The organism is Curtobacterium sp. MCLR17_034 (genome assembly GCF_003234485.1).
In the GTDB taxonomy this organism is placed as follows: Bacteria; Actinomycetota; Actinomycetes; order Actinomycetales; family Microbacteriaceae; genus Curtobacterium; species Curtobacterium flaccumfaciens.
This window is the reverse complement of sequence record NZ_QKTH01000005.1, coordinates 1-57,671: the sequence shown is the minus strand read 5'-3', so window position 1 is coordinate 57,671 and position 57,671 is coordinate 1. Positions and strand designations below refer to the sequence as shown.

Annotated in this window: 47 protein-coding genes (1 of these 47 running past the window's edge); 16 read left to right on the top strand and 31 right to left on the bottom strand. The window is 72.3% G+C overall.

From position 1 onward, the window contains the following. The 3 genes in view from DEI98_RS07390 to DEI98_RS07380 are tightly spaced (at most 8 nt apart) and all read left to right on the top strand, a layout consistent with a single transcriptional unit that may run on beyond the window. On the top strand, positions 1 to 689 hold the 3' portion of the coding sequence (locus DEI98_RS07390; protein WP_111100369.1) for a hypothetical protein. 217 nt of this gene lie to the left of the window's left edge; only the last 689 of its 906 coding nucleotides appear in the window; its start codon lies off the left edge, out of view; its stop codon occupies positions 687 to 689. 4 nt (positions 690 to 693) lie between these two features. Further along, complete coding sequence (locus tag DEI98_RS07385) at positions 694 to 1,869, top strand: S9 family peptidase (protein WP_111100368.1); 1,176 nt, start codon at positions 694 to 696, stop codon at positions 1,867 to 1,869. Between the two features lie 8 nt (positions 1,870 to 1,877). After that, positions 1,878 to 2,273 carry an ATP-dependent DNA ligase gene (locus DEI98_RS07380; RefSeq protein WP_071247046.1) on the top strand — a complete coding sequence of 132 codons (396 nt, stop codon included), beginning with the start codon at positions 1,878 to 1,880 and terminating at the stop codon, positions 2,271 to 2,273. A 400-nt stretch (positions 2,274 to 2,673) separates the two neighbouring features. Here DEI98_RS07380 and DEI98_RS07375 read toward each other — a convergent pair whose 3' ends face one another. From DEI98_RS07375 to DEI98_RS07365, 3 genes are all read right to left on the bottom strand, one after another. Beyond that, entirely contained in the window at positions 2,674 to 4,464 is a 1,791-nt protein-coding gene (locus tag DEI98_RS07375; RefSeq protein ID WP_111100367.1) for a sulfite reductase subunit alpha, read from the bottom strand. After that, positions 4,461 to 10,046: a glutamate synthase-related protein gene (locus tag DEI98_RS07370; RefSeq protein WP_111100366.1), complete on the bottom strand. Its 5,586-nt coding sequence runs from the start codon at positions 10,044 to 10,046 to the stop codon at positions 4,461 to 4,463. The genes DEI98_RS07375 and DEI98_RS07370 overlap by 4 nt, the downstream gene beginning before the upstream one ends. 338 nt (positions 10,047 to 10,384) lie before the next feature. After that, positions 10,385 to 11,677: a bifunctional glycosyltransferase family 2/GtrA family protein gene (locus DEI98_RS07365; protein WP_111100365.1), complete on the bottom strand. Its 1,293-nt coding sequence runs from the start codon at positions 11,675 to 11,677 to the stop codon at positions 10,385 to 10,387. 113 nt (positions 11,678 to 11,790) lie between these two features. Between DEI98_RS07365 and DEI98_RS07360 the strand changes: the two genes are divergently transcribed. Next, positions 11,791 to 12,609 (top strand): helix-turn-helix transcriptional regulator, encoded by an 819-nt coding sequence (locus tag DEI98_RS07360; protein WP_111100364.1) that lies wholly within the window; start codon positions 11,791 to 11,793, stop codon positions 12,607 to 12,609. A gap of 39 nt (positions 12,610 to 12,648) precedes the next feature. Here DEI98_RS07360 and DEI98_RS07355 read toward each other — a convergent pair whose 3' ends face one another. From DEI98_RS07355 to DEI98_RS07310, 10 genes are all read right to left on the bottom strand, one after another. Beyond that, positions 12,649 to 13,155 carry a hypothetical protein gene (locus tag DEI98_RS07355; RefSeq protein WP_245165815.1) on the bottom strand — a complete coding sequence of 169 codons (507 nt, stop codon included), beginning with the start codon at positions 13,153 to 13,155 and terminating at the stop codon, positions 12,649 to 12,651. Between the two features lie 265 nt (positions 13,156 to 13,420). Beyond that, positions 13,421 to 13,753, bottom strand: coding sequence for a hypothetical protein (locus DEI98_RS07350; RefSeq protein WP_146243461.1), 333 nt, complete (start codon positions 13,751 to 13,753; stop codon positions 13,421 to 13,423). Positions 13,754 to 14,010: 257 nt separating this feature from the next. After that, on the bottom strand, positions 14,011 to 14,280 hold the full coding sequence (locus DEI98_RS07345) for a hypothetical protein (protein WP_111100362.1): 270 nt from the start codon (positions 14,278 to 14,280) through the stop codon (positions 14,011 to 14,013). Positions 14,281 to 14,380: 100 nt separating this feature from the next. Continuing rightward, the gene (locus DEI98_RS07340; RefSeq protein ID WP_146243460.1) at positions 14,381 to 15,934 is read right to left on the bottom strand and encodes a cell wall metabolism sensor histidine kinase WalK; all 1,554 of its coding nucleotides are present in this window, start codon (positions 15,932 to 15,934) and stop codon (positions 14,381 to 14,383) included. Positions 15,935 to 15,990: 56 nt separating this feature from the next. Beyond that, positions 15,991 to 16,713, bottom strand: coding sequence for a response regulator transcription factor (locus DEI98_RS07335; RefSeq protein WP_111100360.1), 723 nt, complete (start codon positions 16,711 to 16,713; stop codon positions 15,991 to 15,993). Between the two features lie 35 nt (positions 16,714 to 16,748). Next, positions 16,749 to 18,920, bottom strand: a complete 2,172-nt coding sequence (locus DEI98_RS07330) for a glycosyltransferase family 39 protein (RefSeq protein WP_258370765.1) — start codon at positions 18,918 to 18,920, stop codon at positions 16,749 to 16,751. Positions 18,921 to 19,245: 325 nt separating this feature from the next. Continuing rightward, positions 19,246 to 20,058 (bottom strand): fructosamine kinase family protein, encoded by an 813-nt coding sequence (locus tag DEI98_RS07325; protein ID WP_111100359.1) that lies wholly within the window; start codon positions 20,056 to 20,058, stop codon positions 19,246 to 19,248. Positions 20,059 to 20,175: 117 nt separating this feature from the next. Beyond that, entirely contained in the window at positions 20,176 to 20,910 is a 735-nt protein-coding gene (locus DEI98_RS07320) for a response regulator transcription factor (protein ID WP_111100358.1), read from the bottom strand. Further along, a complete protein-coding gene (locus tag DEI98_RS07315; protein ID WP_111100357.1) occupies positions 20,898 to 22,109 on the bottom strand; it encodes a sensor histidine kinase in 1,212 nt (403 codons plus the stop codon). Before DEI98_RS07315 ends, DEI98_RS07320 begins: the two co-directional genes overlap by 13 nt. Before the next feature lie 84 nt (positions 22,110 to 22,193). Next, positions 22,194 to 23,042 carry a LysR family transcriptional regulator gene (locus tag DEI98_RS07310; protein WP_111100356.1) on the bottom strand — a complete coding sequence of 283 codons (849 nt, stop codon included), beginning with the start codon at positions 23,040 to 23,042 and terminating at the stop codon, positions 22,194 to 22,196. Between the two features lie 71 nt (positions 23,043 to 23,113). On the opposite strand from DEI98_RS07310, the gene DEI98_RS07305 reads away from it, so the two are divergent. The 3 genes from DEI98_RS07305 to DEI98_RS07295 all read left to right on the top strand — a co-directional run bounded on the left by DEI98_RS07305 (position 23,114) and on the right by DEI98_RS07295 (position 26,616). Then, positions 23,114 to 24,019 (top strand): DMT family transporter, encoded by a 906-nt coding sequence (locus DEI98_RS07305; protein WP_111100355.1) that lies wholly within the window; start codon positions 23,114 to 23,116, stop codon positions 24,017 to 24,019. A 98-nt stretch (positions 24,020 to 24,117) separates the two neighbouring features. Further along, on the top strand, positions 24,118 to 25,704 hold the full coding sequence (locus DEI98_RS07300; protein WP_111100459.1) for a long-chain fatty acid--CoA ligase: 1,587 nt from the start codon (positions 24,118 to 24,120) through the stop codon (positions 25,702 to 25,704). A gap of 42 nt (positions 25,705 to 25,746) precedes the next feature. Next, positions 25,747 to 26,616: a UbiA family prenyltransferase gene (locus tag DEI98_RS07295; protein WP_111100354.1), complete on the top strand. Its 870-nt coding sequence runs from the start codon at positions 25,747 to 25,749 to the stop codon at positions 26,614 to 26,616. A gap of 105 nt (positions 26,617 to 26,721) precedes the next feature. Here DEI98_RS07295 and DEI98_RS07290 read toward each other — a convergent pair whose 3' ends face one another. From DEI98_RS07290 to DEI98_RS07270, 5 genes are all read right to left on the bottom strand, one after another. Next, a complete protein-coding gene (locus tag DEI98_RS07290) occupies positions 26,722 to 27,915 on the bottom strand; it encodes an NAD(P)/FAD-dependent oxidoreductase (protein ID WP_258370764.1) in 1,194 nt (397 codons plus the stop codon). A gap of 85 nt (positions 27,916 to 28,000) precedes the next feature. Further along, complete coding sequence (locus DEI98_RS07285; protein WP_111100353.1) at positions 28,001 to 29,248, bottom strand: acyltransferase; 1,248 nt, start codon at positions 29,246 to 29,248, stop codon at positions 28,001 to 28,003. A 284-nt stretch (positions 29,249 to 29,532) separates the two neighbouring features. Continuing rightward, positions 29,533 to 30,831 carry an NAD(P)/FAD-dependent oxidoreductase gene (locus DEI98_RS07280; protein ID WP_071406544.1) on the bottom strand — a complete coding sequence of 433 codons (1,299 nt, stop codon included), beginning with the start codon at positions 30,829 to 30,831 and terminating at the stop codon, positions 29,533 to 29,535. 103 nt (positions 30,832 to 30,934) lie between these two features. Continuing rightward, a complete protein-coding gene (locus DEI98_RS07275; RefSeq protein ID WP_111100352.1) occupies positions 30,935 to 31,483 on the bottom strand; it encodes a dihydrofolate reductase family protein in 549 nt (182 codons plus the stop codon). Between the two features lie 21 nt (positions 31,484 to 31,504). Continuing rightward, positions 31,505 to 31,984 (bottom strand): hypothetical protein, encoded by a 480-nt coding sequence (locus DEI98_RS07270; protein ID WP_111100351.1) that lies wholly within the window; start codon positions 31,982 to 31,984, stop codon positions 31,505 to 31,507. An 82-nt stretch (positions 31,985 to 32,066) separates the two neighbouring features. On the opposite strand from DEI98_RS07270, the gene DEI98_RS07265 reads away from it, so the two are divergent. After that, positions 32,067 to 32,840, top strand: coding sequence for an alpha/beta fold hydrolase (locus tag DEI98_RS07265; protein WP_146243459.1), 774 nt, complete (start codon positions 32,067 to 32,069; stop codon positions 32,838 to 32,840). Beyond that, on the top strand, positions 32,837 to 33,634 hold the full coding sequence (locus DEI98_RS07260; RefSeq protein WP_309147102.1) for an alpha/beta hydrolase: 798 nt from the start codon (positions 32,837 to 32,839) through the stop codon (positions 33,632 to 33,634). The genes DEI98_RS07265 and DEI98_RS07260 overlap by 4 nt, the downstream gene beginning before the upstream one ends. Before the next feature lie 88 nt (positions 33,635 to 33,722). On the opposite strand, the gene DEI98_RS07255 is transcribed toward DEI98_RS07260, so the two are convergent. Genes DEI98_RS07255 through DEI98_RS07240 form a run of 4 tightly spaced genes read right to left on the bottom strand, consistent with a single transcriptional unit; the run spans position 33,723 to position 37,528 of the window. Beyond that, positions 33,723 to 34,736, bottom strand: coding sequence for a LacI family DNA-binding transcriptional regulator (locus tag DEI98_RS07255; RefSeq protein ID WP_110864091.1), 1,014 nt, complete (start codon positions 34,734 to 34,736; stop codon positions 33,723 to 33,725). A 51-nt stretch (positions 34,737 to 34,787) separates the two neighbouring features. After that, the gene (locus DEI98_RS07250; protein WP_110864090.1) at positions 34,788 to 35,816 is read right to left on the bottom strand and encodes a Gfo/Idh/MocA family protein; all 1,029 of its coding nucleotides are present in this window, start codon (positions 35,814 to 35,816) and stop codon (positions 34,788 to 34,790) included. Further along, positions 35,813 to 36,835 (bottom strand): Gfo/Idh/MocA family protein, encoded by a 1,023-nt coding sequence (locus DEI98_RS07245; protein WP_111100348.1) that lies wholly within the window; start codon positions 36,833 to 36,835, stop codon positions 35,813 to 35,815. The genes DEI98_RS07250 and DEI98_RS07245 overlap by 4 nt, the downstream gene beginning before the upstream one ends. Positions 36,836 to 36,874: 39 nt before the next feature. Next, positions 36,875 to 37,528 carry a CatA-like O-acetyltransferase gene (locus DEI98_RS07240; protein ID WP_111100347.1) on the bottom strand — a complete coding sequence of 218 codons (654 nt, stop codon included), beginning with the start codon at positions 37,526 to 37,528 and terminating at the stop codon, positions 36,875 to 36,877. A 41-nt stretch (positions 37,529 to 37,569) separates the two neighbouring features. Here DEI98_RS07240 and DEI98_RS07235 point away from each other — a divergent pair, with 41 nt between their 5' ends. Continuing rightward, positions 37,570 to 38,127: a YbaK/EbsC family protein gene (locus tag DEI98_RS07235; protein WP_071246993.1), complete on the top strand. Its 558-nt coding sequence runs from the start codon at positions 37,570 to 37,572 to the stop codon at positions 38,125 to 38,127. On the opposite strand, the gene DEI98_RS07230 is transcribed toward DEI98_RS07235, so the two are convergent. From DEI98_RS07230 to DEI98_RS07200, 7 genes are all read right to left on the bottom strand, one after another. Next, positions 38,108 to 38,476: a VOC family protein gene (locus tag DEI98_RS07230; protein ID WP_111100346.1), complete on the bottom strand. Its 369-nt coding sequence runs from the start codon at positions 38,474 to 38,476 to the stop codon at positions 38,108 to 38,110. The genes DEI98_RS07235 and DEI98_RS07230 overlap by 20 nt on opposite strands. 19 nt (positions 38,477 to 38,495) lie before the next feature. Further along, the gene (gene hrpA / locus DEI98_RS07225) at positions 38,496 to 42,347 is read right to left on the bottom strand and encodes an ATP-dependent RNA helicase HrpA (protein ID WP_111100345.1); all 3,852 of its coding nucleotides are present in this window, start codon (positions 42,345 to 42,347) and stop codon (positions 38,496 to 38,498) included. A gap of 39 nt (positions 42,348 to 42,386) precedes the next feature. Then, entirely contained in the window at positions 42,387 to 44,219 is a 1,833-nt protein-coding gene (locus tag DEI98_RS07220) for a thioredoxin domain-containing protein (protein ID WP_111100344.1), read from the bottom strand. 91 nt (positions 44,220 to 44,310) lie between these two features. Continuing rightward, a complete protein-coding gene (locus DEI98_RS07215) occupies positions 44,311 to 44,841 on the bottom strand; it encodes an AAA family ATPase (protein ID WP_111100343.1) in 531 nt (176 codons plus the stop codon). Positions 44,842 to 44,845: 4 nt separating this feature from the next. Continuing rightward, on the bottom strand, positions 44,846 to 45,913 hold the full coding sequence (locus DEI98_RS07210) for an NAD(P)-dependent oxidoreductase (protein WP_111100342.1): 1,068 nt from the start codon (positions 45,911 to 45,913) through the stop codon (positions 44,846 to 44,848). Between the two features lie 91 nt (positions 45,914 to 46,004). Then, positions 46,005 to 46,865: a sulfurtransferase gene (locus DEI98_RS07205; protein ID WP_181436726.1), complete on the bottom strand. Its 861-nt coding sequence runs from the start codon at positions 46,863 to 46,865 to the stop codon at positions 46,005 to 46,007. Positions 46,866 to 47,076: 211 nt separating this feature from the next. Beyond that, entirely contained in the window at positions 47,077 to 48,618 is a 1,542-nt protein-coding gene (locus tag DEI98_RS07200; RefSeq protein WP_027466052.1) for an MFS transporter, read from the bottom strand. A gap of 171 nt (positions 48,619 to 48,789) precedes the next feature. On the opposite strand from DEI98_RS07200, the gene DEI98_RS07195 reads away from it, so the two are divergent. Beyond that, positions 48,790 to 49,452 carry a TetR/AcrR family transcriptional regulator gene (locus DEI98_RS07195; RefSeq protein ID WP_111024668.1) on the top strand — a complete coding sequence of 221 codons (663 nt, stop codon included), beginning with the start codon at positions 48,790 to 48,792 and terminating at the stop codon, positions 49,450 to 49,452. 136 nt (positions 49,453 to 49,588) lie between these two features. Here DEI98_RS07195 and DEI98_RS07190 read toward each other — a convergent pair whose 3' ends face one another. Beyond that, positions 49,589 to 51,220 (bottom strand): dolichyl-phosphate-mannose--protein mannosyltransferase, encoded by a 1,632-nt coding sequence (locus DEI98_RS07190; protein WP_111100341.1) that lies wholly within the window; start codon positions 51,218 to 51,220, stop codon positions 49,589 to 49,591. Between the two features lie 142 nt (positions 51,221 to 51,362). Here DEI98_RS07190 and rsmI point away from each other — a divergent pair, with 142 nt between their 5' ends. The 4 genes from rsmI to rsmA all read left to right on the top strand — a co-directional run bounded on the left by rsmI (position 51,363) and on the right by rsmA (position 55,670). Further along, positions 51,363 to 52,184, top strand: a complete 822-nt coding sequence (gene rsmI / locus DEI98_RS07185) for a 16S rRNA (cytidine(1402)-2'-O)-methyltransferase (protein WP_111038303.1) — start codon at positions 51,363 to 51,365, stop codon at positions 52,182 to 52,184. Between the two features lie 134 nt (positions 52,185 to 52,318). Beyond that, entirely contained in the window at positions 52,319 to 53,887 is a 1,569-nt protein-coding gene (gene metG / locus DEI98_RS07180; RefSeq protein ID WP_111100457.1) for a methionine--tRNA ligase, read from the top strand. Beyond that, a complete protein-coding gene (locus DEI98_RS07175; protein ID WP_111100340.1) occupies positions 53,884 to 54,816 on the top strand; it encodes a TatD family hydrolase in 933 nt (310 codons plus the stop codon). The genes metG and DEI98_RS07175 overlap by 4 nt, the downstream gene beginning before the upstream one ends. 2 nt (positions 54,817 to 54,818) lie before the next feature. Beyond that, a complete protein-coding gene (rsmA, locus tag DEI98_RS07170) occupies positions 54,819 to 55,670 on the top strand; it encodes a 16S rRNA (adenine(1518)-N(6)/adenine(1519)-N(6))-dimethyltransferase RsmA (protein WP_111030773.1) in 852 nt (283 codons plus the stop codon). Between the two features lie 153 nt (positions 55,671 to 55,823). On the opposite strand, the gene DEI98_RS07165 is transcribed toward rsmA, so the two are convergent. After that, on the bottom strand, positions 55,824 to 56,564 hold the full coding sequence (locus DEI98_RS07165) for an SDR family oxidoreductase (RefSeq protein ID WP_111047265.1): 741 nt from the start codon (positions 56,562 to 56,564) through the stop codon (positions 55,824 to 55,826). Positions 56,565 to 56,665: 101 nt separating this feature from the next. Here DEI98_RS07165 and DEI98_RS07160 point away from each other — a divergent pair, with 101 nt between their 5' ends. Continuing rightward, positions 56,666 to 57,508, top strand: coding sequence for a helix-turn-helix transcriptional regulator (locus tag DEI98_RS07160; RefSeq protein WP_111100339.1), 843 nt, complete (start codon positions 56,666 to 56,668; stop codon positions 57,506 to 57,508). Positions 57,509 to 57,671 lie beyond the last annotated feature (163 nt).

Below are 57,671 nucleotides of genomic sequence, written 5' to 3'. Positions count from 1 at the left end.
CGACCGTTGCGTTCTGGCTGATGCTGCGCGCGAGCACCGACGACCTGCCGGAGCGCCCGGTGCTCGCCAGGCCGGCGGCGCTGCTCGTCGTGGTCGTGGCGTTCACGGTGCCGTTCCTGCTGGTCGAGGAGCGCGGCGGGACCGACTTCCACTTCATCGTGCGCGAGATCGAGCAGACCCCGATGTGGCTCTACGGGACGGTGTACATGGTGGGCGTGGGACTGATCGCCGCGACGACCCTGCGCCGTGGCGTGCTGCAGAACCCGGTGGCGCTCGTGGTGTTCCGCGTCGGGCTCGCCCTGGTCGTCGTGGCGAGCGTCGACGAGGTCGCCTCGCTCACCGCCGACCACTTCGGGCTCTTCCCGGCCGGGGTGCGGGACGGCCTGCGCCTGGCCTTCGACCCGCCGTTCTACCTCGGCATCGTGCTCATCGTCGTGGCGATGGCCTCGCTGACGTTCCGGCGGTGGGGCCGTGACCTGCGACACCGCGGGCACCACCGGCGCCTGCGGCGCATCGCCCGTCGGCACGCGGTGCGGGCGGTCGAGCGGCCGGGGGACCCGCAGGCCCGGACCTACGACCTGGTCATCGCGATCCGCGACGCCGAGGTGCAGGGCCGGACCCTCGACGACGCCGAACTCGCGCAGGTGCGGTCGGCGGAACGGACCCTGACCCGGAGCCTCGGAGGATGACGGCGTGACGATCGTGTGGTGGGTGCTCGGAGCGCTCGTGGTGCTGGTGGCGGTGTGCCTGGTCGGCCTGGTGGTCCTGGTCGTCCTGCGGAAGGTCGTCGGCAGGATCGTGCTGCCCGGTGGCGACCGGTGGACGCCCGTGCTCGAGTCCGACGCGGACTCCGTCCGCCTGCCGATCACCGACGACACCGTGCGGCCGGGGGAGTACGGGCTGTGGCACGACGGCCCGGGGCACACCACCGTCGGGCCGGTGCTCGAGGTCGACGAAGCCGCCGGGTTCGTGCGCCGGGCCGTGGTGCGGACGACCGGCGCGGTGTCGTCGCGGGTGCGGTGGAGCGGGCACGTGCACCCGGACCCGGCGGCGATGGAGGTCGACTGGTCCGAGGTGTCGCTGCCGACGCCGGTGGGGCCGGCGCCCGCGTGGGTGGTGCGGCCGGGGCCCGGCGGCGCTGGGCGCCCCGACCCCGTGGCCGCCCGCACCTGGGCCGTCCACGTCCACGGGATCCGGACGACCCGGGTCACCGCGCTCCGGACCGTCCCCGCGGCGCTCGAACTCGGCTGGACCTCGATCGTCCCGTCGTTCCGCGGCGACGGCGAGGCGCCGTGGGAGGGCCGGGCCTCACACCTCGGAGCCCGCGAGTGGGCGGACGTCGAAGTGGCGCTCGACCACGCCGTCGCGAACGGCGCCGAACGGCTCGTCATCGTGGGGTGGTCGATGGGCGCGACGATCACGCACGAGCTCCTCGCCCGCTCGGCGCACCGCGACCGCCTGGCTGGGATCGTGCTCGTCGCCCCGGCACTGGACTGGGCCGTCACCGTCAGGTCCCAGGCCCGCCGCGCGGGACTGCCGGGTTTCGTGGTGCGTGCTGCCCTCGGGGCGATGGCGACGCCGGTCCTCTGCCGGACGGTGGGGCTGCGGTCGCCGGTCGACGTGCGCGCGCTGTCCTGGTTGCGCGCACCCCGGCCGCTGCCACCGACCCTGCTCATCCACTCCACCGGCGACACCACGGTGCCGTTCTCGGCCAGTCAGGAGTTCGCTGATGCCCACCCCGGCACCGTGACACTGGCGGTCAGCGAGCCGGCCGAGCACGCCTGGGAGCGCAACGTCGACGCGGTCTGGTTCGACCGCACCATCACGAACTGGGCGTCCGGCCTCGCGCACACCGGAGCGCAGGAGTAGAAGGAGCCATGGGGCAGCTCATCTACGACGGCCGACCGCTCGACCTGCGGATCGACGACCGCGCGCTCACGCACCTGCAGATCGTCATCGTCAACATGCTCCGGCGTGACCACCGCTTCGCGTTCTCGTGGAAGGACGACGTCGTCCACGGCAACGGTCGCAGCACGATCTGGCTGCACCCCAACGTGAGCCTGCACTTCAAGTTCACCGGCAGCCGGGTGCCGTCGATCAACCGCAGCTGGCTCGAGGACCTCTACGCCTCGGCTACCTCGGGATCGGGGCTCGTGCTGACGCCGGAGCCGGCGGACACCAGCACGGCGGCCGACTCGGCGTGGTCGCGGGCGGTGGCACCAGGCGACGCGGACGACGCCTCGGGGACACCGAGCGGGAGCACCGCGCGCTGATCCCGGCGCGGTAGCACAGCGGGCTGATCCGGGTCAACGGGTTCCGCTCGAACTCCGCACCTCGTACGGTTTCCGTACCGCGGTTCGCTGTCGTCCCCCTGCACCAGCCTGCTCGGGCGCCGGTGCTGGCAGTGTCCGCGGCAGGAGGGGAACCCGAACAGCCCGTGACGCACAGCGAGTCCGGTGCCGACCAACCACCGGTGACCGAGACGAGCGAGGGACGTGAGTCCCGGATCAGGGGACTCCCTGCTCGGGTCACCGACGCCACGCGTCGGTGATGCGTGCGTCACGCTGCAGGGCCCGCCGGTCCGCCCCCATCGACCGGCGCTCCTCCGGGACCGCCCCGGCCATCGGATTCGGGTTCCGTGGCCGGGGCGGACTCATCAGATCTGCACGCGGCTCAGTAGACGTCGCGCACGTACCGCTTCGCGCGGCGCATGTCGGCCAGGTACGCCTGCGCGTCGTCCTCGCCGCGCCCGCGTCCGGTCCGGATGACCTGGAGCAGCGCGGCCTCGACGTCCTTCGCCATGCGTGAGGCGTCGCCGCAGACGTACACGTGGCCGCCGTCCTCGAGCCAGGCGAACAGCTCCGCCGACCGCTCGAGCATCCGCGTCTGCACGTAGACCTTCTCGGCCTGGTCGCGCGAGAACGCCAGGTCGAGGCGGTCGAGCACGCCCTGTTGCTGCAGCTCGGTGAGCTCGTCCTGGTACACGAAGTCGGTGTCCCGGTGCTGGTCACCGAAGAACAGCCAGTTGCGCCCCGTCGCCCCGGACACCGCGCGCTCGTGCAGGAACCCGCGGAACGGCGCGACTCCGGTGCCCGGTCCGATCATGATCATCGGGGCCGACTCGTCCGCCGGTACCCCGAACGACGCGTTCGGCTGCAGGTAGACGTCGACGGTGCCGTCCGGGTCGACCCGGTCGGCCAGGAACGTCGACGCGACTCCCGCGTACATCCGGTGCGGGTTGCCGTAGCGCACCGACGCGATGGTCAGGTGGATGCGGTCCGGGTGCGCCAGCGGGCTCGACGAGATCGAGTACTGCCGCGCCTGCAGCGGCCGCAGGTTCGGCAGCAGCTCGTCGAGTCCCGGGGCGGCCGGTCCGGCGTCGCGGAGCAGGTCGAGGACGTCGCGTCCCCAGAGCCAGCGGTCCAGCTCGTGCTTGTCGCCGTGCGCCACGACGGCCGCGAGCTCGCTCGACGGCGCGCGCTGCACCAGGTCGGCGATGAGGTCCTTCGAGGGCGTCCGGATCTCACGGTCGGTCCGCAGGACCTCGGTGATCGGCCGGCCGTCGAACGCCTCGCCGCCGTTCGCGCCGACCTGCTCGAGCATGTCCGCCACGAAGACCTCGTCGTTCACGGGCACGACCGCCAGGGCGTCGCCGGCCGCGTACTCGATGCCCGAGTCACCGAGGTCGAACTCGTAGTGCCGGATCTCCTTCGCGCTGCGCGGCGAGGAGAGCAGCCGGTTCTCGACCAGGCGTGACGGGTACGGGTTGCGCTTGTTCCACTGCGACCCCGGCCGGGAGGCACGGCTCGCGCCCGCCCCGCCGGTCGCGGCGGCACCGTCGCCGGCACCACCGCCCGTGGTCGCGCCGGGTGCAGCCGTCGCGCCGGCCTCGGCGGCGAGGCGGTCGAGGACCGCCGCGGTCCACAGCGCGGCCGGGTCCTCGAAGTCGACGTCGCAGTCGACGCGGTCGTGGATCCGGGTCGCGCCGAGCTGCTCGAACCGGGTGTCGAGGAGCTTTCCGGCCTGGCAGAACTCGTCGTAGCTCGTGTCGCCGAGGCCCAGGACGGCGTACTGCAGCCCCTCGAGCCGCGGCACGGTGCTCGCCTGGATCGCGTCCCAGAACAGCCCGGCGTTGTCGGGCATCTCGCCCTCGCCGTAGGTCGAGGTGACGACGAGCACGTGCGACATCTCGGCGAGCTGCTCTGGGGTGACGGCGTCGAGCGCACTGGCACGACCGCCGAGTCCGCGGGCCTTCGCGCCGGCGACGAGCTCGTCGGCCAGGAACTCGGCGTTGCCGGTCTGGGTGCCGAAGAGCACGTCGATCGTCGTCGTGGGCGCGCTGGCCGCGACCTTCTTGCCGGCGGCGGCGATGCCCGCGATGAACCCGGCGAGCCAGGACTCCTGGGCGGCCGAGAACGGTGCGTCGACGGGGATCAGCGACCCGGTCGGGGGGAGCAGGCTCACGCGGTCACCGCCTCGGTCGGCGCCTGCGGTGCACGGCGGGCGATGTCCTCGAGCGCCGCGGTAGCGAGCAGCTCGTCGAAGCGGGCTTCGCGGACGCGGCCGTCGTTCTTGGCGTTCTGGTGCATGATCCACCCCGTGGTGCCCGGCGCGTCCATGCTGCGGTTGTTCCGCTGCGTGAGCGCGCGCTTGTAGTCGTCGAGCCGCTTGATCGCGATGAGCGTCGCGAGCTGGTCGTCGGCGAACCGGTCGAGCGTGCCGCGCAGGTACTTCACGACGCGCTGCTTGACGGAGAAGTCCTCGGTGAGCACGAGGTTCTTGACGGCCTCGGCCACTCGCGGGTCGGCGCTGCCGAGCGCACCCGGGACGCGCTCGAGGGCGACGTCCTGGGCGACCCCGAGCACCGTGTACGACGACAGCAGCGAGAACATGTCCTCGCCCTGGTCGCCGAGCGCCGGGGCACGGCCGTCGAGCACCGTGCGCTGGTCGCGGTAGTCGAGCTTGAACGCGCGGAGCTTGTCGGTGGCGATGGAGGTCGCGAGCTCGTCGAGGAGCTCGGGCCGGGTCGCCGCCGCGAGGATCTCGCCGGCGTCCTGCGTGAGCAGCAGGGCACGCGGCATGCCGACGTACACGTGCGCGCGGGCGGTGTCCCACTCGGCGAGCAGCCGCTCGGCCAGGGCCGAACCCGTCGCCTCGAGGTGCCACTCGAGCAACAGGCGGGCGGCAGCCTCGTGGAACGCACCGCGCTCGGTGTCGGTGACCGGGAACACCAGGAGCGAGTCCGTGCTGGCACGCTCGGCGACCTGGCCGGAGGGGTCGTACTGGTACAGGAACCCGCCGGACATGCCGTTGCCGAGGCCCTTGCCGAACGCACCGAGGTTGAACACGGCGCCGCCGGTCATGTACTCGCAGCCGAAGTCGCCGAGGCCCTCGACCACGGCGGTCGCGCCGGAGTTGCGGACGGCGAACCGGTCGCCGGCCTCCCCTTCGACGAAGGTGCGGCCGCCGGTGGCCCCGAACAGTGCGAAGTTGCCGACCAGCACGTTGCCGCCCTGTTCGGCGCTGCCGCCACCGGGCGCGCGGACGATGATCCGTCCGCCGCTCTGGCTCTTGCCGACGCCGTCGTTCGCGGTGCCGGTGTGCTCGAGCACGACGCCGTCGTTGTTGAAGACCCCGTAGGACTGCCCGGCCGAGCCCTGCGTGCGGATCGTGACCGCGCCGTCCACCAGTCGGCGGCGTCCGCGGTCGTCCGTCGTCACGGCGGGCAGCCCCTGCACGTCCTCGGCGCGGAGCTCGTGGTTGAGCAGACGCTCGAGGTCGATGCCGAGCTGGCCGCCGACCGACTTGTCGGCGTTGCCGAGCAGCACGCCGTGCACGAGCACGTGCTCCTGCGCGTGGTCGACGAGGGCGGTGCGGACGCGCTCGAGCAGGGCGTCGTCGGTGTGGAAGTCCTTCTCCAGGTACTCCGGGTCAGCGACGACCTTCTCGGGCACCTGGGCGAGCAGGGCACGGGCGTCGAGCCGGCCGACGCTCGCCGGGTGGTCCAGGAGCTGCAGCAGGTCGGTCCGGCCGCGGGCCTCGCGCAGGGAGCGCAGGCCGAGCCGGGCCAGGATCTGCCGCACGTCGTGGGCGATGTTGAGCAGGTACTGCGCGAGCGCGCGGGGGTCGCCCTCGAACGCCTCGGCGTTCGTGGTCAGGCCCGCCGGGCACTTCACGTTGCAGTTCTTCGCCATCACGCAGCCGAGCATCATGAGCGCGGTCGTGCCGAACTCGAAGCTGTCGCCGCCGAGCAGGGCGCTCGTGACGACGTCGCTGCCGGTCTGGTGCGCACCCGAGCAGCGGAGCGTGACCTTCTGGCGCAGGCCGTTCGCGACCAGGGCCTGGTGCACCTCGGCGACGCCGATCTCCGCGGAACGGCCGGCGTACTTCAGGCTGGTGACGGCCGCAGCGCCCGTGCCGCCGGTGTTGCCGGCGACGTTGATCACGTCGGCGCCGGCCTTCGCGACGCCGACCGCGATGGTGCCGATGCCCTCGGACGAGACGAGCTTCACGATCACCCGGACGCGGGCGGCCTTGCAGTCGTGGATGAGCTGCGCGAGGTCCTCGATCGAGTAGGTGTCGTGGTGCGGCGGCGGCGAGATCAGCTCGACGCCGGGCGTGCCACCGCGGGCCGCGGCGATGTCCACCGTGACCTTGGGTGCGGGCAGCTGGCCACCCTCGCCGGGCTTCGCGCCCTGGCCGATCTTGATCTCGAGCTCCTCGAGCATGGGGTCGGCGAGGTAGCCGGCCCAGATGCCGAACCGGCCCGAGGCGAACTGCTTGATGCGGGAGCCGCGGATGGTGCCGTAGCGGGAGTGGTGCTCGCCGCCCTCACCGCTGTTCGACATGCCGCCGACCATGTTCGTGCCGTGTGCGACGGCCTCGTGGGCGGTGGCGACGAGCGCGCCGTGGCTCATCGCACCGGACGCCAGGGTCCGGGTGATCTCGTGGGCCGGCTGCACCTCGTCGAGCTCGACGCTCGCCGGGGCGCTCTGCAGCAGCGCGAGCAGGGCGACGGCCGCACCGGTGGCGCGGAGCGTCACCCCGGTGTCGTCGACGGCGTCGACGTCGATCTGTCCGGGGTGGAGCAGCGCGAGGCCATCCGCCAGGGCCGCGTGGCGCAGTGCACCCGTGGTCCCCGTCGACGTGAGCTCCAGGCGGAACCGCTCCGTGCCTCCCGGCAGGTCCTGGTCGTCCGACGGACGCGAGCCGGAGAGCCCGCGCACGGTGACGCTGGCGTTGCCGCTCGTCGAGAAGCGGCCGAGCTCGCGGGCGAAGTCCTCGGCCGTGTCGATGCCGGTGACGTCGGCGGGCAGCGCGAGCACGTCGCGGAGCGCGGCGGGGCGGCGGGATCGCTCGTCGTGGGTCGTCTGCAGGAACGTGACGTAGCCCGGCGTGATGCGGTGCGCGTCGATCTCGGCGTCGCTCAGCCGGTCGTACCCGGTGTTCCGGTACGCGGCGTCGGTGATGCCGAACGAGTCGTCGAGCTGGCCGAGCGTGAGCAGGCGCAGCGCGTCGGAGTCGCCGGAGCGTTCGAAGGCCGGGCGCTCCTCGGTCATGCCGCCGAACCCGCGGACGCTCGCGACGCCGAAGGAGTGGCCGGCACCGTCGGAGCGTTCCTTGAACAGCCCGAGCAGCGGGACCTGGCCCTCGGACGCCACCGAGCGGGCACGCTCGTGCCAGTCCGTCGCCGCCTGTGCGATGCGCGCGAAGCCGACGCCGCCGACCGGTGCCTGCATGTGCGGGAAGATCCGCGCGAGCACGTCATCGCCGGTGTCGAGGTAGTTCGGCTCGAAGAACTCGCCACCGATGTAGCTCTCGGCGGTGCACAGGCCGACGCGGCCCATGGTCTTCGCCAGGGCCTTCTCGGCGGCCTTGCGGAACTGCTTGAGTGCCAGGTCGGTCGCGGTCAGCTCGCCGGCGGGTGCGGGTGCGGCGGGGTACTTCTCCTCCGCACGCAGCCGAGCGCTCAAGCTGTACACAGCGGCGGCACCGAAGCCCAGCGCGGTCGCGACGTGGTGTGACGATGGCAGCTGACCGCTCTCCGCGACGACGGACACCCGCAGGCGCAGACCGGTCTCGATGAGCCGCTGGTTGACGGCGGCCACGGCCAGGATCACGGGGAGGGGCGCATGGGTCGACGACACCTCGCGGTCGGTCACGACCGCGATCCCGCCACCGCGCGCCGCGAACGCCTCGATTGCGTCGCACAGGGCGTCCAGCGCGCCGCGCATCGCGTCGGCGTTGGCCTGCTCGTCGGCGGGCACCGGCACGTAGAGCATGTCGAAGCGCTCGAGCGGCACGATGTCCTGCTCGCGCAGGCGCACCATGTCGAGGTGCCCGAGGATCGGCGACTGCACGACGAGCTGACGCCCCGTGGTGCCCGTGCCGTCCGGCGCGGTGCTGTCCAGCTTCGGGCCGAGGGCGACGCGCATCGACATCCCGTCGGCCTCGCGGATCGAGTCGAGCGGCGGGTTCGTCACCTGGGCGAAGCGCTGCGAGAAGTACTTCGCCATGCCGCCCTCGGTGTCGCTCAGGGCGTTGATCGCGTTGCCGTAGCCCATCGCCGAGATGCGCTCCGACCCGTTCTGCAGCATCGGGTCGAGCATGAACCGGAAGCTCTCCTGGTTCAGCGAGTACGCCACGTACCGACCCGCGAGCGACAGGTCGCCGTCGTAGCCCAGGGTGGACGTCGTGCGCTCGTAGTCCGGAGCGGGCACGTCGTCCAGGTTCACGCGGGCGGCGTCGAGCAGGGTGCCGTAGTCACGGCGGCCCGCGAGCATGTGCAGCACCTCGCCCGTATGCATGCGGGTGCCGGTGCGGTGGTCGACGACGAGCATGCCGCCGGCCTCGATGCGGCCGCGGTGCACGACCTCGTCGGCGTCGAACTCGACCTGGCCGGCCTCGGACGACACCATCAGGTACTCGGCCGTCTCGACGGTGCGCAGCGGGCGCAGGCCCAGGCGGTCGAGGCGGGCGCCGACGACGTCGCCGTCGCTGAAGATCACGGCGGCGGGGCCGTCGTTCTTCTCCTCGTACAGCGAGAAGTACTCGAGCATGTCCCGGACGTCCGGCGTCAGCGTGCGGTCGTTCTCCCACGCCGGCGGCATGAGCGAGACCACGGCCTCGACGATCTCGAGCCCGTCGTCGAACACGCGGCTCTGCAGGGTCTGGTCGAGTCGGCTCGAGTCCGACTGGCCGGGCGGACGCACGATGCTCCGGGTGCGGGCCCGCGCGAGCGCCTCGTCCGACAGCCGGTTCTTGCGGTCGGTGTTCAGCTCGCCGTTGTGCGCCATCAGGCGGAACGGCTGCGCCATCGTCGGGTGCGGCTCGGTGTTCGTCGAGAACCGGGTGTGGAAGTACAGCGTCCGCACCGAGTGCCGGGGGTCGCGCAGGTCGGTGAAGTACCCGATCACCTCGCCGGAGTTCAGCCGGCCCTTCAGGATCTGGGTCCGGGCGCTGAGCGACAGCGGGTACAGAGCGGCGTGCTCGGCGCGCTCGGCGGCTGCCTGGGCGTAGGAGACCGCCTCGATGGCGAGCAGGGCGCGGTTCGCGGCGGCGTCGACCTCGGTGCGGTCCCAGTCGGACGGAGCACGGAAGACCCACTGCACGATCGGCAGCTGGTACTGCTCGGCCTCGGGGCGCGCGACCGAGTGGTCCACCGGGACGTCACGGACCAGCAGCAGCTCGAAGCCCTCGGCCGTGATGGCGTCCGTGACGGTCTGCTCGGCACGGGCGCGCTCGTCGGTGCCGTCCGCTCCGTCGCTGCTCGGCACGAAGCAGTTCGCGACGCCGAAGTGCCCGGCGCGCAGCTGCTCGCCGGTGATGGCGCTGAAGAACTCCACCGACAGGTCGATGCTGACGCCTGCGCCGTCACCGACACCCTCGGCGGACTTGCCGCCGCGGTGCGGGATGGAGCACAGCGCTTCGTCGCCCTTGCGGATGACGTCGTGGCTCGGCGTCCCGTCGAGACGGGTGATGAAACCGACGCCGCAATCGCTCGATTCGCGGGCAGGGTCGTAGAGACCGAAAGAGGTGGGGTTCACGTGCGGGTCCAGTGGGGCGTTGCCGGCAGCGGACGGCGCGGGCTGCATCGATGGAGCGCTCGCCGCGGGCAGACCGATGGTGGCAGTCGGGCCCTGTGGGGTGGTGGTGCGGTAGGGCGATGCTACGGCTTGGTATACCGACCGTGCAACACGGGTGGTGGGCGTGTGATGGTGTCGCACCGTGCGGGTCTGTTCGGCTGGTGCGAGGTTGCACGCTCGGTGCGAGTTCGTAGCGCTGCACGGAGCGTGCAACCTGGCACGGGATGGCCGACGCCGCACGGTGCGGCGTGCCGCGGGCGCCTTGCAACCCTGCACCGGGTGGGTGACCCGGCACGGTGTCAGGCAGCGCGGTCGCCGGTGCGCTCGTGGGCCGCGATCGATTCGGTGACCGCCGTGCTGGCGTCGGCCGCCGGGGTGGTGCCGGGGCGGATGAGCTCCGGGCGTCGGCGACCACGGAACACCCACGCCTTGAACAACACGAACCGCACGCCGGTCGCCACCAGGTTGGCTGCCGTCAGCACCGCGATCTCCGCACCGTGCGAGGCTCCCGGCACCGACGCGTGCAAAACCACGAGCGACCCCGACGTGATGGCCCAGGCGATGCCGAACACGACCAGACCCTGCACGTGGTGCCGACCGGCTCCCGCACGGCCCCGCACCCCGAACGTGAACCTCCGGTTCAGTGCGGTGTTGCCGATCGCCGTGACCAACAGCGCGAGGAAGTCCGCGGTCTGGGCGCCGATCGCCGGCCGGAACAGGGCGTACAGGGCAGCGAACGCCAAGGTCGAGAGCACCCCGATCGCCCCGAACCGCACGACCTGCCCCAGGAACCCCACGCTCGGTGGGGTGAACGGCTGCCGACCGATCGCCGCGTAGACCGTGCTGATCGGCACCCGCCCGGTGGCGATGTTCCTCGACACCCGCCACATGCCCTTCAGGTCCTCGGTCGCGGTCGACGCGATGTGCACCGAGGAGTTGACGTCGTCGACCCAGTCGACGGGGACCTCGTGGATGCGGAGTCCCGCGTGCTCGGCCAGCACGAGCAGTTCGGTGTCGAAGAACCACGCATCGTCCTCGCACAACGGCAGCAGGTGGTCGGCGGCGGCCTTCGTGACCGCCTTGAACCCGCACTGCGCGTCCGAGAACGACACCCCCATCGTCGTCCGGAGCAGCAGGTTGTACGAGCGCGAGATGAACTCCCGCTTGCTGCCGCGCACCACGCGCGACGAACCGGCGAGCCGGGTGCCGATCGCCAGGTCCGAGTGCCCCGACAGCAGGGGTGCCACGAGGGGTTCGAGCGCGGCGAGGTCGGTTGACAGGTCCTCGTCCAGGTAGACGAGCACGGCCGCCGGCGATGCCGCCCAGACCTCCTTGAGCGCGCGGCCCCGGCCCTTCTCGGGCAGGTGCACCGCGTGCACGCCGGGGAGCATCGCGGCGAGGTCGTCGGCGATCCGGGCGGTGTCGTCGGTCGAGGCGTTGTCCGCGATCGTGATCCGCCACGAGTGGTGCAACGACGTCCGGCAGAACGTGTGGAGCCGTCGCACATGGGCGGCGAGCGTGTCCTGCTCGTCGTAGCAGGGGACGACGATGTCGATGTCGAGGGGCTGGTTCGTCTCCGTCATGCCGCTCATGCTCGGCAGCGGGCCTACGGGGGCCGAGGCAGGGCGCTGTGGCCCGGGTAAGAACGAACACCACGTGAACGCAGCGGACACGACACCTGTTGTCCGGATACGTTCGACGCACGATGACGACCGAGCGCGACGACGCACGACGGACGGCCGTGCTGCTCCCCGGGGAGCGGCTGGGGCTGGCGCTCGACGAGCGGTGCCCGGAGTTCACGGAGCTGCTGCTCGCGCCACCGTTGCACGGCATCCGACCCGACGGGCACGACTGGCTCCGGCGTCGGTACGAGCAGATCGTCCCGCTCGTGCTCCCCGCGGCACTGCGCGCGGTCGAGCGTGGGGAGCCGCTCGACCCGGAGTGCCTGGTGCGGCTCCGCGAGGTCGCAGCCGCCACCGCCGACGACCCGCAGGTCGACGTCTCGGTCGTGCTCCGCGGCGCCCTGCCCGCGATCCGTGTCTTCGCCCTCGTCATGCACACGGCCACCCGCGAGCACGCGACGACGATCGACCACGCCGGCCGGACGATGCTCGCGATGAGCCGGGCATCACTCGTGGCGCACGAACTCGGCTCGTGCTGGGCGGAGGCCTGGGCGCAGCACCGCGGAGGGGCGTCGGCGGACGCGACGACAGCGCTCGGCACCGACGACATCGACCTGGTGGCATCGGCGCCCGGCCTGGACGAGACCGAGGAACGGATGCTGGCGCTCGCCGCCCGTGGTCTGTCGAACGACGCCATCGCCAAGGAGACCGCCTACAGCCGACAGGCCGTTGCCTGGCACCTCGGCCGGCTGATGAAGTCCTGGAACGCGCCGAACCGGACGGCGCTGGTGTCGGTCGCCTTCGTCCGGGGCTGGATCCGGTCTCGGCGGGACTTCAGGCTGGCTGCACGCAACCGGCCGTCGGCGATCGAAGCGGCGCGGTCGAATGGCGACGCCCCCTGAGACCGAGGTCCCAGGGGGCGTCGCCGACGAACGGGGGAGTCAGCCGCCGTTGACGTGGATGACGTTGTCGATGCGCTCGATGTTGCCGAACACACCCCAGTTCAGCCAGCCGCCGTCACCGTTGTTGGTGACCTTGCCGGGTCCCTTGAACCAGTAGATGACGTAGTTGCCACCCTTGATGTCGATCGACTGGGCGTCCGCGACGTCGCCCTCGACGGTGATGTCCTGGTTCTTGTTGACCACCGCGACGGTGAGGCGGTCGGGGTTGCCGGCGTTCCAGTAGCCGACGTCGAGCGCCGCCTGGACGGCACCGCCGCGGTCGCTCTGGTCGTTGACCGCGTCCTTGATCGCGTTGACGATCGCGACCGGGTCGAGGTTGACGTTGACGCTGCCGCCGACGGACGACGAGGTGCTGGGCGGCGCGGGCTCGGCGGCCTGCGCGGGGGCTGCGACGAACGCCCCGGCGATGACGGCGCCACCGAGGGCGGTGCCGGCGAGGAGCTTCACGGACTTGCGCTTGAACGAGTTCATGATCGTGTTTCCCATCTCTGCAGTGGTGACCCGTTCGGGTCGTCTTGCTCGGACAGGACCCAGCCTGCGTGCGCTCCGACGCGGATGCACGCGATCGGGCTCGACGTTGGTCGATCGTCTGACGATCCGGACGACGCCCGATCGCCGTGCCATCGTCTGCCGGTCCTGGCGTGTGACATGGCACGGTGGTAGCGTGATCGTGATCGTGCTCGTTGCGTTGAGCTTCGAGAAGTGGACCCGAGACCCATCCGGACGGTTGGGCGCTCGGGTTCTGCGCGTTTCAGGCGTCGATCACGGTGAGCTCCGTCGGGCAACGACGTCGCCAGTCGCCGCCCTTCGCCCACGCCCCCTCCACTGCGTCCGGCAGGGCCAGGAGCGGCTCGTGTGCAGCCGTCTCGTGGCGGTGGACCAGGCGAGCGCCACCCGAGTCCCGCGTCGCCTCGACGATCCACTGTCGGTCCTTGCGGACGAGTGTCTCGTCCCGCTCGAAGCACACGCTGATCCGCGGAGACACCGCGGTGGCGGCGACGAGTCGTCTGAGGCACGCAGCGCGGCGTGCCGTGTCAGATCGCCCGTCCTTGACGGCACGGAAGACCGTGACCTCCACCGGCAAGGACGCATCGTGCTGAGGATCAGCCGGCGACGGGCCTCGCTCTCCTTCCGCATGTGCAGGCGCGACTGCCCACGCAGGACGAGGCCGGTGAGTGCCGACCGTGCGGCCCGTGTCGATGAGCGTTCGAGGCAGACGGCGACGAGGAGGTAGTCCTTGACCTTCGACTCATCGACGAAGACCTCTCGGTACCCGTTCGTCGCTGTCGTCACCACCGCGTCCCCACGGCGTACCACTCTCCATATCAGTGGCGCTCTCGGTCAGCTGGGCAGCAGGATCTGCACGATCGCGACGACCACGAGCGCCGCGATCGGGACGCCCGCGATCCAGGCGCCCGCCCGCATCTGCGTCCGGCGGATCGTGGGCGGTGCGTGCGAGGAGCGCGCGAACTCGGTCGCGGCCACGAGCTCCGGCGCCGCGGCCGGCGGAGCGGGTTCGGGCTGGGGGCGGTCGTCCTCGAACGCCGGGACCTCGACCACCAGGTCGGCGGGGTCCGGGCGGCCCGGGAGCTTGTCGTACGCGTTCGTCACGGGGCCTCCTCGTCCGGCGTTCTCCGACCAGTATGCGACCCGGACGGCACTCGGTGAGCAGGAGATGTCGAGTGCGGTCGCGGCACCCGACGTCTTCTGCTCACGAAGCGCCCGAGGCCGGCAGGTCCACGGTGAACGCGGTCCGCCCGGGCTCGGACGCGACCCGCACCCCGCCGCCGTGCGCCACGACCACGGCCCGCACGATCGCCAGCCCGAGTCCGCTCGTGCCGTGCTCCCGTGAGCGCGAGGCCTCACCCCGGGTGAACCGGTCGAACAGGGTCGGCAGGGACTCGGCGGGGATCGGCGGCCCGTCGTTCGCCACGACGAAGCGGACGACGGCACCGTCCGACGCAGACGCAGACGCAGACGCAGACGCAGACGCAGACGCAGACGCCGACGCCGACGCGGCCACCGACTGCAACGACACCACGACGGCAGTCCCCGGCGGCGTGTGCGTCCGGGCGTTGGTCAACAGGTTCGTGACCACCCGTCGGAGCTGCACCTCGTCACCGGCCACGAGCACCGGCTGGTCGTCCACGATCTGCAGCGTCCACCGGTGGTCCGGCGCCGTCGCGCGGGCGTCCATGGTGGCCTCGACCACCAGCGACGTCAGGTCGACCGGTTCGCGGACGACCTGCGACGCCGGCGCCCCCGACGCCAGGGCCGAGGCGTCGAGCCGTGCGAGCAGCAGCAGCTCGTCGACGAGGTCGCCCATCCGGACGGCCTCACGTCCGATCCGTTCGACGTTGCGGTGCACGGCGTCCAGGTCCGAGGTCCGCTCCGACAGCTCGGCGTACGCCCGGACGGTGGCGATCGGGGTCCGCAGCTCGTGGGAGGCGTCGGCGACGAACGTCCGCATGCCGGCCTCGGCGTCACGACGGACGGTGAGCGCCCGGGCGACGTGGCCCAGCAGCCGGTTCAGCGCGTTGCCGACCTGCGCGACCTCGCGGTTCGCGCGCAGGTCGGAGTCGGAGACGCGGACGGGGATGTCCGGGTCTCCGCGTTCCAGGTCGAGTGCGGTCACGCCGGACGCCACCGCGGCGACGCGTTCGAGCGGACGGAGCGATCGACGGACGAGCACCGTGAGCGCCCACGCGGCGACGGCGAGCCCGAGCACCATGACGACCCCGATGACGAGCAGCAACCGGGCGATCGCGGCGTCGAGGTCACCGAGGGGGAGCGCGGTGACGAACACGTCGCCGTCGTCGCTGACCGCCTGCGCCCGGTAGTCCCCGAGCGCGCCGAGTTCGACCGTCACGGGGTCGCCGCCGGTCTGGACCGCTGCGAGCGTCCGCTGCTGCGCCGCGGTCAGGCGGCGCTGGTCACCGTCCCCGTCGGTGTAGCCGCCGAGCACCACGTCACCGTCGCGGACGATGGCGATGACCGTGCCCGCTGACTGCCCCGGCGCACCGATGAAGGCGTTGTCGGGATCCGGCAGATCATCCGAGTCCGACGACGACGACGAGGACGAGGACGACGACCCCGGCGGCGGCCCGGACGCCCCCGGCGGAGGTTCCGCCCCGTCCCGTCCGCCGACGGTCCGCATCGCCGCCGTCGACAGCTCCGCGTCGAGCCGGTCGACCAGGTACCCCCGGAACGCGACGACGGTCACCGCCCCCACGACGACGTTCGTCGCCACGAGCAGCAGAGCCACGGCCGCCACGATCCGCCAGCGCAACGACGGCACACGCCCGGTGCGCGCGGAACGGCTCACGTCGCCGGCCGGAGCACGTACCCCGCCCCACGGACGGTCTGCAGCATCGGCTCCCGTCCGGCGTCGAGCTTCTTCCGCAGGTACGACACGTACATGTCCACCAGGTTCGACGACGTGCCGAAGTCCATGCCCCAGACGCTGGCCAGCAGCTGCTCGCGGGACAGCACCCGGTTGGCGTTCCGGGCCAGGTGCCGCAGCAGCTCGTACTCGGTCGGCGTGAACTCGATCGGGTCACCGGCACGGCTGACCGAGCGGGCGTCCTCGTCGAGCCGGAGGTCCCCGACCACGACCTCGGCGCTCGCCCCGGCCGCAGCGACCCGGGCCGAGGTGCGCGCCAGGATCCGCGCACGGAGGAGCAGCTCCTCGATGCCGAAGGGCTTGGTCAGGTAGTCGTCGCCGCCGCCGGTCAGCCCGGCGAGCCGGTCCTCGGGGGCGTCGCGTGCGGTGAGGAACAGCACCCGCACGCCGTCGCGGGCGTCGCGGAGCCGTTCGAGCACCTCGAACCCGTCGATGTCCGGCAGCATCACGTCGAGCACGATCACGTCGGGCTGGAACTCCCGGGCCGCGAACAGCACGTCGCGCCCGCGGTGCACCGACCGCACGGCCCAGCCGTCGCCCGCGAACGCCAGGGCGACGGCCTCGGCCAGGGCGTGCTCGTCGTCGACGACGAGGGCGCGGACGGGGGAGCCGTCGGTGCGCTGCAGCGGGGTGCCGGGCATGTCCCGGAGCCTATCCACCGCGCCCTCGTCGCCGGTCACTCCGTGCTGCTCAGGTCGTAGACGGTCTGGCCACCGACGGTCGTCGACTCGTAGTTCGCCGCGACCCACTCCTGGATCGCCGACGCGGTCGACGAGCCGCCGCCCATGCCGCCGCCGGAGCCGGACGACACGTAGTACCCGATGTCGCCGTCGGCGACGTACGCCTTGAACTGCGCGAGCGTCGGTGCCGGGTCGCTCGACCAGCCGCCGATCGCCATCACGGCGGTGTCGGTGTCGAGTTCGAGCTGCGCGGCCGACTGCGATCCGTTGACCGCGGCCGCCCACTTCGCGTCGGATGCCTCGAGCAGCTCCTGCAGGGCGGACGAGGTCGACGCACCCTCGCCACCACCCCCGGCCTGGAGGCTCGTCCCCGACCCACCCTCGGAGGTCGCGTCGTCCGTGCCGTCCTGCCCACTGCCCGGTGCCGTACCGGACGTGCCGTCCGGCATCTCCGGCGCCTCGCCGGAGGCGCCCTCCGGCGGGGTCCCGCCGGGACCCTGCTGGGAGTCGGACGTGCTGTCGGAGCCGCCGTCGTCGGAGCCGGAGGTCGACCCACCCGGTCCGCCCGTGCCTCCCGGGAAGCCACCGGTGCCGCCGCCCATCCCACCGGAGCTGCTGCCCGCCGGACCGACGCTCGGGATCGAACCGGAGTGCGCGACGGTCGTCGTGGCGAGGGCGTAGGCGGTGGTGCCGGACAGGCCGAACAGGGTGCCGGCGAGGACGCCGACCGTGACGAGTCGGCGCAGCGACGGCACGCTGCCGATGACGATCAGTGCCGCGGACAGCAGCCCGCCGGCGAGCATCACCCAGCGCAGCCACGGCAGCCAGGTCGGGTTCTCGTTGAGCAGGCACCAGCCCCAGAACGCGGTGACACCGATCATCGCAGCGAGGCCGAGGCGGCCGACGAAGCGGGCTCGTGCGTGCCAGAGCAGGGCGCCGCCGGTACCGACGAGTCCGGCGATGGCCGGGGCGAGGGCGACCGTGTAGTACGGGTGGATCGTGCCCGACATGTACGAGAACACGAGTCCGGTGACCAGGAGCCAGCCACCCCAGAGGGCCAGTCCGGCGCGTGCGGGATCGGCCAGGTGCCGACGGCCGACGACGACCAGCCCGACGACCAGGGCGATGAGCGCCGCGGGCAGGAGCCACGAGATCTCGAGCCCCATCTCGGACGAGAACAGGCGGTTCAGGCCCGTCGAGCCGCCGAACGAGCCTCCGGCGGTGCCGCCGGTCGTGCCGCCGCCTCCGCCGCCGTTGCCCGAGCCTCCGAAGATCCGGCCGAGGCCGTTGTAGCCGAACACCAGGTCGAGCACGGTGTTGTTCGTCGAGCCGCCGATGTAGGGGCGGGACTCGGCGGGCCAGAGCCACACGGCGACGACCCACCAGCCCGCGGCCACCACGAGGGAACCGGCGGAGACGAGCAGACCGATCACCCGTCGGCCCCAGCCGGTGCGGGCGGCGAACAGGTAGACGAGGCCGAAGGCGGGCAGGACGAGCAGGCCCTGCAGCATCTTCGTCAGGAACGCGAACCCGAGGGCGACCCCGGCGAGCGCGATCCACTTCCAGCTGCCCTTCGGCAGCGCCCGCACCGTGCAGTACGCCCCGGCGGTCATCAGCAGGACGAGCAGGGCGTCCGGGTTGTCGAAGCGGAACATCAGCGCCGCCGCTGGGGTCGCTGCCACGACGAAGCCCGCGAGCAGCGCGCCGACGTTCGCGGTGGTGGCACCGAGTCGGGCCAGGGTGCGGCGGACCGTGCCCCAGACCAGGGCGACGGAGCCGACGGCCATCAGCGCCTGGGGGAGCAGCAGGCTGAAGCTCGAGAAGCCGAACAGTCGGGCCGACAGCACCATCACCCACAGCGAGGCGGGTGGTTTGTCGACCGTGATGAAGTTCGACGAGTCGAGGGAGCCGAAGAAGAACGCCTCCCACGACTTCGTGCCGGCCTGCACGGCGGCGGCGTAGAAGCTGTTGGCGTACCCGGAGACGCTGAGGTCCCACAGGTAGACCACGGCGGTCACGGCCAGGAGCGCCCAGAACGCCGGCCGGAGCCAGCGGGCGTCGTCGCGCTCGCCGAGGAACAGCCGGGCGAGGGGTGGGCGGCGCCGATCCCGCGCGGCACTGCGCGCGGGGTCGCGTCGGTCGGTCACGGGTATCGGGTACGTGGTCATGTCGATGAGCATCCGGGGCGTTCCCCGACTGCTGCACTGCGCCGGCTATGTGCGGGCTAAGGACGCACGGTGCGCGGTTGGCCGGCGGGCGGCGGCGCGGCGCACGGTGCGCTGTTGTTCGGTCCGTGCGGGGTCGCCTGCTCGGTGCGCGGTTGTAGCGCTGCACGGGGCGGGCGACCCCGCACGGGTTGAGCGAGGCCGCACGGTGCGGCGCCGGCACCGGGGCGGGCAACCCCGCACGGGGTGAGCGAGGCAGCACGGTGCGGCGACGGCACCGGGGCGGGCAACCTCGCACGGGGTGAGCGAGGCCGCACGGTGCGAGGGGTCAGGCGTACCGCTGCGCTGCTCGGAGTGCGGCCCCGGAGTACGAGCCGCCGAACAGGAACACGTGCAGCAGCAGCGGCGCGAGCTGGTGGAGTTCGACGCGCTCCTGCCAGCCGTCGGCCAGCCGTGACTCCCGGTCGTAGGCGGCGAGCACCGTCTCGAGCCGGGGCAGCCCGAACAGCCCGAGCAGTGCCAGGTCGGTCTCCGCGTGCCCGCCGTGGGCGATCGGGTCGATGAGCACGGCGCCGGTTGGTTCGGACGAGTCCGTCGGCCAGAGGACGTTGCCTGCCCACAGGTCACCGTGCAGGCGTGCGGGTCGGTCTTCGACGAGCGCGGGCTGGGGCGACCCGAGCGTGCCGTCCTGCACGCGTGCGGCGACCCGCTCGAACACGGCGGCCTCGGCGTGGTCGAACCCGCCGGCGTCGACGATGCGGCGGACGAAGTCGCGGATGCGGTACTCGGCGAAGAACTCGCCCCAGGTCGCCGGTGCCTGCTCGGCCGTGACGAACGGGGTGCGCGAGCGGCCCATCCGCAGCGCCGCACCGCGGGTCCAGCCGGCGGGCGGTGCACCCCAGTGGCCGGCACCGGCGGCGTGCGTGTGCGCGAGGGACCGGCCGAACCGCTCGGCCTGGGCGGCGGTGGGGGAGCCGTCGGAGATCAGCTCGAGGTCGAGCACGGTCGGGGTCGGGCGCCCGAGCACGCGGGCGATGCGGGTGCCTCCGGTGTCCTCGGCCTCGGTGAGCCAGGCGAGTCCGGCGGCTTCGGCTGCCGCTTCGTCCGCGGTGGTGAACGTCTTCACGTGCGTCTCGGCCATCGGTCCATCCTGCCGAGGGGGCACCGTCGACCGTTCAGCCGACGGTCACCCGGGCACCGGGGCACCCGGCGGACCGTTTACCCGGCGGACTGGTCACCCGGCGCCCCGGTCACCCGGTCACGCGCTCGGCTCTGCCCGCCGGGCCGCGTGCACCACGAGTGCGAGCTGCACCCGGTTCTCGACGCCGAACTTCTCGTACACGTGCCCGACGTGCGTCTTCACGGTGGCCAGGCCCACGTACAGGTCGGCGGCGATCTGCGCGTTGGATGCCCCGTTCGCCACGGCGAGTGCGACCTCCCGCTCCCGCTCGGTCAGCAGGGCGAGCAGCCGGCGTGCCTCGGTGTCGTCCGCAGCGGCATCGACCGGTGGCCCTGCCGGTGCGCCGCCCGGACCACCGGCCGCCTGGCGCGAGCGGGATCCGGCCGCGAACGCGATGACCCGGTCGAGCACGGACGGGGACAGGATCGAGCGCCCGGCCGCGACGGTCCGCACGGCCTGCACGAGTTCGTGCGGCGGGGTGTCCTTCAGCAGGAACCCGCGGGCGCCGGCCTGCAGCGCTCCGAGCACGAGGTCGTCCCCCTCGAAGGTCGTCAGCACCAGGACGGCCAGGTCGGGTCGTCGGCGCAGTTCGCGTTCGGTGGCGACGAGTCCGTCGCACCGGGGCATCCGGATGTCCATGAGCACGACGTCGGGAGAGGTCGACGCGATGACGCCCTCGGCTTCGAGCCCGTCGCCCGCCTCGCCCACGACCACCAGGCCGTCGTCGCCGCTGAGGAGCATGCGGAGCCCGACGCGCACGAGCTGGTCGTCGTCGACCAGGACGACGCGGACGGGAGCGGTCACGGGGTCCACGGCAGCACCGCCTCGACCACGTGCACACGTCCGTCGCTGCCGGCGCGGAAGCTCCCGCCGACGAGCCGGGCGCGTTCGGCGAGCCCGCGCAGGCCGTGCCCGGCCGTGTGCCCGGAGGCGTCCGCGGGCGCAGGTCCGTCGGTCAGCGTGTTCGACACCGCCACCCGGATCGCCGGGCCGGGGACGGTCTCGACGACGACGTCGACGGGCGCTCCGGGGGCGTGCCTGCGGGCGTTCGTCAGTGACTCCTGCACGATCCGGTAGGCGTGTCGCCCGACGGCGGTCGGGACCGCCGTGCCGTCGGTGTCGACGCGCGCCCGGACGGCCGCACCGCCGGAACGCGCCTGGTCGAGCAGGTCGGGCAGGTCGACGAGCGTCGGCTGCGGAGGCGCGGTGCCGGTCACCTCGTCGCCGCCGGTCGCCGCGGGGTCGCGCAACACCCCGAGGACGTCGCGCAGGTCGGTGAGCGCGGAGTGCGCCTCGGCCCGCACGACCCCGGCCGCCGCGGCGGTCTCGTCGGGGGTGAGCCCCGGGCCGCGGTACTCGAGGGCACCGGCGTGCAGCGCGACCAGGGACAGCCGGTGGCCCAGGACGTCGTGCATCTCGCGGGCGATGTGGGCGCGCTCCTGCTCGCGGGCACGGTCCTCGCGCAGCTGCTGGTCGCGTTCGAGCAGGGCGGCCCGCTCACGCAGCGACAGCAGGAGCGCCCGGCGCTGCCCGATCGCGATGCCGATGACCACGAGCAGGGCGATGCCGACGACGCCCGCGACCAAGATCTGCCAGAGCGGCATGTCGTCGGCCGGGGGCGCCAGGACGACGTCGTAGAGCACCGTGGCACCGAGCAGCACCGCGCCGGCGGCGGCGAGCTCGACGGCCCGGCGCCGGGTGGCGAGCGACACCGTGGCGATCGCGGCCGCTCCGACCGCCAACGTCGACACCGAACTGAGGGCAGCGATGACGACCGTGATCAGCAGCGGTGCCCGGTGCCGGAACGGCAGGAGGACGAGGGCGGCCAGGCCGGCACCCAGGTCGCCGAGGATCAGTGCGCCGACGTGCAGGTCGCTCCACCCACGGGTGTCCATCGTCGGCCACACGAGCCCCGCGGTGAGCAGCCCGGTCAGGGCCGCGACGGCGACACGCCAGGTCTGGGACCACACACGCTGCCCGAGCGGCACGGCGGGGAGCGTGGTCGAGGTCATGCCCCGAGCCTAGGGAGCCGTCGGGACGAGCGGATCCGCCGAAGGTCGGAGCTGCCGGAGCAGCCTGACCAGGGGGCGTCCGTCTCAGACCGCGTCGACCAGGGCCCGCGCCAACGGGTGCCACGCACGGGACGACGGCCCGCTCAGCACCAGGGTCCGTTCGAGCCGCCGGGCCATCGGGATCATCACGAGGTCCGGCGGCAGCATCCCGCGGCCCAGGGTCGGCACGATCGACACGCCCTCGCCCCGCTGGATCATCCCGAACATCGTGCTCATCTCCCGCACCCGGTGGGCGTACCGGAACGGCCGGCCGTCGAGTTCGTGGAGCTTCTGGACCTGGTACTCGCAGCCACCGCCGCCCGCCACCAGACCGTCCTCGTGCAGGTCGTCGAGGGTGAGCGCGGGCAGTTCGGCGAGGGGGTGGTCGCGGCGGATCACGGCGGCCATCTCGTCCCGCGCCACGACCACGCCGCCGTCGGGCACCGGCGAGGGGTCGACGAGCACGGCGGCGTCGACGGTGCCGGCCTCGAGCCACTCCGGCATCTCGTCGTCGTCCCCCTCGTAGACCTGCACGTCGACGTCGGGCAGGGTCACCGCCCACAGTTCGCGGAGCCGCGGCAGCAGGCCCTGGCAGACGGTGGGGACGGCGGCGAGGCGCACGGTGCCGCGCGCCGTCGCGGGCCGGACCACCGCCTCCAGGGCTTCGACCGAGGCGAGCACGCTGCGGGCGTGGGCCAGCAGGCGGTCGCCCAGCGGTGTGGCGGCGGCGACCGTGCCGCGGCGCACCACGGGGCCGCCGACCTCGCGTTCGAGCCCGGCGACGGCGTGGGACACCGCGGACTGCCCGACGCCCAGCGCTGCGGCCGCTGCGGTGAAGGACCCGGCGTCGAGCGTGGCGACGAACGCGCGCAGTTGCTGGACCGAGACGGTCATGCGTCCTCCTCATGGCGGCATGAGCGACATGCGTTTGCCGCATGTCGCCCGGTGGTCCGACACTAGGCCACGTGAACGCCCTCCTCTACGCCCTCGTCGCACTGACCTGGGGATCGAGCTTCCTCTTCGCGAAGATCGGCCTCGACGGTCTCGCCCCGCAGCAGGTCGCCACCGTGCGGACCGTGCTCGGTGGGGTCACGCTGGTCGTGGTGCTCCTGGCGACCCGTCGCCGGTGGCCCCGGGAGCCGCGGACCTGGGCGCACCTGGCGGTCGTCGCGGTGTTCCTCAACGCGGTGCCGTCGTCGCTGATGGCGTGGGCCGAGCAGACGGTGCCGTCCGGGCTCGCGAGCATCTACAACGCGACGACGCCGATCATGACGCTGGCCGCACTCGCCGTGCTCGTGCCGTCCGAACGGCTGCGCGGACGGCAGGTGCTCGGGATCGTGCTCGGCATCGTCGGGGTGCTCGTACTGGTCGGCCCGTGGGACGTGCTGACCGACCCGGATGTCCTGGCGAGCGTGCCGGGACAGGTCGCGCTGCTCGGCATGACCGCGTCCTACGGCATCGGGCTCGCCTACCTGCGCCGGGTGGCCGTGGCGAGCGCGTACGACCCGGTCACGCTGGCGACGGTCCAGCTGACGCTGGCCTCCGGGATGCTCCTGCTGGTCGCGCCCGTCATCGCGACCGGTCCGGTGCAGTTGGACGGGAGGATCGTGGCCGCGATGGTCGCGCTCGGTTGCGTCGGCACGGGGCTCGCCTACGCCTGGAACACGCGGCTCGTGCAGGCGTGGGGCGCCGGCCGCGCCTCCACCGTCACGTACCTGACGCCGGTGGTCGGGGTGGCGCTCGGTGTGCTCGTGCTGGGGGAACGGGTGCGGTGGAACGAGCCCGTCGGCGGGCTCGTCGTCCTGCTCGGGATCGCCCTGGCGTCCGGGGTGCTCGTGCGCCGGCGGGAACCTGCGGCGTCCGCAGCCTGACCGGTCCACCGGGCCGAGCCTGCCTGACCGGTCCACCGGGTCGGGCCGTAGGATCGGCGGTGACGACGACGAGGTCGTCGACGAAGACGGAGACCGGCATGCACGACACCCACACCACCCGCGCGACCGCGTCGGTCGCAGCGATCCTCGCCGAGTCTGCGGCGCGCTACCCGGACGACGTCGCCGTCATCGTGGGCGACGTCCGCACGACCTACGCCGAGCTGTGGGCGCAGACCCTGGCCTACGCCGGGGCGCTCCGCGCGCGGGGCGTGACCGAGGGGGCGAAGGTGGCGATGCTCGTGCCGAACGTCGCGGACTTCCCCCGCGTCTACTACGCCACGCTCGCCCTCGGCGCGGTGGCAGTGCCCGTGCACGCGCTGCTGAAGCGCCGCGAGATCGAGTACGTCCTGCGCGACAGCGGCGCGACACTGCTCGTCTGTGCTGCCCCGCTGCTCGGTGAGGGCGCCGCCGGTGCCGAGCTCGCCGGGGTCGACGTCGTGACCGTACTCGCGCCGGCGACGGCCGACGACGGGCCCGCGGCCGGCCCCGACCGGCTCGAGGCCCTGGCCGCGCAGAGCGAACCGCTCGACACCTACGTGCCGCGGCACCCGTTCGACACCGCCACGATCCTGTACACGAGCGGCACCACCGGCCAGCCCAAGGGTGCCGAGGGCTCGCACTTCGCGCTGCTCGAACAGGTCAACACCAACCTGATGACGACGTTCGACATGCACCGCGGGGACGTCCTGCTCGGCGCCCTGCCGCTGTTCCACACGTTCGGGCAGACCTGCACGATGAACACCGGCTTCCGGACCGGCGCGACGCTCGTCATGCTGCCGAAGTTCGACGGTGACTCGGCGCTCGCCGCGATGGTCGAGCACGGCTGCGGCATCTTCATGGGCGTCCCGACGATGTACATGGCGCTGCTCGACGCTGCGACCCGGTCCGAGGCCCGTCCGACGCTCCGGTACGCGATCTCCGGCGGTGCCTCGTTGCCGCTGGCCGTGCTCGAGCGGTTCGAGCAGGTCTTCGACGCCCCGATCCACGAGGGGTACGGACTGACCGAGACCTCGCCGGTCGCCACCTTCAACCACGTCGGGCAACCGCCGCGGCCCGGCACCATCGGCACGGCGGTGTGGGGCATCGACGTCGAGATCGCCGACCCCGAGGTCCGCGACGCGATCGTCATGCTGCCGCACGGCGAGATCGGCGAGCTCGTGATCCGCGGCCACAACCTGATGAACGGGTACCTCGACCGGCCCGAGGACACCGCCGAGGCCATCGTCGACGGCTGGTTCCGCACCGGTGACCTCGGCACGAAGGACGACGACGGGTACCTGACGATCGTCGACCGCACCAAGGACATGATCATCCGCAACGGCTACAACGTGTACCCGCGGCAGGTCGAGGAGGTCCTCGCCACCCACCCCGACGTGGCGATGGCCGCGGTGTTCGGCGTGCCGCACGCGGTGCACGGGCAAGAGGTCGAGGCTGCGGTGGTCCTGCACGCCGGCGCGACCGTCGAGCCGCAGGTGCTGGTCGACTTCGTCGCCGCCGAGATCGCCGCGTACAAGTACCCGCGCGTGGTGCACGTGCTCGACGCGCTGCCGCTCGGCCCGAGCGGCAAGGTGCTCAAACGTGAACTCGTCGACCGGTTCAGCGTCGAGGTGACGGCGGTTCCGTGATCCGCCCCACGACCGCGCAGGGGCGATCCGTACGCTGACCGGGTGACCGCCAGCCGTACCCCGTCGACCGCGCGCCTGCTGTTCGCATCGTCGCACCCCGGCCCCACCGTCACCGTGACCGTCCTCGCCGCGGTGATCGCGGCCGCCGTGGGGCACCCGGTGTGGCTCGTGGTCCTGGTGGCGCTGACGGTCGTCGCCGGGCAGCTGTCCATCGGGCTGGCGAACGACTGGATCGACGCGGACCGCGACCGGGCCGTCGGGCGGAGCGACAAGCCCGTCGCCCGCGGCCTCATCGCCGTCGGCACCGTCCGTACCGCCGCGTACGCCACCGCCGGGATCGCCGTGGTGCTCTCGCTGTTCCTGGGGCCGGTCGCCGCGGTCGCGCACGTCGTGCTCGTCGCCGCCGGGTGGGCCTACGACGCCGGGCTGAAGCGTTCGGTGTGGTCGGTGGCGCCGTTCGTCGTCGCCTTCGGGCTGCTGCCCGTCGTGTCCGTCGCGGCCGGGCCCGAGGGACAGTGGCCGGCGTGGTGGGCGATCGCCACGGGGGCCGTCTTCGGGATCGCGATCCACTGCACCAACGTGCTGCCCGACCTGGTCGACGACGCCGCCACCGGGGTGCGTGGCTTCCCGCACCGGCTCGGGCTCCGGGGCGCGGGGATCGTCGCGTTCGCCTCGCTCGTCGTCGCTGCAGCGCTGGTGCTCGGCGGACAGGTGCTCGGCGACGACCCCGTGCAGGGGCTCGGCGTCGTGCTCGCGGTCCTCGGTGCCGTCGTGGTGGCGGTGCTCGCCGTCGTCGGCGTCCGGTTGGTGCTCGCGGGACGCGCATCGCGCACCCTGTTCCGGCTGGTCATCGCGTCGTCCCTCGTGCTCGTCGTCGAGCTCGGCTTCGCGGGCGCGCGACTCGTCGCCTGACGACGCGGAACAGACTGCGCGACTGCGCGACTGCGCGACTGCGCGACTGCGCGACTGCGCGACTGCGCGACTGCGCGATTGCGCCGGTGCGCCGGACGCGAGCCGTCAGGCCCAGCGCATCGCGTAGAGCCGGGCCAGGCCGTGCGCGGTCGGCAGCGACAGGGCGGTCCGGAGCAGCGCCTCCCGGCCGGTCGCCGTGACGGGGCCGAGCGGACGGCCGAGTGCCATGTTCGCCTCGGCCTGCCGAGCCGCGCGGCGGGCGGCTGCCTGGCGGCGGGCGGCGTAGCCCGGCCACGGCCCGGCCGTGCCGGTGCGGACCGCTCCGGCGAGCAACGGCGCGAGCTCGGCGGCGTCGAGCCACCCCAGGTTCATGCCCTGCCCGCCGATCGGACTGATCTCGTGGGCGGCGTCCCCGACGAGCACGGCTCGGCCGACGCCCACGCGGTCGGCGGTGCGGCGGCGCACCCGGAAGCCGCTGGTCATCGAGCAGGTCGCGGGGTCGGGGACGACGCCGGTGCGCTCGGCGACGAGTGCGGCCAGGCGTGCGACGACGGTGGGGTCCGGCGTGCCCGTCCAGCTGCCCTCGGCCGAGGCGAACGCGTCGTCGTTCGGCACCAGGGCGACGTACCGGCGACGCGCACCCGGCAGCGGGAAGGACTCGACCACCCCGTCCGGGCCCACGTCGACCAGCGCGGCCGACCGGGCCGACGGTGTCTCGGGATCGGCGAAGTCGCCCATCACGTAGCGGTCCGGGTACTCCCGGCCGGTGGTGCCGATGCCGAGCAGGTCGCGGACGGCGCTCCGGGCACCGTCGGCCCCGACGACGAAGGCCGCACGGACCGTCACGGTGTCGCCGTCCGGTCCGGTCCCGGTGGCGTCGACGTGGTCGGGATGCCGGGACAGTGCGGTCAGGGTGGTGCCGGTCCGGAGAGCGCTCGGTGCGCTGGCCCGGAGCTGGTCTCGGAGCAGGGACTCGGTGCGGTGCTGGTCGAGGGTGGCCACGTACGGGTGGGTCGGCGACGCGCGGTCGAAGCGCAGGGTGCCGAGGGTCCGACCGCGGCTGCGGGCCACGCCGGCGTGCACCAGCGACGCCTCGGCGAGCACCGCGGTGTCCAGACCGATCGCGGCGAACGCGTCGAGGGACGGCGGGTGGATGCCGATGGCCCGCGAACCGGTCGGCGGCTCGTCCCGGCGTTCCCACACCCGGACGTCGACGCCCCGCGCCGCCAGGAGTGCCGCCAGGAACAGCCCGACGGGGCCGCCGCCGACGACGAGGACGTCGACGCGTTCGATGGGCACGCCGCTGAGCCTACGGTGACCGTTCGTCACGGCGTTCAGTGAGCAGAAGGCGTCGGATCAGCGGGCCGTACTTGACGTCTTCTGCTCACTCGATGCGCCGCGCGGACGCGGGCGCGTGCGCTGGCGCGGGCGGGGTCTCCGGTGTAGCGGGCGCGGCGGCCCTGCGACCCGCACGGACCCGTGCGCGGAACCGCTCGACGGGCACCTCGACGGCGTACGCGGCACCGATCGACACGAACGCCACCGCGCCGACCAGGCCGACCGTGCCCCAGGGGCCGATCGCGAAGGTGCCGAGCAGCGCGATCACCAGCGGGTGCCAGAGGTACGCCGAGTACGAGACCCGGCGGCCGAACCACGACACCGGCGTCCAGGCCAGGGCGGCGGACACGGGGGAGCGGACCGAGACCAGCCCGCCGATCGCCACCGCCGCGATCACACCGGTCAGCGGCAGCACGATGCCGAACGTCGACGCGTGCTGCGTCCAGTCGTCGTCGATCCAGAGCAGCACCCAGACCAGCAGCACGAGACCGAGCCAGGTCGCCACGTGCCCGAGGACCCCGGCGGCCCGCACGCGCACCCGTTCGTCGTCGAGCAGCAGAGCCAGCGCGCAGCCGATCGCCAGCGGCACGACCCCGAGCACGGGCGAGAAGTAGACGTCGGGCGTGGCACCGCCGCTCGGGCTGCGGTAGCTCGCCCACGACACCGCCGACGCCCCGACGACCAGGACCCCGAGCCCCGCCAGGAGCCAGCGGCGGCGGACCCGGAGCGCGGCGAGCAGGACCAGGACCGGCGGCCACACCAGGTAGAACTGCTCCTCCATCGACAGGCTCCACGTGTGCGCGAAGACGCCCTGCGACGTGTCCCAGAAGGCGCGGAACAGGTTGCCCGTGTAGGTCAGCGCGATGAACGCCGCTTCGCCGGACGACAGCGAGGCGCCCTTGTAGTCACCGACCCAGTTCCAGAGCAGCAGCCCGACGACGACGAACGCGAGCAGTGCCGGGTACAGGCGGAGCAGCCGCTTCACCCAGAACGAGCCGAGGAGCACCCGCCCGGTGCAACGCCGTTCGCCGAGCAGCAGCGTCGTGATGAGGAAGCCGGACAGCACGAAGAACACCGTCACGCCGATGAAGCCGCCCTCGAACTGCGGCACGTGCAGGTGGTACAGGACGACGACCAGGATGGCGAGCGTCCGGAGTCCGTCGAGCGCGGGTGCGCGGTGCGTCAGCGGGGGTGCCGGAGCCTGCCGCGTCCCCGCCCCGGAGTGCTCCGGGACGGCCGTGCGGTGCTGTGGCTGCGCCTGCGTCGGCGCGTGGGTCAGCGTGGTCGTCGCCATGGTCCCTCCCCGCGCTGCTCGGTTGCGTGTCGCCGACCAGGGTCCTCCTCGCGGGTAAGAGGAGTCTCAACGAGCGGGGCCGGTCCGTGGGTCCGCCCCACGCGTCGGCGCCAGCCCCGCGCACCACGCGCCGGCCGGGAGGCCCGTGGCCCGCCCGCACCGCGCCTCCTGGCCGTCGCGCCCCGCGTCCACCGCATGCACATGGTGAGCAGGAACGGTCGGGTCCGACGTGCGGACCCGACCGTTCCTGCTCACGAAGCGAGCGTGCGAGCGACCGCGCGCGGCTACTCGGCCTTCTGCAGCTGCCAGGGGTCCGGCTCGCGGTCACCGTTCGGGCGCACCGGGCGCACGTCACCGACGATCGGGATCGAGCGCTTCCGCATGAACCACACGTAGCGGACGAAGAAGTGCGTCAGGGTCGACATCCGGTTGCCGGCGCCGAGCAGGCTCGTGATGTGCACGAACACCCAGGCGAGCCAGGCGACCGGGCCGACCATCGTGATCCCGCCGCGCAGCTGGGCGACCGCGGCGTTCGTGCCGATCGTCGCCATGGTGCCCTTGTCGAAGTACTTGAAGCGCTCGGTGGCCTTGCCCTCGAGCAGGCGCACGATCTGCCGTGCCGAGTGCCGTCCGCCCTGCAGCGCGGGCTGGGCGAGCTGGGCGAGGGCGTCGTCCTGCGCGGCGATGTCACCGGCGGAGAAGATCCGCTCGGCGCCCTTCACGCTCAGGTCGTCGTTCACCTGGATGCGGCCACCGTGGGTCTGCGGCAGGCCCCATCCGGAGACCTCCTTGTGGGCGGCGACACCGGTCGCCCAGATCACCTGCGACGCGGGGATGAACTCGCCGTCGGCGGTCATCACGCCGTCGCGCTTGACCTCGGAGACGCCGGTGTTCAGCCGCAGCACGACACCGCGCTTGCGGAGCACCTTGGCGGCGTAGCGGCGCAGGCGCGGGGCGAACGGCTTGAGGAGCTCGCCGCTGCGGTGCACGAGCGTGATCGAGATGTTGCCGCGTTCGATCTCCGGGTACGCGCCGACGAGTGCCTGGTCGCGGAGCTCGGCGAGCGCGCCGGCCATCTCGACGCCGGTCGCACCGCCACCGACGATCACGATGCGGATCTCGTCGGGGCCCTGGTTGGCCGCCGCTTCTTCGAGCCGGGTGAACAGCTCGTCGCGGATGCGGAGTGCCTGCGAGCGGGAGTACATCGAGTACGCGTACTCGTACGCACCGGGGGTGCCGAAGTAGCTCGTGTTCACGCCGTTGGCGAGGATCAGGTAGTCGTAGTGCAGGTGCTCACCGTCGGACATCTCGGCGATGCGCTCGTCGGTGCGGATGCCGGTGAGCAGGCCGTGACGGAACTCGGCGTTCGACTGGCGGGCCCGGAGCGAGCGCAGGAAGTACGTCACGTCGCCGGCGTTCAGGCCGCCCGTCGCCACCTGGTACATCAGGGGCTGGAACATGTTGTAGACGTGACGGTCGACCAGGGTCACCCGGACCGGCGCGTCGGCGAGCTCCCGCATGGCGGCCACACCGGCGAATCCACCGCCGACGATGACGACGTGCGGGCGGGTGTCCTGGGTCATGCTTGCTCCGGTGTTCCTCGGGTGCGGATGGTCACCCACGAGGGTACGCGCGGTTTGCCGGGGCGCATGACGGGCAGAGGCCGGGAGGCCCGTGGTGCGTCCGTCAGGCGTCGAACCGCCCGTAGGTGTTCAGCACGTTCCCCTTGCTCGTCACGGTGCTGTCGACCAGACGCAGGCGCGTGGGCGGGTCGGTCGGTTCGAACAGTCGCCGGCCACGGCCGGCGATCGCCGGGTGGATCATGAGCTGCAGTTCGTCGAGGACCCCGGCGAACAGCAGGCTGCGGACGAGCGTGACACTGCCGCACACGGCGATGTCCGCCCCGTCGCGCTGCTGCAGGTCGCGGACGAACGCGGGGACGTCGCCCGGGATCAGCGTGCTGTTCTGCCAGGTCAGGTCGTCGCCGAGCGTGGTGGAGGCCACGTGCTTCTCGATCGGGTTGATCCACTGCCCGAAGGGGTCCTCCGGGTGGGCGGGCCACCACTCGGACCACTCGAGGTAGCTGTTCCGGCCGAGCAGCACTGTGCCGGTGCGGGCCATGAAGGCACCCATGGCCGCGCCGAGCTCGTCGTCGAAGCTGTCGTACTGGAACTCGTAGGGGTCCTGCACGACGCCGTCGACCGACGTGAACAGACCGGCAGTGGTCTTCCGCATGGGACGGATCGTACCCGCCGGTCAGCTCCCGGTGCCGTCGGTGCTGCCGGGGGCCTGGCCGGTGCCGTTGCCCGGGAACCGGTTCGTGCCGGGTACCTGCGTGGTCGACTGCGTCCGGTCCGCACCGATCGCGTGGCCGATGGCGAACCCGACGCCTCCGCCGACGAGCAGTGCGGCGAGTCCGACGATCGCGGCGAGGAGCGGCCAGAACCACGGGGGCTTCGGGCCGGTGCTGCGGCGGTTGGTCGGGCTCGCGGCGCCGGCTGCGGCTCCGTACCAGGGGGTGGCGCCGTTCGGGGCGGTGGAGTCCCAGGCGCCCGGGTTCCTGGCGCCGGCATCCGCACGGTACGGCTGCTGCTGCTGCTGTGGTTGTTGCGGCGCCGGGGCGTCGAGCGTGGAGGTCGACGTCGGGGCGGCGCCCCAGCCGGTCGGAGCCGTTGCCCGGTTCGCCCGGTCGGAGCCGTCCGGTTCGTGGCCGTTGGTGGGAGTGGTGTCGCTCATGCCAGGAGTGCACACGGCCCGGCTATGCGCAGCCGATGACGAGGCTGACCCGGTGCTGCGAACCGCCGCGTAGCCTCGGCTCGTGCGCGCTGCTGTGGAGACCGTCCGGATCGACGGGTTGCCCGTGCGCCTGCACACCATGGCGGCGCGAGAGCCGGTCCGCGACGACACCGACCCCACCGTCGTGTTCGTCCACGGCATCGGGATGTCCCACCGGTCCTTCGCCCGGTCGCAGCGCGCCGTCGCCGTTGAGCACCGCACGATCAGCGTCGACCTGCCGGGGTTCGGCTGGCTGCCCGCGGCCGGTCGGCGGCTGCCCATCGAGGAGCTCGGCGACGTGGTCGTGCGGGCGGTCCGTCACCTGGTCGACGGCGACCTGGTGCTCGTCGGGCAGTCGATGGGTGCCCAGGTCGTGGTCGAGTCCGCCCGGCGCCACCCAGAGACCGTCGCGGCGATCGTGCTCGTCGGTCCGGTGATCGACTCCGAGCGGCGATCGCTCCCGCTGCAGGCGCTCGACCTGGGCCGCGACGGGTTCGTCGAGGGGGTCCGGATGAACGGCGTCCTGGTCACCGACTACCTGCGGAGCATGCGGCAGTACACGCGTGAGCTCGGGCCGATGCTCCGCTACCCGACCGAGCGGACGATCACCGAGGTGACGCAGCCCGTCCTCGTCGTCCGCGGCACCCAGGACCCGATCGCGCGGCACGACTGGTCGGCTCGGGTCGCGGCCGCTGCGCCGAACGGCACCTTCGTGGAACTGGACGGCCCGCACCACGTGCAGGAACGGCAGCCGGACGCCTTCGCACGCCTCCTCGAGACGTTCCGCAGCGCCGAGCGCCTGGAGGGGCTGCGATGACCCGGCCGACCACGTCGGGGACGGAGGCGGCGCGGACGGCGCGATCCGGGCCTCCAGGCCGTGTCCCGCTGGTGCGACGCGCGTGGTGGGCCGCACTCGACTGGGGGTACGCCGCCAGGTGGCAGGTGCGCAGCTTCGGCCCGACCACCGCGGACGACTACCGGTCCGGCGCGGGGCAGCCCGTCGTCGTGGTCCCCGGTGTCTACGAGACCTGGCACTTCATGCGGCCGCTGATGGACGCGCTCCACGATCGGGGACACCCGGTGCATGTGCTGCCCGTCCTGCGGCACAACCTGCGCCCCGTGCCGGACTCGGCGCGCGAGGTGATCGCGACCCTGGAGGAACAGGACCTGCGGAACGTGCTCGTGCTCGCGCACAGCAAGGGCGGGCTGATCGGCAAGTACGCGATGACGCAGCTCGACCAGCACGAGCGGATCGACCGGATGGTCGCGGTGTCGACGCCCTTCGCGGGCTCGGTCTACGCGCGGCTCGCGCCGGTGCCGCACCTGCGGGCGTTCCGGGCGGCCGACCCGGTGCTGGCCGGGCTGGCGCGGGAACTCGACGCGAACGCGCGGATCACCTCGGTGTACGGGGTGTTCGACACGCTCATCCCCGAGGGTAGTGAGCTCCAGGGGGCGACGAACGTGCGGCTGCCGGTGGGAGGGCACTTCCGGATCCTCGGCGATGCGCGGACGCGGTCGGCGGTGCTGGCGGCGGCGGACCCGGGCGGGGGCTCCGGCTCCGGGTCTGGCGGCGGCGCTGGCGGCGGCGGCGCTGGCGGTCTTTCGCGCTGAGCGACACTTCGTGGGCGCGCGGCCGCGTGAGGTGTCGGTCAGCGCGAAACGGCGCGGCGGCCGCAGCGGCAGCGGCGCGGCAGCAGCGTCAGCGCGGGCGGTCGCCGACGCTCGCGCGCTCGACGATCCGGTGCGGCACGACGACGGTCTCCGGCGCCGCCGCGCGGTCCGCGATCCGTCGGGTCAGCAGGTCGAGCGCCGCCGTCGCGAAGGCCCGACGGTCGAACGACACCGTGCTGAGCGACGGGATCGCGTACGCGGCCGCGTCGACGTCGTCGAACCCGATGACGCTGACCTGCTCGGGAACCCGGACCCCGCGGGCGGCCAGGACGTGCAGCACCCCGAACGCGATCGAGTCGGTGAAGGCGAAGACGGCGTCGGGCAGGGGGTGCTCGTCGAGCCAGGCCGCGAAGGTCGTCGCCGCGGAACTCGTGGTCCACGACGGCAGCGGGACCCGGAGCGACGGGTCGGGCGTGATGCCGGCGGCGGTGAGCGCGGCGGTGTACCCGCGTTCGCGGAGCTCGCTCGTCGCCGTCGCGGCACCCTCGGGTGACGCCCCGACGATCGCGATGCGCCGGTGCCCGTGGGCGATGAGGTGTTCGGTGACCTGCTCGGCTGCCGCGCGGCTGTCGACGTGCACCTGGTCGACGTGCTCGGGCTCGACCTCGCCGATGACGACGGTCGGCGGCAGCCCCTCGGTCGAGGCCAGGACGCTCGCGCTGAGGGACACCGGGTTGAGGATCAGCCCGTCCACCAGGTGTGCCCGGGCACGGGAGACCAGTTCGCGTTCGCGGGCCGGGTCGTTGCCGGTCTGCTCGAGCTGCACGACCCAGCCGCGTTCGCGGGCGAGTTCCACGAAGGACTGCGCGAGTTCGGCGGAGTAGGCGCTGCCCATCTCTGGCAGCGTCAACGCGATGGCTCCGGAGCGGCCGTTCCTGAGCCCGCGGGCGGACAGGTTCGGCACGTAGTCGAGCTCGGCGACCGCGCGCTCGACGCGTTCACGGGTCTCCGGGCGCACGACCACGCCGCCGTTGACGACGTTGGAGACGGTCTTCGGGGACACCCCGGCGAGGGCGGCCACGTCCCGCACGGTTGCGCGCATCGGGACGAGCGTAGCGCGGGGCGGTGGCGGCGGTGCGGAGCAGGGCAGCGCTCAGTCCGCGACCTGCACCGGCACCGTCCTGCCCGTCCGCACCGACTCCTGCGCCGCCAGCACGATCGACAGCGTCCGGAGTCCGACCCCGACGTCCGGCTGCGGCTGCTCCCCGGACCCCACGGCCGCCAGGAACGTCCGGAGCATCGGCAGGTCGTGGTCGGGTCCGTACCGGAGTTCGATCGGCCGGCCCCCGACCGCGTCGAGTCCGCGAGCAGCCGCCCCGAAGAAGTCCACCGACACCGTGCCACCGGTCCCGGCGACGTCGAGCGTCAGCCCGCCCCACACCGGCGACGTGTCCGGTCGGCTCCACGAGCAGTCGATCGCCGCGATCGTGCCGTCGTCGTACGTGATGGTCACCAGGCCCGCGGTCTCGGCGTTCGCGCGGTCCGCGTGCAGCACCCGGTTGGTGACGGCGGTGACGGACACCGGTGCCGCTCCGGTCAGCCCGTCGATCAGGTCGGCGACGTGCACGACGTGGTCGACGAGGGCGCCGCCTCCGCTCAGTCGGACGTCGGTGAACCAGTCCCGGGCGAGCGGGAGCATGCCGTTGTTCGCGCCCCGCACCGAGAACACCGTGCCGAGTGCGCCCGAGTCCCGCGTCGCGCGCAGCCGGTCGAACGCCGAGGCGAAGCGCACCGGGAACGCCATCATGAGCAGCACCCCGGCGCGGTCCACCGCCTCGCGGATGGCGAGGCCGTCCTGCCACGAGGTCGCGAGCGGCTTCTCGCAGAGCACGTGTGCCCCCGCTGCCGCCGCGAGCTCGACGAACTCGCGGTGCCGCGCGTTCTCGCTCGTGACGATCACGGCGTCCGGGCCCCAGGCGAGCAGCTCGTCCACGGAGTCCGCGTACCCGGCGCCGAGCGCGCGGGCCAGTTCGGCGCCGCGCAGGTCGCCGAGTTCCGTCCCCGTCGAGGTCCCGCCCGGGTCCGTGCCGCGCACCTCGACGTCGGGCATCGCTGCCAGGGCGCCGAGGTAGCTGATGGCGTGCGTGTGGGCGAAGGAGAGCACCCCGACCCGGAGCGTCACCGCGACACCTCCACCGGCTGGCCGGACTCGATCGAGGCGATCGCCGCGTTCGCGATCCGCACCGCGGCGACGCCGTCGTCCACGGCCACCCGGGGCGGTGCACCACCGTCGAACGCGGCGAGGAAGTCGGCGAGCTCCAGCGCGTACGGATCGTCCGCCGGGTCCACCGCCGGCAGGAAACCGTCCACGGAAGCCGGTGCCGCCAGGTCACTCCGGGTGTCCTCCTCGGCCCGGGACGAGTGCGACAGGCTGCCGAGCGTCCCCGTCACCGAGTACTCGGTCGTGAAGGCCAGGTGCTGCGGCCCCCACAGCCCGGCGACGTGGCTGATCGCACCCGACTCGTGCGTGAGCAGGACGTGCGCCGCCTCGACCGGCTCCGCCTCGGAACCCGCGCGGACGCTCACCGCCGACACCCGGGTCACCTCGCCCGCCACCCAGCGCGCGATGTCCAGGTCGTGGATCATCTGGTCCATCACGATCCCGCCCGACAGGGCGCGGTCGCCGAACCAGGGGACGTGGGTGGGGAAGGCACCGGACCGCGAGAACCGCAATACCGCCAGGTCGCCCAGGAGGCCCGTGGTCGCGGCCTCGTGCAGGCGCGCGTACGCGGGGAACCAGCGCACCACCTGGGCCGGGTAGAGCTGGACGCCAGCGTCCGCAGCGCGGGCCTCCAGGTCCGCCGCGTCCGCGTCGGTCCGGGCCAGGGGCTTCTCGGAGACGACGTCCTTGCCGGCCGCGATCGCCGCTCGGACGACCTCGGCGTGGGCGTGCGTCGGGACCACCACGTCGACGACGTCGACCGCGGCGAGGAGCTCGTCGAGGCTGTCGGCGACGGTGAGCGTGCTGCCCTCGGCCCGGGCGGTGTCGGTGAACGCGGCGACGAGTTCGTGGGCGCCATCGCGAGCGTGCACCACGACGTCGCCCAGGCGCAGGAGCCCGGGCAGGTGTGCGAACGAGATGCCGCCCGCGCCGACGAGCCCGATGCGTTTGCGGGCGGGGGACTCCGACTGCGACGTCATGGGGTCAGCGTAGGAGATGCGGTGGGAGGACGGGCAAGGTCAACCGAGCCAGCCAGGGTCGGCGAACAGTTCCTCGAGCTCGCGCAGCAGCCGGGTCGTGTGGAAGCCGTCGGCAGCCGCGTGGTTGACCTGCAGCGCCAGCGGTAGCCGCGTCCGGTCACCAGCGGTCCGGTACCCGCCGAGCGTGATGATCGGCAGCAGGTGGTCCCAGCCTTCGCGCACCTGCAACGAGAAGCCGGTGAACGACGCCCCCGGCAGGGTCGAGACGTCGAACACGTTGCTGGGCCGGTCGTCCTGCGGGAACATCCGGGTGTCGTCCCGGTACTCCGTCATCGTCGACACCGCAGCGTCGTGGAAGGTGCCGAAGTCGTCGTCGTACGGCACGACGAGGGCGGAGAACGTCTCGGTGTCCGCGTGGAACACGGTGAACATCGGGTGGACGCAGTCCCACACGGCGGGGGAACCGTCGTCCAGCAGCTGCATCCGGAACTCGTCGTGCCGGTTCACCACGGTCGCGATGGCCCAGAGTTGTGACGCGTAGGTCCGACTGCCGGTCGCTCGGACGCGCTCGACGAAGGCGGTGACGTCGAGCTCGACGGTCACCTCGTACGCGCAGGGCACCCGGCGCCGGTAGTGCTCGAAGTGCTCCCGGCGGGGCCACTGGTCGACGTCGATCGCCCGGAGTTCGGTCATGGCTCCACCCTCGTGCGGGATCGCTTCCCTACGGTGGAGCCATGCCGACGCTCGAACGTGTTCCCGCCCTGGTCGCCACCGGATTCCTCGCGATCCCCGTCGCCGAAGCCCTCGTCGCGTTGCCGACCGAGGTCGTCATGAAGATCGAGGGGGCCCCGATCGACGCGGACCTCGCCGACACGGCCGCGTTCTCGGAGGCGTACGGCTACCCGCTGGCCGGCGGCGCGAACTGCATCGTCGTCGCAGGGAAGCGCGGCGACGAGGTCCGCTACGCCGCCTGCGTCGTCCTCGCATCCACGAAGCTCGACGTCAACCGCGTCGTGAAGCAGCTGCTCGACGTCCGGAAGGCGAGCTTCGCCCCGATGGACGAAGCGGTCGAGCTGACCGGCATGGAGTACGGCGGCATCACCCCGATCGGACTGCCGTCGTCGTGGCCGCTCTACATCGACGCGCGCGTCCTCGACGCCCCCGAGGTCGTCATCGGTGCCGGGCGTCGCGCCGCCAAGCTGTTCCTTCCGGGCGCCGCACTCACCGCGCTGCCGAACGTCACCGTGGTCGAGGGTCTGGCGACCGAACCGGTCAGTCCGACGGCCGGATGAGACAGAACGGGTGCCCCGCGGGGTCGAGGTAGACGCGGAACGTCTCCGTGCCCGACCCCGTGGCCGTCGCACCGATCGCGAGCACCGCGGCCTCGCCGTCGTCCAGGTCGTCGACCTTCACGTCGAGGTGGCTCTGCTGCGGCACCGCCTGGCCGGGCCACTCCGGCGCCCGGTAGTCGTCGACCTGCTGGAACGCCAGGATCGGACGGTGGTCGGTGAACGGTAGTGCGAGCTCCGCCCAGTCCTCGTCGAAGCCGACGATCTCCCCGCCGAGCAGCTCGGCGTAGAAGCGGGCGAGGGCGCGGCTGTCCGGGCAGTCCAGGACGACGACGTCGAGTGTGCCGATCATGGCCGACACGGTAGACCCATCAGCGTGCGGCGGTCAGGGCCTTCGTGATCCGCTGCAACGAGACGGTCTCGGCGGTCCCGAGTTCCTGCGCGAACAGGCTGAGCCGGAACTCCTCGAGCATCCACCGCGCGTGCACGAGCTCCGGGTGCGCCCCGACCGCGGGCGGGAAGACACCGCCGGCATCGGTGTAGCGGTCGGTCGCCACGGTGACCTCGCGCATCCAGGTCGCGTCACGTCCGGGGTTCTGCAGCAGCTTCTGCACGCGGGCCTCGATGCCCTGCAGGTAGACGCGGATGCGGCGCAGCCGGTCGAGCCCCGCGACGGCGACGAACCCGGGGAACACCAGGCGCTCCATCTGCTGCCGCATGTCGCTGAGGGCGGCGAGCAGCGACATCGAGTTCGCCTGCTTGAGTGCGCGTTCGGCGGAGCGCTGCGCGGCCAGGACGGCCGAGACCTCGGACACGGCGGTGAACATCTTGTCGACGACGGTGGCCGACACCGCATCGCGGACCGACTCGAACTCGGCCTTCGTGAAGACGAGGCCGTCCGGGTGGGCCCGACGGATGCCGGCGTCGACCACGGCGGCCAGGACGTCGTCGAACAGCGCGGCGGTCGACGGGTAGGGGCTGGCGGCGAGCGCGAGCTTCTCCTGCGCGGTCAGGTGCGACTGGATGTACGACACGGGCGACGGCACCGCGTGCATCACCAGACGGCGGACCCCGGCAGGCATCCGGACGACGCGGTCCGACGGAGTGGCGAGCAGCTGCACGCCGACGGTCGCCTTCGGACCGGTGCCTTCCTCGACCAGGGACGGGTAGGCGCGGATGACACCGCCCGCCTGCTTGGTGTCGAGGGTCTGCGGGAGGTCCTGGTCGGGCCAGGCGGTGAGTCCGGACTGTTCCAGCGGACGACCGGCACCGGCGGACGCGACGCGAGCCGCGCCTCCTGTCCGTCCCGCGCCCTTCGCCGTGGCGGAGGCGACGCTCTGCTGGGTCCGGTCCTTGAGCTTGGTCTGCAGGGCCGACAGGTCCTTGCCGGTCTCGACCCGGCGACCACGCTCGTCGACCACGGCCCACGTCGGCAGCAGGTGCGCGGGGACGCGGGACAGGTCGAAGTCGGACTCGGAGACCGGGACGTAGGTCATGCGCTGGATCGCCTTGGCGAGGGTGGCGCGGAACGACTCGGTCGGCTCGGTCGGGGCGTCGTCGGGCAGCTCGGCGACGATCTTCTCGGCCCAGTCGGCAGCGGGCACGACGTTCTTGCGGATCTGCTTCGGCAGCGACTTGATGAGCGCGGTGACGAGTTCCTTGCGGAGGCCGCGCACCTGCCAGTCGAAGCCCTCTTCACGCATCCGGGGCAGGAGCGCGAGGGGGACCTGCACGCTGACGCCGTCGTCCTGTGCGCCGGGCTCGAAGCGGTACTGGATGGCGAGACGCTGGTCGCCGCTCCGCCACTGGGTCGGGTACTCGACGTCGTCCTCGGCGGCCTCCGCCGCTGATTCGTCCAGCAGGTCCGACCGGCGCATCGTGAGCAGATCCGGCTGCTCACGCCGGGTGGTCCGCCACCACCCCTCGAAGTCGCGCGTCGTGGCGACGTCGGCAGGGATGCGGGCGTCGTAGAACTCGTAGACGTTCTCGTCGTCGAGCAGGATGTCCCGGCGGCGGGTGCGTTCCTCGAGCTGCTCGAGTTCCTTGCGGAGCTTCCGGTTGGCGCGGTCGAAGGCCTGCTGCGATTCCCACTCACCCTCGACCAGGGCGTGCCGGATGAAGAGCTCGCGGGAGTGTTCCGGGTCGATCCGCGAGTACTGCACGCGGCGGCGCTGCACGATCGGGACGCCGAACAGGGTCACCCGCTCGTAGGCGACGACCGCCCCCTGCTTCTTCTCCCAGTGCGGTTCGCCGTGGGTGCGCTTGAGCAGGTCACCGGCGAGCGGCTCCACCCAGGCGGGGTCGATCCGCCCGACGGTCCGGGCGAACAACCGGCTCGTCTCGACGAGCTCGGCGGCCATCACGGCGTCCGGCTGCTTCTTCGCGAGCACGCTGCCCGGGAACACCACGAACCGGGTGTTCCGCGAGCCCAGGTAGTCGCGCTTCTCGCGGTCGCGCAGCCCGATCTGGCTGAGGAGTCCGGAGAGCAGCGCGCGGTGCACGGCGTCGCCGTCGTCGGAGCGGGCTTGCCCGACTCGGACGTCGACCTGCTTCGCGGCACGGGAGAGCTGCCGGTACAGGTCCTGCCACTCGCGGATGCGCAGGTAGTTCAGGAACTCGGCCTTGCACAGCCGGCGGAACGCGCTCGACGACAGTTCCTCCTGCTGCTCCTCGATGTGGTTCCAGAGGTTCAGCAGGGTCAGGAAGTCGCTCGTCGGGTCGGCGAAGCGGGCGTGCAGCTGGTCGGCGTGCGCACGCTTCTCGAGGGGCCGCTCGCGGGGGTCCTGGATGCTCAGGGCGCTGACGATGGCGATGACCTCGCGCCCGACGCCCTGCCGCCCGGCCTCGAGCACCATCCGACCGAGCCGGGGGTCGATCGGCAGCCGGGTCAGCTGTCGCCCGGACTTGGTGATGCGGCCGTCCTTGTCGACGGCGCGGAGCTCGCGGAGCAGGTCGAGGCCGTCCTTCACGCCCCGGCTGTCCGGCGGTTGCAGGAACGGGAACGACTCGATGTCCCCGAGGCCGAGCGAGATCATCTGCAGGATCACCGCGGCGAGGTTCGTGCGGAGGATCTCGGGGTCGGTGTACTCGGGGCGCCGGCCGAAGTCGTCTTCGGAGTAGAGCCGGATCGCGATGCCGGCACTCGTGCGGCCCGCTCGACCGGAGCGCTGACTGGCGCTGGCCTGCGAGATCGCCTCGATCGGCAGCCGCTGCACCTTGGCCCGCGGGGAGTACCGCGAGATGCGTGCCGTACCCGTGTCGATCACGTACTTGATGCCGGGCACGGTCAGTGAGGTCTCGGCGACGTTCGTGGCGAGGACGACACGACGGCGGATGCCCGGGGTGTGCCGGCGCTCGAAGACCCGGTGCTGGTCGGCGGCGGACAGGCGGCCGTACAGCGGCAGGACCTCGGTGCCCGGGTAGCGCTTGCCCTCGATAGCGTCCTGCGCGTCGCGGATCTCGTTCTCGCCGGACAGGAACACGAGCACGTCGCCCGGGTCCTCCTGCGCCAGCTCGTCGAGGGCGTCAGTGATGCCCTGCAGGGTGTCGCGGTCGTCGGCTGCGTTGCCGCTGTCGCCGGTGCGGGAGTCCGACTCGTCGTCGGCGTCGTCGTCCTGGTCTTCGGCGACGAGGGGGCGGTACCGGATCTCGACCGGGTAGGTGCGGCCGGACACCTCGATGATGGGGGCGTCGTCGAAGTGCTTCGAGAACGACTCCGGGTCGATCGTCGCACTCGTGATGATGAGCTTCAGGTCGGGGCGACGGGGGAGCAGCCGCTTCAGGTAACCCAGCAGGAAGTCGATCGTCAGGGACCGCTCGTGCGCCTCGTCGATGATGATCGTGTCGTACCGCTTCAGGTCGCGGTCGAAGTGGATCTCGTTCAGCAGGATGCCGTCGGTCATCAGCTTCACGCGGGTCTCGGAGCTCACCTTGTCGGTGAAGCGGACCTGGTAGCCGACGAGTCCGCCGAGCTCCCCGCCGCCCAGTTCTTCCGCCACACGTTCGGCGATGGTCCGCGCCGCGATCCGGCGGGGCTGGGTGTGCCCGATGTGCTCACGACCGAGCTCGAGGCAGATCTTCGGCAGCTGCGTCGTCTTGCCCGAGCCGGTGGCCCCGGCGACGATGACCACCTGGTTGTCACGGATGGCAGCCGCGATGTCGTCCCGCCGCTGCGAGACCGGCAGTTCGGGCGGGTACGTGATGACGGGCAGCGGAGAAGACATGAGCATTCCAGGATACAGGCGCGCCGGGCGGGAGGCGCGTCAGGCGATCTGCCGGGACAGGGCGTCCGCCGACCGGGACGGCAGTTCGCACACCCGGTCGTGGCAGACGTACGCGGCAGGGTCGAGCACGTCGCGTCCCTCGAACACCGAGAACCCCGCCTCGGCCCAGTCGCGTGCCTGCTCAGGCGTGGTGGTGGCGACGACCGTACCGGGGCGCCGTCCGCGGTGTGCCACGGCACGCATCGGGTCGTCGGTGCCGCTCGTGACGACGACGATCTCGCGCGACGGCCGTTGCAGGGCGAGGGCGACACCGAGGGCATCCGCGTGACCGAGGGGTCGCTCGGTCCCGGTGCGGGCGCGGTCGGCGACGAGTCGCGCCGCGGCGACCCGCAGTGCCTCGTCGCCCGTCAGCGCCCCGAGCGTCGCGGCGGCCGACGCCAGCGCCACGGTGCCGGACCGCATCGCCGTCTGCGGCTGTTCGCCCGTGGCCGTCCCCGCTGCGGCCAGCACCGGGTCGACGTCGAAGCGCTCGGCCAGGCCGTCGTCGACGAGCGAGCGTGCGACGGTCGCGTAGGAGACCTCGCCCGTCACCAGGGCCAGTTCGAGCAGCCCTTCGGCGAGCAGTCCGACGTCCTCCACGGTGGCCGGTGCGGAGGACACCCCGCGCGGTGTGCTGGACCGCACCGTCACGTGGCCGTCCTGCACGTGGGCGGCGAGGACCGCGTCGGCCGCGCCCCGCGCGAGCGCGACGAGTTCCGGGTCGCCGTGCCGTGCGCCGGCGATCGCGAGCCCCCGGATCGCCAGGCCGTTCCAGCCCGTGAGCACCTGGTCGTCCAGCGGTGGCGGGTCGAGCTGGGCGCGCTCGGCGACCGGTCGGCGGTACCACTCGCCCTCGACCCGACGGCCGTCGATGGTCGACTCGCTGTCCTGCGCGGCGACGAAGGCCCCGTCGGCACGGCGCAGGGTGTCCCGGAGGAAGTCGGCGATGCCGCGGGCCTGCTCGGCACCCGCGACCGCGAGCAGCCCCGCGTTGTCGTAGAGCATCCGTTCGTAGTGCGGCACGCTCCAGTCGCGCTTGGTTGCGTACCGGAAGACGCCGCCGTCGGCGTCGGTCAGCTCGGACGCGCGGATCGCGTGCAACGACCGGTCGAGCAGCCCGTCGGCCTCGGCGTCGCCGTCGGCCGCCGCGCCGGCAAGGAACTCGAGCAACGGTGTGCTCGGGAACTTCGGCGCGCCGCCGAAACCGCCGTAGGTGGTGTCCTCTGCCTGGGACAGCTGGTCCGTGACGGCCCGGATGGCATCGACGGACGGGAGGCCCGGGTCGGCTCCGGCACCGCCCTCGCCCGAGCGGGCGGTCGCGTCCGCCATGGCACCCTGCCGGATCGCCGTCGCGATGGCCGACGCGTTCGCGTCGACCTCGTGCCGACGCTCGGTCCAGGCGTCGAGCACCGCGGCCAGGATCTGCCGGAACGCCGGGACCTGCCCGACGGGAGTGGGTGGGAAGTACGTCCCCGCGAAGAAGACGTGGCCGTCGGGCGTCAGGAACGTCGTCAGTGGCCAGCCGAGCTGCTGCGTGAACGCACTCGCCGAGGCCATCAGGCTCGCGTCGACGTCCGGCCGTTCTTCGCGGTCGACCTTCACCGACACGAAGTCCCGCCGGAGCAGCTCGCCGATCTCCGGGTCGGCGAAGCTCTCGCGCGCCATGACGTGGCACCAGTGGCACGTGGCGTACCCGACCGACACCAGCACCGGGACCGCGCGCTCGCGCGCTTCGGCGAACGCCTCGGGACCCCACTCGCGCCAGTCCACCGGGTTGTCGGCGTGCAGACGCAGGTAGGGGCTGACCGAGGTGCCGAGGCGGTTGTCGTTCATGGCTCCAGCGTGCCCGCCCCCGACTGGGCGGACCACCGCCCGGGGACAACTGTGGACGGAACGCCCGCTCTGCACAGGCCGTGCGGGGAGATCAGCGCTCGAGCCATCCCGTGATCGACGCGAGGCGTGCGGCCACCTGGGCGGGGATCTGGCCGTCGGTGTCCACCCGGGTGACCATGTCCGCGGTGGCCGAGTCGAGCCTCCCGGCCGTCCGCGTGCTGTGCGCGAGCTGCGCCTGCGGGACCGGGCCACCCGCTCGTCGTGCGAGCCGGTCGGCGGTCGCGCCGTCGGATGCGCGGAGCAGGACGACGCGCACCAGCGGATCGTCGCCCATCGCCGCAGCGAGGCGCTCGTGCTCGAGCACGGACACGGTGTTCGTGTAGACGAGCCGGTGGTGCCCGATCGCCCGGTAGCCGGCCCAGATCGTGGCCAGGTTCCGCTCGGCCAGGCGCGCCTCGGGGTGTTCGACGTGCGGTGCCGGGTGCGCGAGGTCGAGCAGGTCGCCCTCGATCACCGCGTGCCGGACGTCCGCCGCGACGAGCAGGTCGTGCAGCGCCTCGGCTGCCGTGGACTTGCCCACGCCGGAACGTCCGCCGATGAACAGGACCTCGGACCGGGGCACCGTGTCAGCCCAGGTTGAGGGAGAGGAGTGCGAGTGCGGCGTCCTCGGGACCGTAGTCGAACATGTGCTCCCAGAACGGGTCGTCGGCCCACGGGACATCGCCGTCGGCGGGCGTCGCGTGGGCGGTCTCGACCAGCCAATCGAGTTCGGGGGCGACGGCGGTCGCGAACTCCGGTGGTTCCCACCCGAGGGCGCGTGCCGCCGTGGTGTCGAGGACGAACGGCGGTCGTGACGACCACGGCGTGCCACCCACGAACGCGGGCGCGTCCTCGTCGAGCAGGACCTCGTCGAACCGGTGGTCCAGGTGTCCGCCGATCGTCCGCACGATCTCGAGCGCGGTCGGGGCCGAGGCATCCGCGACGTTGAGGATCCGGCGGTCCGGCGCGTCCGCGACGAATCGGACGAGCGAACCGATGCCGCTCGCCGCCGTCGTGTGGTCGACGCCGCGGCCGTGGTCGGCGAGCAGGATGCGCTCCCGGCCGTCGAGCACACGGCGGACGACGAACCACTCCCGCGGGCGGCCGATGCCGACGCCGTACACCTTGGACGGGCGGAGCACCGTGACCGGAGCACCGTGGTCGAGCAGGACCTGCTCGGCGGCCACCTTCGCGGCGCCGTAGCCGTCACGACTCGTCGGGTCCCCGTCGCCGGCGGTGACGGTCGGCTGGATCTCGGTGACCGCGCCGCCGAACACCGGCTTGTCGAGCGAGTTCGCGTGCCGTCCCTGCTCGTCGGCGTACACCGACCTGGACGAGACGAAGACCGTCGAGCCGACGTCGTCGAGGAACGGCAGGAGCTGCTGGGCGTCGTCGCGGGTCAGGCCGACGGTGTCGACGAGCAGGTCGGCTCCGGGGCGGAGCAGGTCGCGCAGGACGGACCGGTCGCGGCGGTCACCGGGCGTGAACACGGCGCCGGAAGCGGTCAGCGCATCCGCTGCGGGGCCGCCTCGGCGTGCGAGGACTTCCACCTGCCAGTCGTCGCCGCCGCGGCCGGAGGCGTCGAGGAACTCTCGTGCGACGGCCGAGCCGATCCCGCCGGTGCCGCCGAGGATGACCGCGCGTCTGGTGCTCATGGTGCAACGGTAGTGCGGCGGGGCCGTCGGTCCTCGGCTGTCGGTGCTCGGCCGTCGGCCGGGCGCGGCCGTCGTTCCGCGATCGGTTCCGTCAGGAGGCGAGCTGCTCGTGCCGCCACCAGTCGGCCAGCGAACCGTCGTAGACCTTCACCCGGTCGTGTCCGAGCACCGTCAGGGCGAGGGCGTCGACGCACGCGGCGCTGCCCACCCCGCAGTACGTGACGATCTCGTCGGCACCGATCACCGCGGCGAAGGCCCGCTCGAGCTCGGCGCCGCGCAGGTACGCGTTCGTCTCGGGGTCCACCAGGGTGTCCGCCGTGATCGAGGTGCTGCCCGGCACGATCGGCGGGTGGTCGTCGCCGAGGGCCGCCCAGGGCGCGGCGAACACCAGGGATGCCGGCTCTTCGCCGGAGACCGCACGGGTGACGCGGTCGTGGTCGGCCCAGAGCGCACGTTCTTCGCCGGCCAGGAACGCACCGGCATCGGGGTCGGACGGCGTCGCGCGAGTGTGGAGCGCGCCCACGCGGACCGGGCGGCCCTCGTCGCGCCACTTCGTGAAGCCACCGTCGAGCACCGCGACCGAGTCGAAGCCGAACGAACGGAAGATCCACCACAGGCGTGCCGACCACTCGCCGACGCTGTCGTCGTAGACCACCACGGTCGAGGTGTTCGTCACGCCGAGCTGCGCCGCGGCGACCTCGAAGCGCTCGGCGCCGGGGCGGGTGAACGGGACGTCGGCGTCGGCGGCGGAGAAGTCGTCGATCAGGTCGGCGAAGCGGGCGCCGGGCACGTGGCCGCGCTGCTCGTGGGCGTCCCGCCCGGGGAGCCAGCTCGTGTCGAACCCGGCCCCGACCGTGTGCACCGAGGCGTCGAGCACGACGAGCTCGTCAGCACCGAGGTGGTCTGCGAGCCACTGCGTCGACACGAGTGGTGAGGTCAGGACGGGGGCCATGTCGCACACCATAATCCGCACCCCTGACGTGGGCCAGGGACGTGGACACACGGCGCAACCGCAGGCACCGAGTGCGTGCGCATCGATCGACGATGCACGCGTCGTTCGACAGGTGGATCGTCGTGGAACGGGTGTCCCCGCCCCCCCCACGCACGACGGCCCGCCCCGGCAGAACCGGAACGGGCCGAAGAAGCGGAGCGAACCGCCAGCGTCAGTGCGCCGCGGCGGGGATGCTCCCGGTCGTGGCGGACCCGGCACGTGCGAGCCGCTCGACCCGCACCGACTGCCGGTTGATGAGCAGCCCGCCGGCCAGGGCGACGAGCACGAGCACGCCGGCCGAGATGCCGAACGCCACGTGGTACCCGTCGAGCGTGGCCTGGGCCTGCTGCAGCTTGGTCGGGGCGGCGGTCAGCCCGGACAGGCTGTTCGACACGACGTCGGCGAAGATCGTCGACAGCAGCGCCGTGCCGATCGAGCCACCGATCTGCTGCATGGTGTTGACCGTCGCCGAGGCCACACCGGCGTCGGCCCGGGCGACCCCGGTCGTCGCGGTGTTCATCGCGGACGAGAAGATCGTGCCCATGCCGAGACCGATGACGATCAGCGCCGGCAGGACGGTGCCCGCGTAGGAGCTGTCCAGGTCGGTGCGGAGCAGCAGCAGGAGCCCGGTCGCGGCGACCAGGCCACCGGCGAAGATGAGCACCTTCGGCCCGACGCGTGGCAGCAGGCGGCCACCGATCTGCGTCGCCGAGATCATGATCGACAGCGGCATCGGCAGGAACGCGAGACCGGTCTGCAGCGAGCTGAACCCGAGGGTCTGCTCCAGGTAGTACGTCAGGAACAGGAAGATGCCGAACATGCCGATCGCGACCAGGCCGATCGCGATGAACGAGCCGCCGCGGTCACGGTCGAGCACGACACGCAGGGGCAGGAGCGGGTGGGCGACGCGGGTCTCGATGAACACGAACGCGGCGATCAGCACGACACCGCCGGCGAGCATGGCGATCGTGACGGGGGAGTCCCAGCCGTTCGTCTCGGCGTTCGAGAAGCCGTAGACGACCCCGACGAGCCCGAGCGTGATGGTGATGACCCCGAGCACGTCGATGCGCGGACGCTCGACCTTCGGCGGCTTCTCCATGAAGACGAGGGCGCCGATCACGCCGAGCACGGCGAAGACGACGTTGACGTAGAGGCACCAGCGCCACGAGGCGTACTCGGTCAGCACGCCGCCGAGCAGCAGGCCGATGGCCGCACCCGAGCCGGCGATGGACCCGAAGATGCCGAACGCGCGACCGCGTTCCTTGGGGTCGCGGAACGTGGTGGTCAGCATGCCGAGTGCGGACGGGGCGAGCAGCGCGCCGAAGACACCCTGGAGTGCGCGGGCCGCGACGAGCAGGCCGAACGAGTCGGCGAGGCCACCGAGCACCGAGGCGACGGCGAAGCCGACGAGCCCGATGATGAAGGTGTTCTTGCGCCCGAACAGGTCGCCGAGGCGACCGCCGAGCAGCAGCAGCGAACCGAAGGCCAGCGAGTACGCGGTGACGATCCACTGTCGCTGGTCGGTGCCGAAGTCCAGGTCGGCCTGGGCCGAGGGCAGGGCGATGTTCACGATGGTCGCGTCGAGCACGACCATCAGCTGTGCGAGGGCGATGACCGCCAGGGCGATCCAGCGGTGGTTGCTCTTGGCGGGGGTGGTGCCCGGAGTCGTGGGTGCTGTCCCGGTGGGGGTCGGCACGGTGTGTTCTGCCGTCACGGCAGCCTCCTTCGAGAAGGTTGGAGGGTGGGGTGGAGGTGCGCGCCGTCGGGCACTCCCGAGATGTGGTGGTGACGAAACCGGATGCGAGGCATCCGTTTGTGGTCAGTGTAGACCGAAACGGAAGGAGGGCATCCACTTGTTCCCAGAAAGTGCAACTACGGTCGGATCGTGAGCACCACCGAGTCCGCGTCCGACCTCGAGCGACCGCTGCGCGCCGACGCAGCGCGCAACCGCGAGCTGATCCTGCAGACGGCACGCAAGTGCTTCGCGGAGCGCGGGCTCTCCGTCACGTTGAACGACATCGCGCACGAGGCCGGCGTCGGGGTCGGCACCGTCTACCGACGGTTCGCCGACAAGGACTCCCTGATCGAGGCGCTGCTCGCCACCAAGTTCGAGGCCATGAACGACGCCGCAGCGCGCGCCGCGGACGTGTCCGACCCGCGCGAGGCGCTCCGGGTGTACCTGATGGGCGTCTTCGCGTTCCGTGCACGCGACCGCGCCCTCGCCGACGCCATCGTCCGTGCCGGCAAGGCCCGTCCGTCCATCGTGCAGGAGCGCGACCGGCTCGAACGCCAGGTCGCCGCGATCATCGGCCGTGCCGAGACCGCCGGCGTCGTCCGCCCCGGCTTCGACTACCGGGACCTGCCGATGCTCACCGCGATGGTCGGTGCGGTCGCCGACGCCACCCGCGAACACGACCCTGATGCCTGGCGCCGCTACGCGGAACTCCTGATCCAGGGCGTCCTGCCGGGCACGGACGACACCGCGCCGATGCTCGGCGACCCGCTGGACCGCGAGTCGATCGAGCGCGCGCTGCACGCGCAGTCCTGACCACGGACCGGCTGGAGGCCCGTGGCGGCGCCGCCACGGGCCTCCAGTCCGGACGTGGTCGCCACCAGAGCGCCCAGCGCGACGAGCGCGGCGAGCCCGGTCAGTCCGGCCGGATCGGCCGGACCTGCAAGGCCGGCTACAGCCAGCTGGGGATCCAGTAGTGCGACCGGACGAAGTCCCACGGCACCTGCATCGCCGTCCACATCGGGTACCAGTAGACCGAGGCCAGCACGACGACGCCCAGGTACACGCCGACCCACAGGATCGCCCGCGACCGTCGTGACCGTTCGTCGCTCCGCCTGCCGAGCACCAACCCGATCGCGGCGGCCAGTGCCATCACCATGTAGGGCTCGAAGGCGATCGTGTAGAACTGGAACACCGTCCGGTCGACGTACATCAGCCAGGGCAGGTACCCCGCCGCGACGCCGAGCAGGACGAAGCCGTACTCCCACTTCCGGCGCAGGACCCAGAGCACGAGCAGCGCCACCGTCGCGATGACCGAGGCGTACCAGATGAACGGGTTCGCGATGCCGGTGATCGCCTCGCCGCAGCGGTTCGCCCAGCAGCCGTCCTGCCCGGCGTCCGTGCCGACGTAGAACATCGACGTGGGGCGCTGCATCACGAGCCAGAGCAGCGGGTTCGCCTGGTACGAGTGCGGGGTGTGCAGCCCGATGTTGAAGGCGTAGATCTCGGACTGGTAGTGCCACCAGTTCTGCAGGCTGTCCGGCACCCAGGCGAGCAGCCCGGTCCAGCGATCGCCGCCCGAGGACAGCCAGTTGCGGTCCCATCCGTCCTTCGAGACGAACCAGCCGGTCCACGACGACACGTAGGTCACCGCGGCGATCGGCACGGTCAGCAGGAACGACACCGGTGCCTGCTGCAGCAGCGCGCTCGACGACCAGAACTCGACCCCGGCGCGGCGGCGCATCATCAGGTCGCTCAGCACGGAGTACACCGCGAAGAACGCCAGGAAGTACATCCCCGACCACTTCGTCGCCGCCGCCAGCCCGAGTGCCAGGCCCATCGCGAACAACCACGGACGCCACCAGAACACCGGCCCCCAGAGGGTGGTCCGGCCCGCGGCGGCGCGGGCGGCGACCCACTCGTCGAGCCGCCGTTGGCTCTGCCGGCGGTCGAGCAGCAGCGCCCCGAAGCCGAGGATGACGAAGAAGGTCAGGATGCCGTCGAGGAGCGTCACCCGCGACATCACGATCGCCTGCCCGTCGATCGCGAGCAGGAAGCCGGCGAGCGTGCCGATCATCGTCGAACGGAACAGCGACCGGGCGATCACGGCCGTGAGGAACACCGTCGCGATGCCGAGCACGGCCACCGTGAAGCGCCAGCCGAACGAGTTGTCCGCCCCGAACAGCAGCATCCCGAGGCCGATGAGGTACTTGCCGAGCGGCGGGTGCGCGATGAACTCCGCGGCGCTCGTGAAGACGTCCGTCTCACCGCGCACGAACCGGTCGTCCGTCGTCGGGGCGCCGTCCCCGCTCGGGTTCGCGGGCCAGGTGCCCTCGTACCCGAGGTGCACGATCGACCAGCCGTCCTTGACGTAGTACGTCTCGTCGAACACGAGCGAGTGGGGGGTGCCGAGGTTCACCAGCCGCAGCACGGCGGCGAGGAGCGTCACCGCGAGCGGACCGGTCCACCGCCACACGGCGACGCGCTGCGACGTGGAGAGCACCCGCCCCCACCAGTCGTCCAGGCGCGAGCCGACCGGCCCGTCGGGCACGGCCGTGCGGTCGTCGGTCAGCTCGCTGGTCATCGCTGAGCATCCTACGGATCGACCACATGTCCCCGCTGCGACGGGCGTGCACGCGCCGCGGGGCGCGCCGGTCGACCCGGGTGTCGCCGTGGCGCGGCCGCTCCGGGCCACGCTGGCGTCGCGGTGCGGGGACAATGGGTGCGTGATCGTCCTCGCAGCAACGCCCATCGGCAACCTCGGGGACGCCTCGCGCCGTCTCGTCGAGACCCTCTCCAACGCCACGGTCGTCGCGGCGGAGGACACCAGGACCGCCATCCACCTGATGCGTGCCCTGGGCATCGAGAACCGTCCGCGGCTCATCGCCCTGCACGAGCACAACGAGCGGGCGAAGGCGTCCGAGGTCGTCGAGCTCGCCCGCGACGAGGACGTCGTGGTCCTGACCGACGCCGGCATGCCCGCGATCAGCGACCCCGGCTTCCCCCTCGTTGAGGCCGCCGCGGCCGCCGGGGTCACCGTCACCGCCCTGCCCGGGCCGTCGGCCGTGCTCATGGCGCTCGCCGTGTCCGGGCTGCCCACCGACCGCTTCACGTTCGAGGGGTTCCCGACCCGCAAGGCCGGCGAGCGCCGTCGGGCGTTCCAGGCGCTGGCGGGGGAGCAGCGGACGATGGTGTTCTTCGAGTCGCCGCACCGGCTGGCCGAGACCCTGGCGGACATGGCCGTCGGGTTCGGGGACGACCGACGCGCCGCGGTCTGCCGTGAGCTCACGAAGCTGTACGAAGAGGTCCGCCGCGGGCCGCTGGACGAACTCGTCGCGTGGGCGTCCGAAGGGGTGCGGGGCGAGATCTGCATCGTCGTCGCCGGCGCCGCGGAGGCCACCGAGGAAGCCACGCTCGACGACGGCGTGCGCCTGGTGCTCGAGCGGGTGGCCGCCGGCATGCGCATGAAGGAGGCCGCCGCGGCGGTCGCGGACGCGACCGGGCTGTCGAAGCGGGACCTCTACGAAGGGGCGCTCGCGGCGCGCTGAGCGGGGCTCGTCACGTTCGCATCCGCCGGTCTGGAGGCGCGGGGCGGGCCCGTCACGGGCCTCCAGGACCCGGTTCTCCACAGTCCACCACCGGACGCGTCATCAGGGTTCGGTGCGCCCGTAGGATGGTCCGCATGTCCGCCGGGTCCTCGTTCAGCATCACCACGCCGATCTTCTACGTGAACGACGTGCCCCACATCGGGCACGCCTACACCGAGGTCGCCGCGGACTTCCTCGCGCGCTGGCACCGGCAGCGCGGTGACGACACCTGGCTGCTCACCGGCACCGACGAGCACGGGCAGAAGATCCTGCGCACCGCCTCGGCGAACGACGTCTCGCCCAAGGAATGGGCCGACCGGCTGGTCAACGACGCCTGGAAGCCACTGCTCGACACGGTCGACGTCGCGAACGACGACTTCATCCGCACCACCGACGAGCGGCACGAGCGCGGCGTGACGGCGTTCCTGCAGAAGCTGTACGACGACGGCTTCATCTACGCCGGCGAGTTCGAGGGCTTCTACTGCGTGGGCTGCGAGGAGTACAAGCAGCCGAGCGACCTGGTCGCCGGGACCGGAGCCTACGAGGGCCAGCAGGTCTGCGCGATCCACTCGATCCCGGTCGAGGTCTTGGCCGAGCGCAACTACTTCTTCCGGATGTCCGACTTCGAGCAGCGCCTGCTCGACCTGTACGAGTCGAACCCGCTGTTCATCCAGCCCGAGAGCGTCCGCAACGAGATCATCTCGTTCGTCAAGCAGGGGCTCCGCGACCTGTCGATCTCGCGATCCAGCTTCGACTGGGGCATCCAGATCCCCTGGGACAGCGACCATGTGCTCTACGTGTGGTTCGACGCGCTGCTCAACTACGTCACGGCGCTCGGCTACGGCACCGACGACGACGAGGCCTTCAAGCGCCTCTGGCCGAGCGTGCACATCGTCGGCAAGGACATCGCCCGCTTCCACGCCGTCATCTGGCCGGCGATGCTCATGGCCGCCGGACTGCCCGTGCCGGAGCGCGTCTTCGGCCACGGCTGGCTGCTCGTCGGCGGCGAGAAGATGTCCAAGTCGAAGCTGACCGGCATCGCGCCGTCGGAGATCACCGACACGTTCGGGTCCGACGCCTTCCGCTACTACTTCCTGCGCGCCATCACCTTCGGGCAGGACGGCAACTTCAGCTGGGAAGACATCTCGGCGCGCTACCAGGCCGAGCTCGCGAACGGCTACGGCAACCTGGCGTCGCGCCTGGTCGCGATGCTGCAGAAGTACTGCGACGGCGAAGTTCCGGCGCGTGGCGAACTGACCGAGTCCGACCAGACGATCGACGCCCTGGCCGTGTCGGTCACCGAGCGTGCCGACGCCGCCATCGCCGCCTTCGCCCCGCACGAGGCGATCGCGAGCGTGTGGGAGCTCGTCGACGCCCTGAACGGCTACATCACCGAGCAGGCGCCCTGGGCCCTGGCGAAGGACGACGCCAACCGCGAGCGCCTCGGCACGGTCCTGACCACCGCGCTCCGCGGCCTCGGCACCGTCACCGTCCTGCTGTCCCCGGTCATGCCGAAGGCGACCGAGAAGCTCTGGGCCTCGATCGGCGCCGGCGGGTCCGTCGCCGAGCAGCGGGTCGACCGCGCGTTCGAGTGGCAGGGTGCGTCGCACGTGGTGCCGCTCGAGAGCGGGCTGTTCCCCCGGATCGAGCAGGTCTCCGCGTGACCGACGCCGAGTCGCACGTCCGGTCCCGCGGTGACGGGGCGTCCGGTGGCTCGAAGCGCGACCTGACGTACCCGCCGCTGCCGCAGGCGCTCGTCGTGCCGGTGTACGACAACCACACCCACATGGAGATCGCCGACGGTGTCGGCGACGGGGGCGACGGTCCGCTCGAGTACCGCGAGCACCTCGACCGTGCCTCGAGCGTCGGCGTGCGCGGTGTCGTGCAGGTCGGCACGGATCTCGCCACCTCGGAGTGGTCCGCGTCGATCGCCGCTCGGGAGCCCCGGGTCCTGGCGGCCGTCGCGCTGCACCCGAACGAAGCGCCCGTGCTGCACGAACAGGGGCTGCTCGACGAGCACCTCGCCGGCATCGAACGGCTCGCCGCGCTGCCGCGGGTCCGGGCGATCGGTGAGACCGGCCTCGACTTCTTCCGCACCGGCGAGGACGGCCGCGACGCCCAGGTCCGTTCGTTCGAGGAGCACATCCGCATCGCGAAGGAGCACGACCTCGCGCTGACGATCCACGACCGCGACGCGCACGACGCCGTGGTCGAGGTCCTCGACCGCGTGGGTGCCCCGGAACGCACCGTCTTCCACTGCTTCTCCGGCGGGCCGGACCTCGCCCGGCTCTGCGCCGAGCGCGGCTGGTACATGTCGTTCGCCGGCACCGTGACGTTCAAGAACGCCGCACTGCTGCGTGAAGCCCTGGTCATCGCCCCGCGGCACCTGATCATGATCGAGACCGACGCACCGTTCCTGACGCCCACCCCGTTCCGTGGTCGCCCGAACGCGCCGTACCTCATCCCGCTCACCCTGCGGTCGATGGCGGAGACGCTCGGCACGGACGCCTCGATGCTCGCGGCCCAGATCGCCTCGAACACCGAGCTCGTCTACGGCGCGTGGGACGCCGAGCCCGTGACGGTGGAGGAGTAGTCGTGGGTGCCCTGCTCGGCCCGGCGGAGATCCGGGAGCTCGCGGCCGAACTCGACGTCACCCCGACGAAGAAGCTCGGCCAGAACTTCGTGCACGACGCCAACACCGTGCGGCGCATCGTGTCCGTCGCCGGTGTGACCCCGTCGGCACGGGTGCTCGAGATCGGCCCGGGGCTCGGGTCGTTGACGCTCGGGCTCACCGAGACCGGCGCCCCCGTCACCGCGGTCGAGATAGACAAGCGCCTGGCCGCCAAGCTCCCGTCGACGGTGTCGTCGATGCAGCCGGACGCCAGGCTGACGGTCGTGCAGCAGGACGCCATGACCGTCGCCGCCGCGGACCTCGACGTCGAGCCGACGCACCTCGTCGCGAACCTGCCCTACAACATCTCCGTGCCCGTGCTGCTGCACCTGCTCGCGACCTTCCCGTCGATCGAGCGGTCGCTCGTCATGGTGCAGGCCGAGGTCGGGTACCGGCTCGCCGCCGGTCCGGGCAGCAAGGTCTACGGTTCGCCGAGCGTCAAGGCCGCCTGGTACGGCTCGTGGAGCACCGCCGGGTTGGTCAGCCGTCAGGTCTTCTGGCCGGTGCCGAACGTCGACAGCGTCCTGGTGGCGTTCGACCGGCACGAGCCCCCGGGCGACGAGCTCCTGCGGTCCCGGGTGTTCACGCTGGTGGACGCGGCGTTCCAGCAGCGGCGCAAGATGCTGCGGCAGAGTCTGTCCGGGGTGCTCGGCGGCAGTGCGCACGCGTCCGAGGTCCTGACGGCGGCGGGCATCGACCCGACCGCCCGCGGCGAGGCGATCGGTGTGGACGACTTCGTGCGGCTCGGGCGGACGGTCCTGGCGGCCGCGGAGTAGTTCGTTCCTCGCCCGGCGAAGGGTGCGCAGCTGGCGCGTCGCCTGCGGGCCAGCTGACCGCGATGGTGCGAGGTTCCGTGTTCCGTGCGAGCCGAAGTGCCTCGCTCGGAACACGGAACCTCGCACGGTGCGAACGCCGGCGGGCCGCCCGGGTCAGTGCTCGCGGGACGCCATCATCTCGAGGATCTGCTGGTGGTTGCCGTTCCGCTCGGCGAAGCGCAGCGGGTGCACGTTCTGCACCAGGATCTCCGGGGCAGCGCCGGACTCGATGAGCGCCATGACCTCGTCGGCGAAGGCGTCGAGCGGCATCCCGCCGAAGTCGGCGCCGCCCATCAGGTCGGTCATGACGGCCGGCGGGGCGAGCTCGAGCACCTCGAGCGACGACCCCACGAGCTGCTGACGGAGGGCCTGCGTGTAGGCGTGCACACCGGCCTTCGTCGCGCTGTACGTCGGTGATGCGGTGAGCGGGACGAACGCGAGACCGGAGGTGACGGTCATCAGGGTGGCCGAGGGCTGGGCGAGCAGGTGCGGCAGGAACGCGTCGACGAGGCGGATCGTGCCGACCAGGTTCGTCTGGACGAGCTCGAGGGCGTCGTGGATGTGCTCGGGGTCGCGGAGGTCCTCGTCGCGCATGATCCCGGACATGGTGATCAGGGCATCGAGCGACGGGTACGCCTCGAGCACCGAGGTGGCGGCGGCCTCGATGGACGCCGCGTCGGCGACGTCGATCTGCACGGTGCCGAAGCCGTGCTCGGCGGCGAGGGAGTCGAGGAGCGCCTGGCGGCGACCGCCGATGACGACGGTGCTGCCGGCGGCCTGCAGGCGCTGGGCGAGCGCGAGACCGATGCCCGAGGTCGCGCCGGGGATGAAGACGGTGGAGTTCGTGATGTCCATGACCACCACGATGCTCCGTGGACAGGGTCGCAACCAGAGCGCGGTCATCGGGGGATCGGCGATCCCTGGCACCCGTGCAGGAAGCGGACGACAATCGACCCATGGACCGTGCCGCGCTCGCCGACTTCCTCCGCCGTCGCCGCGAGCTGCTGCGCCCCGAGGACGTCGGTCTCGGGCAGGGGCCACGACGCCGGACCCCGGGGCTCCGCCGTGAAGAGGTCGCTGCCCTCGCCGGCATGTCCGTCGACTACTACACGCGACTCGAGCAGCAGCGCGGACCGCAGCCGTCCGAGCAGATGATCGCCGCGATCGCCCGGGCCCTGCGGTGCAGCCTCGACGAGCGCGACCACCTGTTCCACCTGTCCGGGCAGAACGCCCCGACCCGGATGCACCGCGCCGACCACGTCGACCCGGCGATCCTGCGGGTTCTGGACCGGCTCGAGGACACCCCGGCGATCGTCGTCAGCCACCTGGGCGAGACCCTGGTCGAGAACCGGCTCGCGGCAGCGCTCCTCACCAGCTCGGTCGGCTTGCCGGGCAACCGCCGGTACCAGGCGTGGCGGTGGTTCGTGACGGGTGAGGAGCTCGCGAAGTACGCGCCCGAGCAGCACGAGCGGCTGGGTCGGGTGGTGGTCGCATCGCTCCGCGCGGCTGTCGGGCTCGCGGGTCCGGGCGACCGTCGGGCGACCGAACTCATCGCCGAGCTGCAGACGCGCAGTGCCGAGTTCCGCGACCTCTGGGCCAAGCACGAGGTGGCCACGCGCTGGTCGGACAACAAGACGATCGTGCAGCCGGAGCTCGGCCGCATCACCGTCGACTGCCAGGTGCTGCACACCGACGACCAGGCGCAGGCCCTGCTGCTCTTCACCGCGCCTCCAGGATCAGAGGACGCGCAGAAGCTCGAGCTCCTCGGCGTCGTCGGACAGCAGACCTTCGCCGGCTGACGCGTCGCACGGTGCGGGTTCGCTCGGCTGGTGCGAGGTTGGTCGACCCCGCACCGTGCGAGGTTCGTGAGCCCGTGCATCGTTGACCGCTTGGTGCCGCCCAACAGTCCGCCACCGAGCGACCAACCTCGCACCGACCGGACAAGGGCGCACCGTGCAACCC

Bases quoted from the DNA above. Each gene is read 5' to 3' on its own strand.
- DEI98_RS07380 (WP_071247046.1), top strand. From the start codon at position 1,878: ATGGGGCAGCTCATCTACGACGGCCGACCGCTCGACCTGCGGATCGAC.
- DEI98_RS07365 (WP_111100365.1), bottom strand. From the start codon at position 11,677: ATGAGCGGCATGACGGAGACGAACCAGCCCCTCGACATCGACATCGTC.
- DEI98_RS07360 (WP_111100364.1), top strand. From the start codon at position 11,791: ATGACGACCGAGCGCGACGACGCACGACGGACGGCCGTGCTGCTCCCC.
- DEI98_RS07355 (WP_245165815.1), bottom strand. From the start codon at position 13,155: ATGGGAAACACGATCATGAACTCGTTCAAGCGCAAGTCCGTGAAGCTC.
- DEI98_RS07335 (WP_111100360.1), bottom strand. From the start codon at position 16,713: ATGCCCGGCACCCCGCTGCAGCGCACCGACGGCTCCCCCGTCCGCGCC.
- DEI98_RS07330 (WP_258370765.1), bottom strand. From the start codon at position 18,920: ATGACCACGTACCCGATACCCGTGACCGACCGACGCGACCCCGCGCGC.
- DEI98_RS07325 (WP_111100359.1), bottom strand. From the start codon at position 20,058: ATGGCCGAGACGCACGTGAAGACGTTCACCACCGCGGACGAAGCGGCA.
- DEI98_RS07315 (WP_111100357.1), bottom strand. From the start codon at position 22,109: ATGACCTCGACCACGCTCCCCGCCGTGCCGCTCGGGCAGCGTGTGTGG.
- DEI98_RS07310 (WP_111100356.1), bottom strand. From the start codon at position 23,042: ATGACCGTCTCGGTCCAGCAACTGCGCGCGTTCGTCGCCACGCTCGAC.
- DEI98_RS07300 (WP_111100459.1), top strand. From the start codon at position 24,118: ATGCACGACACCCACACCACCCGCGCGACCGCGTCGGTCGCAGCGATC.
- DEI98_RS07285 (WP_111100353.1), bottom strand. From the start codon at position 29,248: ATGGCGACGACCACGCTGACCCACGCGCCGACGCAGGCGCAGCCACAG.
- DEI98_RS07280 (WP_071406544.1), bottom strand. From the start codon at position 30,831: ATGACCCAGGACACCCGCCCGCACGTCGTCATCGTCGGCGGTGGATTC.
- DEI98_RS07275 (WP_111100352.1), bottom strand. From the start codon at position 31,483: ATGCGGAAGACCACTGCCGGTCTGTTCACGTCGGTCGACGGCGTCGTG.
- DEI98_RS07270 (WP_111100351.1), bottom strand. From the start codon at position 31,984: ATGAGCGACACCACTCCCACCAACGGCCACGAACCGGACGGCTCCGAC.
- DEI98_RS07260 (WP_309147102.1), top strand. From the start codon at position 32,837: ATGACCCGGCCGACCACGTCGGGGACGGAGGCGGCGCGGACGGCGCGA.
- DEI98_RS07255 (WP_110864091.1), bottom strand. From the start codon at position 34,736: ATGCGCGCAACCGTGCGGGACGTGGCCGCCCTCGCCGGGGTGTCCCCG.
- DEI98_RS07245 (WP_111100348.1), bottom strand. From the start codon at position 36,835: ATGACGTCGCAGTCGGAGTCCCCCGCCCGCAAACGCATCGGGCTCGTC.
- DEI98_RS07240 (WP_111100347.1), bottom strand. From the start codon at position 37,528: ATGACCGAACTCCGGGCGATCGACGTCGACCAGTGGCCCCGCCGGGAG.
- DEI98_RS07235 (WP_071246993.1), top strand. From the start codon at position 37,570: ATGCCGACGCTCGAACGTGTTCCCGCCCTGGTCGCCACCGGATTCCTC.
- DEI98_RS07230 (WP_111100346.1), bottom strand. From the start codon at position 38,476: ATGATCGGCACACTCGACGTCGTCGTCCTGGACTGCCCGGACAGCCGC.
- hrpA (WP_111100345.1), bottom strand. From the start codon at position 42,347: ATGTCTTCTCCGCTGCCCGTCATCACGTACCCGCCCGAACTGCCGGTC.
- DEI98_RS07220 (WP_111100344.1), bottom strand. From the start codon at position 44,219: ATGAACGACAACCGCCTCGGCACCTCGGTCAGCCCCTACCTGCGTCTG.
- DEI98_RS07210 (WP_111100342.1), bottom strand. From the start codon at position 45,913: ATGAGCACCAGACGCGCGGTCATCCTCGGCGGCACCGGCGGGATCGGC.
- DEI98_RS07205 (WP_181436726.1), bottom strand. From the start codon at position 46,865: ATGGCCCCCGTCCTGACCTCACCACTCGTGTCGACGCAGTGGCTCGCA.
- DEI98_RS07190 (WP_111100341.1), bottom strand. From the start codon at position 51,220: ATGACCAGCGAGCTGACCGACGACCGCACGGCCGTGCCCGACGGGCCG.
- metG (WP_111100457.1), top strand. From the start codon at position 52,319: ATGTCCGCCGGGTCCTCGTTCAGCATCACCACGCCGATCTTCTACGTG.
- DEI98_RS07165 (WP_111047265.1), bottom strand. From the start codon at position 56,564: ATGGACATCACGAACTCCACCGTCTTCATCCCCGGCGCGACCTCGGGC.
- DEI98_RS07160 (WP_111100339.1), top strand. From the start codon at position 56,666: ATGGACCGTGCCGCGCTCGCCGACTTCCTCCGCCGTCGCCGCGAGCTG.